Source organism: Cytobacillus sp. IB215665, assembly GCF_033963835.1.
GTDB lineage: Bacteria > Bacillota > Bacilli > Bacillales > SM2101 > Nanhaiella.
Window position 1 is genome coordinate 1 of record NZ_JAXBME010000008.1, and the last position, 57,671, is coordinate 57,671.

Annotated in this window: 54 protein-coding genes and 1 tRNA gene (1 of these 55 running past the window's edge); 23 read left to right on the forward strand and 32 right to left on the reverse strand. The window is 34.1% G+C overall.

What is annotated here, in order from left to right:
• Positions 1–395: 395 nt before the first annotated feature.
• Positions 396–1,211 carry a protein-glutamine gamma-glutamyltransferase gene (locus SLH52_RS11805; RefSeq protein ID WP_320209480.1) on the forward strand — a complete coding sequence of 272 codons (816 nt, stop codon included), beginning with the start codon at positions 396–398 and terminating at the stop codon, positions 1,209–1,211.
• A gap of 127 nt (positions 1,212–1,338) precedes the next feature.
• Here SLH52_RS11805 and SLH52_RS11810 read toward each other — a convergent pair whose 3' ends face one another.
• The 4 genes from SLH52_RS11810 to SLH52_RS11825 all read right to left on the reverse strand — a co-directional run bounded on the left by SLH52_RS11810 (position 1,339) and on the right by SLH52_RS11825 (position 7,033).
• Positions 1,339–2,235: a DMT family transporter gene (locus tag SLH52_RS11810; protein ID WP_320209481.1), complete on the reverse strand. Its 897-nt coding sequence runs from the start codon at positions 2,233–2,235 to the stop codon at positions 1,339–1,341.
• A 322-nt stretch (positions 2,236–2,557) separates the two neighbouring features.
• Entirely contained in the window at positions 2,558–4,711 is a 2,154-nt protein-coding gene (locus SLH52_RS11815; RefSeq protein WP_320209482.1) for a beta-propeller domain-containing protein, read from the reverse strand.
• Positions 4,712–4,789: 78 nt separating this feature from the next.
• Entirely contained in the window at positions 4,790–6,373 is a 1,584-nt protein-coding gene (locus SLH52_RS11820) for an aminotransferase class V-fold PLP-dependent enzyme (RefSeq protein ID WP_320209483.1), read from the reverse strand.
• A 96-nt stretch (positions 6,374–6,469) separates the two neighbouring features.
• Positions 6,470–7,033, reverse strand: a complete 564-nt coding sequence (locus tag SLH52_RS11825; protein ID WP_320209484.1) for a glycerol-3-phosphate acyltransferase — start codon at positions 7,031–7,033, stop codon at positions 6,470–6,472.
• Between the two features lie 340 nt (positions 7,034–7,373).
• Between SLH52_RS11825 and SLH52_RS11830 the strand changes: the two genes are divergently transcribed.
• The 4 genes from SLH52_RS11830 to SLH52_RS11845 all read left to right on the forward strand — a co-directional run bounded on the left by SLH52_RS11830 (position 7,374) and on the right by SLH52_RS11845 (position 11,046).
• The gene (locus tag SLH52_RS11830; protein WP_320209485.1) at positions 7,374–8,051 is read left to right on the forward strand and encodes an MgtC/SapB family protein; all 678 of its coding nucleotides are present in this window, start codon (positions 7,374–7,376) and stop codon (positions 8,049–8,051) included.
• Positions 8,052–8,120: 69 nt separating this feature from the next.
• Positions 8,121–8,193: transfer RNA gene (locus tag SLH52_RS11835), tRNA-Ala, on the forward strand.
• A 511-nt stretch (positions 8,194–8,704) separates the two neighbouring features.
• Entirely contained in the window at positions 8,705–9,739 is a 1,035-nt protein-coding gene (locus SLH52_RS11840; RefSeq protein WP_320209486.1) for a cytochrome D1 domain-containing protein, read from the forward strand.
• 233 nt (positions 9,740–9,972) lie between these two features.
• The gene (locus SLH52_RS11845) at positions 9,973–11,046 is read left to right on the forward strand and encodes a beta-propeller fold lactonase family protein (protein ID WP_320209487.1); all 1,074 of its coding nucleotides are present in this window, start codon (positions 9,973–9,975) and stop codon (positions 11,044–11,046) included.
• Positions 11,047–11,233: 187 nt separating this feature from the next.
• On the opposite strand, the gene SLH52_RS11850 is transcribed toward SLH52_RS11845, so the two are convergent.
• The 4 genes from SLH52_RS11850 to SLH52_RS11865 form a co-directional block, all read right to left on the reverse strand.
• Positions 11,234–13,186, reverse strand: coding sequence for an HBL/NHE enterotoxin family protein (locus SLH52_RS11850; protein ID WP_320209488.1), 1,953 nt, complete (start codon positions 13,184–13,186; stop codon positions 11,234–11,236).
• Between the two features lie 44 nt (positions 13,187–13,230).
• Positions 13,231–13,500, reverse strand: coding sequence for a hypothetical protein (locus SLH52_RS11855; protein ID WP_320209489.1), 270 nt, complete (start codon positions 13,498–13,500; stop codon positions 13,231–13,233).
• A gap of 107 nt (positions 13,501–13,607) precedes the next feature.
• Complete coding sequence (locus SLH52_RS11860) at positions 13,608–15,095, reverse strand: HBL/NHE enterotoxin family protein (RefSeq protein ID WP_320209490.1); 1,488 nt, start codon at positions 15,093–15,095, stop codon at positions 13,608–13,610.
• 158 nt (positions 15,096–15,253) lie between these two features.
• On the reverse strand, positions 15,254–16,450 hold the full coding sequence (locus SLH52_RS11865; protein WP_320209491.1) for an HBL/NHE enterotoxin family protein: 1,197 nt from the start codon (positions 16,448–16,450) through the stop codon (positions 15,254–15,256).
• Positions 16,451–16,979: 529 nt separating this feature from the next.
• On the opposite strand from SLH52_RS11865, the gene SLH52_RS11870 reads away from it, so the two are divergent.
• The 4 genes from SLH52_RS11870 to SLH52_RS11885 all read left to right on the forward strand — a co-directional run bounded on the left by SLH52_RS11870 (position 16,980) and on the right by SLH52_RS11885 (position 20,156).
• Entirely contained in the window at positions 16,980–17,120 is a 141-nt protein-coding gene (locus tag SLH52_RS11870) for a hypothetical protein (RefSeq protein WP_320209492.1), read from the forward strand.
• A gap of 663 nt (positions 17,121–17,783) precedes the next feature.
• Positions 17,784–18,335, forward strand: coding sequence for an RNA polymerase sigma factor (locus SLH52_RS11875; protein ID WP_320209493.1), 552 nt, complete (start codon positions 17,784–17,786; stop codon positions 18,333–18,335).
• The gene (locus SLH52_RS11880) at positions 18,298–19,173 is read left to right on the forward strand and encodes a DUF3298 and DUF4163 domain-containing protein (protein ID WP_320209494.1); all 876 of its coding nucleotides are present in this window, start codon (positions 18,298–18,300) and stop codon (positions 19,171–19,173) included. Before SLH52_RS11875 ends, SLH52_RS11880 begins: the two co-directional genes overlap by 38 nt.
• 230 nt (positions 19,174–19,403) lie before the next feature.
• Positions 19,404–20,156 carry a GTP pyrophosphokinase family protein gene (locus tag SLH52_RS11885; protein WP_320209495.1) on the forward strand — a complete coding sequence of 251 codons (753 nt, stop codon included), beginning with the start codon at positions 19,404–19,406 and terminating at the stop codon, positions 20,154–20,156.
• A 105-nt stretch (positions 20,157–20,261) separates the two neighbouring features.
• On the opposite strand, the gene SLH52_RS11890 is transcribed toward SLH52_RS11885, so the two are convergent.
• The 3 genes from SLH52_RS11890 to SLH52_RS11900 form a co-directional block, all read right to left on the reverse strand.
• Entirely contained in the window at positions 20,262–20,696 is a 435-nt protein-coding gene (locus tag SLH52_RS11890) for a DUF6526 family protein (RefSeq protein WP_320209496.1), read from the reverse strand.
• A gap of 130 nt (positions 20,697–20,826) precedes the next feature.
• Positions 20,827–21,189: a VOC family protein gene (locus SLH52_RS11895; RefSeq protein WP_320209497.1), complete on the reverse strand. Its 363-nt coding sequence runs from the start codon at positions 21,187–21,189 to the stop codon at positions 20,827–20,829.
• 264 nt (positions 21,190–21,453) lie between these two features.
• On the reverse strand, positions 21,454–21,633 hold the full coding sequence (locus tag SLH52_RS11900) for an H-type small acid-soluble spore protein (protein WP_320209498.1): 180 nt from the start codon (positions 21,631–21,633) through the stop codon (positions 21,454–21,456).
• 277 nt (positions 21,634–21,910) lie between these two features.
• On the opposite strand from SLH52_RS11900, the gene SLH52_RS11905 reads away from it, so the two are divergent.
• Both SLH52_RS11905 and SLH52_RS11910 read left to right on the forward strand, forming a co-directional pair.
• Positions 21,911–22,144, forward strand: coding sequence for an atypical membrane-integrating protein (Mistic protein) (locus SLH52_RS11905; RefSeq protein ID WP_320209499.1), 234 nt, complete (start codon positions 21,911–21,913; stop codon positions 22,142–22,144).
• A 72-nt stretch (positions 22,145–22,216) separates the two neighbouring features.
• Positions 22,217–23,212 carry a potassium channel family protein gene (locus SLH52_RS11910; RefSeq protein WP_320209500.1) on the forward strand — a complete coding sequence of 332 codons (996 nt, stop codon included), beginning with the start codon at positions 22,217–22,219 and terminating at the stop codon, positions 23,210–23,212.
• Here SLH52_RS11910 and SLH52_RS11915 read toward each other — a convergent pair.
• The 4 genes from SLH52_RS11915 to SLH52_RS11930 form a co-directional block, all read right to left on the reverse strand.
• Positions 23,209–23,613, reverse strand: a complete 405-nt coding sequence (locus SLH52_RS11915) for a YugN-like family protein (protein WP_320209501.1) — start codon at positions 23,611–23,613, stop codon at positions 23,209–23,211. The two genes, SLH52_RS11910 and SLH52_RS11915, sit on opposite strands and share 4 nt — an antisense overlap.
• A gap of 369 nt (positions 23,614–23,982) precedes the next feature.
• On the reverse strand, positions 23,983–25,335 hold the full coding sequence (locus SLH52_RS11920; protein ID WP_320209502.1) for a glucose-6-phosphate isomerase: 1,353 nt from the start codon (positions 25,333–25,335) through the stop codon (positions 23,983–23,985).
• A gap of 517 nt (positions 25,336–25,852) precedes the next feature.
• Entirely contained in the window at positions 25,853–26,122 is a 270-nt protein-coding gene (locus SLH52_RS11925) for a hypothetical protein (protein ID WP_320209503.1), read from the reverse strand.
• A 504-nt stretch (positions 26,123–26,626) separates the two neighbouring features.
• Positions 26,627–27,790 carry an iron-containing alcohol dehydrogenase gene (locus SLH52_RS11930; protein WP_320209504.1) on the reverse strand — a complete coding sequence of 388 codons (1,164 nt, stop codon included), beginning with the start codon at positions 27,788–27,790 and terminating at the stop codon, positions 26,627–26,629.
• Between the two features lie 448 nt (positions 27,791–28,238).
• On the opposite strand from SLH52_RS11930, the gene SLH52_RS11935 reads away from it, so the two are divergent.
• A complete protein-coding gene (locus tag SLH52_RS11935; RefSeq protein WP_320209505.1) occupies positions 28,239–28,472 on the forward strand; it encodes a DUF378 domain-containing protein in 234 nt (77 codons plus the stop codon).
• A gap of 184 nt (positions 28,473–28,656) precedes the next feature.
• Here the strand turns inward: SLH52_RS11935 and yugI are convergent, their stop codons facing one another.
• On the reverse strand, positions 28,657–29,055 hold the full coding sequence (yugI, locus tag SLH52_RS11940; protein ID WP_320209506.1) for a S1 domain-containing post-transcriptional regulator GSP13: 399 nt from the start codon (positions 29,053–29,055) through the stop codon (positions 28,657–28,659).
• Between the two features lie 331 nt (positions 29,056–29,386).
• Here yugI and SLH52_RS11945 point away from each other — a divergent pair, with 331 nt between their 5' ends.
• A complete protein-coding gene (locus tag SLH52_RS11945) occupies positions 29,387–29,746 on the forward strand; it encodes a helix-turn-helix domain-containing protein (RefSeq protein ID WP_214481017.1) in 360 nt (119 codons plus the stop codon).
• Positions 29,747–29,955: 209 nt separating this feature from the next.
• Here SLH52_RS11945 and SLH52_RS11950 read toward each other — a convergent pair whose 3' ends face one another.
• The 5 genes from SLH52_RS11950 to SLH52_RS11970 form a co-directional block, all read right to left on the reverse strand.
• Positions 29,956–31,122: an aminotransferase gene (locus SLH52_RS11950; protein ID WP_320209507.1), complete on the reverse strand. Its 1,167-nt coding sequence runs from the start codon at positions 31,120–31,122 to the stop codon at positions 29,956–29,958.
• Positions 31,119–31,619, reverse strand: a complete 501-nt coding sequence (locus SLH52_RS11955) for an Lrp/AsnC family transcriptional regulator (RefSeq protein ID WP_320209508.1) — start codon at positions 31,617–31,619, stop codon at positions 31,119–31,121. Before SLH52_RS11955 ends, SLH52_RS11950 begins: the two co-directional genes overlap by 4 nt.
• Positions 31,620–31,697: 78 nt before the next feature.
• On the reverse strand, positions 31,698–33,110 hold the full coding sequence (locus SLH52_RS11960) for a sensor histidine kinase (RefSeq protein ID WP_320209509.1): 1,413 nt from the start codon (positions 33,108–33,110) through the stop codon (positions 31,698–31,700).
• A 4-nt stretch (positions 33,111–33,114) separates the two neighbouring features.
• Positions 33,115–33,801, reverse strand: a complete 687-nt coding sequence (locus tag SLH52_RS11965; RefSeq protein WP_320209510.1) for a response regulator transcription factor — start codon at positions 33,799–33,801, stop codon at positions 33,115–33,117.
• The gene (locus SLH52_RS11970) at positions 33,798–34,784 is read right to left on the reverse strand and encodes a YncE family protein (RefSeq protein ID WP_320209511.1); all 987 of its coding nucleotides are present in this window, start codon (positions 34,782–34,784) and stop codon (positions 33,798–33,800) included. The genes SLH52_RS11965 and SLH52_RS11970 overlap by 4 nt, the downstream gene beginning before the upstream one ends.
• Before the next feature lie 481 nt (positions 34,785–35,265).
• On the opposite strand from SLH52_RS11970, the gene SLH52_RS11975 reads away from it, so the two are divergent.
• On the forward strand, positions 35,266–36,432 hold the full coding sequence (locus SLH52_RS11975) for a MalY/PatB family protein (RefSeq protein ID WP_320209512.1): 1,167 nt from the start codon (positions 35,266–35,268) through the stop codon (positions 36,430–36,432).
• Between the two features lie 282 nt (positions 36,433–36,714).
• Here SLH52_RS11975 and SLH52_RS11980 read toward each other — a convergent pair whose 3' ends face one another.
• The 3 genes from SLH52_RS11980 to SLH52_RS11990 form a co-directional block, all read right to left on the reverse strand.
• Complete coding sequence (locus tag SLH52_RS11980; RefSeq protein WP_320209513.1) at positions 36,715–37,305, reverse strand: superoxide dismutase family protein; 591 nt, start codon at positions 37,303–37,305, stop codon at positions 36,715–36,717.
• Positions 37,306–37,552: 247 nt separating this feature from the next.
• Positions 37,553–37,753 carry a hypothetical protein gene (locus tag SLH52_RS11985; RefSeq protein ID WP_320209514.1) on the reverse strand — a complete coding sequence of 67 codons (201 nt, stop codon included), beginning with the start codon at positions 37,751–37,753 and terminating at the stop codon, positions 37,553–37,555.
• 18 nt (positions 37,754–37,771) lie between these two features.
• A complete protein-coding gene (locus SLH52_RS11990) occupies positions 37,772–38,530 on the reverse strand; it encodes a peptidylprolyl isomerase (protein WP_320209515.1) in 759 nt (252 codons plus the stop codon).
• 280 nt (positions 38,531–38,810) lie between these two features.
• Between SLH52_RS11990 and SLH52_RS11995 the strand changes: the two genes are divergently transcribed.
• From SLH52_RS11995 to SLH52_RS12025, 7 genes are all read left to right on the forward strand, one after another.
• Positions 38,811–39,194, forward strand: coding sequence for a kinase-associated lipoprotein B (locus SLH52_RS11995; protein WP_320209516.1), 384 nt, complete (start codon positions 38,811–38,813; stop codon positions 39,192–39,194).
• Between the two features lie 343 nt (positions 39,195–39,537).
• Positions 39,538–40,722, forward strand: coding sequence for an MFS transporter (locus SLH52_RS12000; RefSeq protein ID WP_320209517.1), 1,185 nt, complete (start codon positions 39,538–39,540; stop codon positions 40,720–40,722).
• Between the two features lie 359 nt (positions 40,723–41,081).
• Positions 41,082–41,516: a hypothetical protein gene (locus SLH52_RS12005; protein ID WP_320209518.1), complete on the forward strand. Its 435-nt coding sequence runs from the start codon at positions 41,082–41,084 to the stop codon at positions 41,514–41,516.
• A gap of 34 nt (positions 41,517–41,550) precedes the next feature.
• A complete protein-coding gene (locus tag SLH52_RS12010) occupies positions 41,551–42,879 on the forward strand; it encodes an ArsB/NhaD family transporter (RefSeq protein WP_320209519.1) in 1,329 nt (442 codons plus the stop codon).
• Positions 42,880–43,754: 875 nt separating this feature from the next.
• Positions 43,755–44,426, forward strand: coding sequence for a response regulator transcription factor (locus SLH52_RS12015; protein ID WP_320209520.1), 672 nt, complete (start codon positions 43,755–43,757; stop codon positions 44,424–44,426).
• On the forward strand, positions 44,423–45,775 hold the full coding sequence (locus SLH52_RS12020; RefSeq protein ID WP_320209521.1) for a HAMP domain-containing sensor histidine kinase: 1,353 nt from the start codon (positions 44,423–44,425) through the stop codon (positions 45,773–45,775). The genes SLH52_RS12015 and SLH52_RS12020 overlap by 4 nt, the downstream gene beginning before the upstream one ends.
• 363 nt (positions 45,776–46,138) lie before the next feature.
• Positions 46,139–48,661 (forward strand): EAL domain-containing protein, encoded by a 2,523-nt coding sequence (locus SLH52_RS12025; protein ID WP_320209522.1) that lies wholly within the window; start codon positions 46,139–46,141, stop codon positions 48,659–48,661.
• A gap of 65 nt (positions 48,662–48,726) precedes the next feature.
• Here the strand turns inward: SLH52_RS12025 and SLH52_RS12030 are convergent, their stop codons facing one another.
• The 3 genes from SLH52_RS12030 to SLH52_RS12040 all read right to left on the reverse strand — a co-directional run bounded on the left by SLH52_RS12030 (position 48,727) and on the right by SLH52_RS12040 (position 52,111).
• Positions 48,727–49,845, reverse strand: coding sequence for a hypothetical protein (locus SLH52_RS12030; protein ID WP_320209523.1), 1,119 nt, complete (start codon positions 49,843–49,845; stop codon positions 48,727–48,729).
• Between the two features lie 312 nt (positions 49,846–50,157).
• Positions 50,158–51,663, reverse strand: a complete 1,506-nt coding sequence (locus SLH52_RS12035; protein WP_320209524.1) for a leucyl aminopeptidase — start codon at positions 51,661–51,663, stop codon at positions 50,158–50,160.
• Between the two features lie 58 nt (positions 51,664–51,721).
• Positions 51,722–52,111, reverse strand: coding sequence for a DUF309 domain-containing protein (locus tag SLH52_RS12040; protein ID WP_320209525.1), 390 nt, complete (start codon positions 52,109–52,111; stop codon positions 51,722–51,724).
• Positions 52,112–52,319: 208 nt separating this feature from the next.
• Between SLH52_RS12040 and SLH52_RS12045 the strand changes: the two genes are divergently transcribed.
• A complete protein-coding gene (locus tag SLH52_RS12045) occupies positions 52,320–52,799 on the forward strand; it encodes a divergent PAP2 family protein (RefSeq protein WP_320209526.1) in 480 nt (159 codons plus the stop codon).
• 107 nt (positions 52,800–52,906) lie between these two features.
• On the opposite strand, the gene SLH52_RS12050 is transcribed toward SLH52_RS12045, so the two are convergent.
• From SLH52_RS12050 to SLH52_RS12070, 5 genes are all read right to left on the reverse strand, one after another.
• Positions 52,907–53,620 carry a 3D domain-containing protein gene (locus tag SLH52_RS12050; RefSeq protein WP_320209527.1) on the reverse strand — a complete coding sequence of 238 codons (714 nt, stop codon included), beginning with the start codon at positions 53,618–53,620 and terminating at the stop codon, positions 52,907–52,909.
• 225 nt (positions 53,621–53,845) lie between these two features.
• A complete protein-coding gene (locus tag SLH52_RS12055; RefSeq protein ID WP_320209528.1) occupies positions 53,846–54,175 on the reverse strand; it encodes a YuiB family protein in 330 nt (109 codons plus the stop codon).
• Positions 54,176–54,348: 173 nt separating this feature from the next.
• Positions 54,349–54,468 carry a YuiA family protein gene (locus SLH52_RS12060; RefSeq protein ID WP_320209529.1) on the reverse strand — a complete coding sequence of 40 codons (120 nt, stop codon included), beginning with the start codon at positions 54,466–54,468 and terminating at the stop codon, positions 54,349–54,351.
• A 249-nt stretch (positions 54,469–54,717) separates the two neighbouring features.
• Complete coding sequence (locus tag SLH52_RS12065) at positions 54,718–55,200, reverse strand: NUDIX hydrolase (RefSeq protein WP_320209530.1); 483 nt, start codon at positions 55,198–55,200, stop codon at positions 54,718–54,720.
• Between the two features lie 294 nt (positions 55,201–55,494).
• Entirely contained in the window at positions 55,495–56,724 is a 1,230-nt protein-coding gene (locus SLH52_RS12070; protein WP_413785520.1) for an NAD(P)/FAD-dependent oxidoreductase, read from the reverse strand.
• A 489-nt stretch (positions 56,725–57,213) separates the two neighbouring features.
• On the opposite strand from SLH52_RS12070, the gene SLH52_RS12075 reads away from it, so the two are divergent.
• Positions 57,214–57,671: the 5' end (the start) of an NAD(P)/FAD-dependent oxidoreductase gene (locus SLH52_RS12075; protein ID WP_320209532.1), read on the forward strand. Its footprint extends 535 nt past the window's final position; the window shows 458 of its 993 coding nt (coding positions 1–458); the start codon lies at positions 57,214–57,216; the stop codon falls past the right edge of the window.

The window sequence follows — 57,671 nt, forward strand, 5'->3', positions numbered from 1 at the left end:
GCCGCCAGCGTTCGTCCTGAGCCAGGATCAAACTCTCCAATAAAGTTTGATTGCTCATTTGTTCAAAAAAATTAACGTTGACGCTTTTGTTTTGTTTAGTTTTCAAAGAACATTATTCTGTGTTATCGCTCAGAGGCGACTTAATTAATATAACATCTTCAACACTCAAGTGTCAATATGTTTTTTTGTTTTTTCTTAAGTAGCTGTTTATTAGCAGCGACAAGAAATAATATATCACGATAATTATCTTAATGCAACATCTTTTTCAAGATAATGAATAATGTTTTAAAAAGGTGCAACTCAATTTGTAACATTAAATCTTGTAGTAACTATCTTTTTATATCATATATATGAAATGTAAGTACTGAAGGCTATTTTGATAAGGGGGAGATAAAGTGATTATTATAGACGATACGCTATTTGACCCAATCGATTTAGATATAAATTATTTCTCTGGTCCACAACAAGAGATCATTAATAAAATGGCTTACTATCCAGAAAGATATGTATATGATGATATAAAACAATTTCAATTTGAAATACACGTAAGAAGTGAAACTGTTAAAGCAGCAAAAGATTTGTTTGAAAGTGGTGTAAAGTTTGCCACTTTTGCAAATTCAAAATGTAATGAAGAGTATTGGAATCTCACAGATATGGGTGCCTTTGAATTAAAAGAAGGAATTAAACCATCGACTGGGATTCAAGATATTTTTAACAACGGGGAAAAATATGCTTTTGAATGTGCAACAGCTATGGTCATAACCTTTTATAAAGCACTATTAGAATCTATCGATGAGCAAGATTTCAATAGATTGTTTGCGAACCTTACCCTTTACGATTGGCATTATGATAAAGATTTAGGGTTAATAACGAAAGCAGGGAATGACTTTCTACCTGGTGATTGTATATATTTTAACAACCCAGATTATAATCCTGCTACACCTGAGTGGCAGGGTGAAAACGCGATTGTCCTCGAAGACGATTTATATTTCGGGCATGGGATTGGAATAAAGACTGCTGAAGAAATGATAGAAGCACTAAATAAAAGAAGGAGAATAGGATCGCTCGAATCTGCTTACCTGTTATCTCAAACATCAAGACCTAATTACAAAGCTTTGTCAGTGTATAGGAAAGAAATAAGACTTTCTCATTCCATCAACTCATTTAAAATGATTATTGCTAACATAGGTAATAAAAACTATATATTGTAATGACTCTTTACAGTTACTTTGTTGCTATCGTTTTAATACATGTTTATTTCCTCGGAACAAAATCAACAAGCAATGCGAAAACGGCCTTCTCAATTGTTCTACAGCTTTTGCTTTATATCAAAAAGTGCTATTTGATTGACTTTTCAAACCTTTTTGCATTGCTTTCTACTATAAAAAACGCAATAGCAACAATGATAATGGCACCACCTAATATTTGTGTCCAAATCACTTGTTCACCTAGAATGAAGTATGCCAAAATTGAAGCTCCTACTGGTTCGAATAAAATTCCTATTGAAACGGTTGCCGTACTTAACCACTTTAACGTCCAATTAAAAAGGCTATGCCCTAGCAAGGTTGGAACAATTGCCAAAAATAAAAAGTAATACCAATCAGTCGTTGGGTATTGTAATAATGGATAACCTAGTAACAGTACATAAATAAATAATGTAATCGTACTCACTCCGTAAACAACAAAAGTATACGTAATGACTGCCAAGCGTTTTCTAGTATACTGACCTAATAACAAATAAGCTGTAACCATAACACACGCAAATATAGCTAATATATCCCCAAGCAATGCACTATCACTTAGCCTAAAATCCCCTATACTAATAATAAAGCTACCGATAATAGCTAACAAACCAGTCATAAATGCTTTGAATGTTATCCTTTCTTGAAAAAAAACCATTGTTCCTACAAATGCAAATAACGGCTGAAGAGATACAAACACAACAGAACTCGCTACAGAAGTATACTGCAGAGATTCAAACCAAAGGATAAAATGAAAAGCTAGAAAAATGCCTGCCCCAACTGAATATATCCATTCTCGCTTAGACATGAGAGCCATTTCTTTCACATTTTTCATCAAGAAAATTGGAGAAATAAATAGAACTGCAAATAGCATCCTATAAAATGCGATAACAGGTGCCGGTGCTGTAATGACTTTTACGATTACCGCAGAAGTAGAAACAGAAATAACCCCTATAATAAGTGCAGCATAAGGATTTAAGATTATTTTTTTCATTGTTTCATAATAACCCTTTCCCTTGTAACGATAACTTATTGAACAATAAACATAAATAAGACTCCTTCAATATCTAAAGAGCAAAGCTAAAGGGTCTATACCAAAATTGGTTCAGACCCTCAGCGGATCTATTTTTACTTACCGTTCTTTTCGTCTATTGTTACAAATAAGTACCATAAAAGTGGTTTTATATGTTACTCATTGTTGTACAGGGTAGAAAAGATGCCACGTAAGCTAGTTGACTAACTGTATATTTCTTAATACGAAAAGCAATAATCAATACGAAAACAGCCTTAATAATAAAATACTAACTGATCACACACTACTTCACTAGAACCTTATTAATCTCTTCATACGTACCTAAATTGTGTGCTGTAATCGTTGAAGGTGATAGAGCATATAGTACATCATCAATATAGATAAGTCGGTATATTTCGTTCTCCCAATCTGGGTACAAAATGTTTTCTTGTTGATGTGTTACCGTTGAACTTAACTGAAAACCATTCTCCAAATCTATATGATATATATATCCTCCTTGAAATGAAAAGATTTGTTCAAATTCACTATCTTCTTTGTTATCATAAATTGCAATTGGAAATGCGAATAAGTTCATATCCTTATTAAATAGTAATGCTTTATGGTCATAATTCAATGGCGAGTAAGTTCCCCTACCTCCAATAATTTCTGTGAATTTTTCCTGTGGATTTGTTACATCAGTAATATCAAAAAGTGAAATCTTCACTCCATCTGTTATAACTCTAGGCTCTATGTTCGGGTCTTTATTTGCAACGAGTGTAGTATTCTGCCCGAAGCCGATAATATGATTTTCGTCATAAGGATGTAAATAGTTACTGAATCCAGGGATTTTTAATTCCCCCAATACTGCTGGTTTATTAGGATTACTCAAATCGAGAACAAATAATGGGTCTACTTGTTTAAATGTGACAACATAAGCTCTGTCATTCATAAACCTAACTGAATAAATTCGCTCACCCATTGCTAAATCCTCTAAAGAACCTACTGTGGACATTTTGTCGTCTAAAACATATAAGTTATTTGAGGACGGGCGTTCATCATTCCACACCTCGCCTGAAGTTGTAGCGATGCGAAAGTACCCTTCAGCTTCATCCATAGAAAATTGATTTAATACTGTTCCATTAACTTCACCATAGCTATAAAATTTTACATCTGGACCATCAATTGAGAATTTATATATTTCAGTACTTTGCGTAGATGGTTCTTCCATGAGCTTTTCGAAAGTAGATATCATCGGAAACTTAGTAACTGCTACATAAAGGTTTTCCGTAGACATATAGATATTGTGTCCACTACCTAACCAAGTTGTTACCTTCATCTCTTCATCAGGGGTATTTATATCAAAAGTTCCTATCATCATATAATTGGCTTCTTTTGAATCTGGAATATAACTTATTTCATCATAATTCACTATTTGTAAATCATCACTCACAGCTGAATCATAATAACTTGGTCGTAAATCAATTTGCTCCTCATCTTTTAGTATCCAATAATGAGGATATTGATTAGCCACAAGATAGATAATTGAATCCATTTTCCTCGCTGTAACATAACTTCCTTCTAAAGAAACTGCTTTCACTTCTATTGGATTATCACGTTTAGTTATATCATATACATATGCGTTTGTGACCTGTTCTATAGGAGCAATTAAACTCCTTGTTGCTTCCTCATAATATTGTGTACCGTAAGTTGAGCCAATCACAATTAGTTTATCACCTTCAATAAATAGTTGTGAAGGAGAAAACTCCTTGTTAGAAATAGTCGCCACTACCTTCATAGCATCTGCTGGAACGGCCTTTGTAATGACCACATCCTGGTTAGATATATGGTAAATATATTCTCCATCAGTTTTTACTCTATCCGCCTCATCTACACCTTGCACTTGATTATTCGTTTCTGAAAATGAATTGTCTTCTGATAATGTAGATACTTCAGCATCTGCCTTTTCTTCCATAACTGTCATATCTCTGTTCGTTTCATAGAAATCAATAATACTTTGGAAATATTCATGCAGCTCTTCTTTCGATCCAATTGTAGGGATTTCAGGTATGACTGTGAAAGAAAAGTTCGTATTAGAAGGTAATCGTTTCCCCGAATCTAGAGCGACCTCCGAAGTAATAACAAGTGTGTAGTCTTCCTTCACTTCATAGCCGTCTGCTGGAGCAGTAATCGTTAATAGCTTTTTATCTTCACTTAACAGTAGACTAACGTCAGCCTTTTCATTCTGGCTATTTTTTATATAGACAGATTGTGATGATATGGTTGATTCATCTACTGGTGATGAAAATGAAATTTCCCACATTTTATTTGGTAAGACGACTGATTGTTCATTAAGATCTATTAAGTCACTCGCAATGGCTGGACGAAATTGATAAAAGAACAAGCCAAACAGAAAGCTTAACGCTACTATACAAAAGCTAATTACAGAGAACTTCTTCATTTCTGTTCCACCTTTCTGAAAATTGTCTAAGGGCACCCCTATACTCTCATAACAATAGACGACAGTTGGTGGGAAATGTTACACACAATGGTTAATATGACCTATCCCGTTTTTTAAATGTTTTATCATATTCTCTATGTCTTGGTCATCATATCTATTCATACAGGCAATTTGTAGCCAATTATTCGCTGTTAAATAGCTACTTTCATAATGAAGATAGTATCCCTGTATATATAATTCATCTCCTATATCGGTAGAAAGCAAGTGCGAGGGAACAACGATTGTCATAATACCTGGTGATGAAAACTCTTCATCTACCAAAATCTTCAAGCCTATGCGCTCCACTTCTGATCGTATGAACGAATATTGTTTACGTATATGAGTGAACTTTTCTAATGTTTCATAGCTATCTAATGCAGTATGAAGAGCACTTAATAAATTTGATGAGGAAGAGAAAGCCACTCCTTCATTTTCGATATAGATACCTAAATCTAAGTATTTTGGAATAAGTGGAGATGATTTTATTGAGTTGTTGTGATAAACAAATGATATGCCAGTGTAAGCTCCTAATCCCTTCCCACTTACCCCTGAGGCTAAAAAAACATCCTTCAAATCTACAGGTATAATCCCGGTCGTACTTATACAATCTAAACACAATTTAATATTATGTGCTGTGCTTAGTTCTTTAAGTGCGTCAATATCATTTATCATACCGGTAGATGTTTCACAATGAACTGCCCATATCCATGAATATTCTGATTGGTGTATTTTTCTTTTAATTTCTTCTGAGCAAAAAGGTTCTCCCCACTTTTTTTCTATCATATCAAATTGCAGCCCACATCTATTGGCATGGTCTACTAACCTGTTTCCGAACTCACCATTTACAAGAATTAGCCCTTTTCCTCTGTTTAGTTTTAATTGCATAGCTATCATGTCATTTGCTAGTGTCCCCGTTCCCATTAGCAACTGCACATCCATAGCATTCGTTAGATTACATAGTTTCCCTTTTACTTTACTCAATAATTTATGAAATTCAGTAGATCGATGAGAAATCGGCTTTTCATTTAACGCTTCTGTAACTTCATCTCTAATAGATACAGGCCCAGGTAGAAACGATTTCATTGTCGGCATCAAACGTCCAGCCACTGATTCTTCAAATGTATCTCTAGTTAAATACATCGGTTGGAAATAAGCATCTTCTTTCCCTACGAGCTGTGAAAATGGCTGAAAGCCCAATTGAGCATATAATTTAGCTCTGCGAGTTGTTCCCGATATTACAGCTAGATCATACCCTTTTTTCAAACAATACCTAGCTAATAATTGAGCAAGCCCTACAAACACCCTCCCATTACGATACTCTTTTTTTACAGCTAATAGCCTTATTTCACATGGAAATGAAGCATTAACAGGTAACTGTCCTTCTACTTTGCCTATTTTTTTATCTAATGAAAATGGCCTATTATGTCGCAAGGCAACCATCCCAATCACTTCATCTCGGTGCTTACATATTAGATATGTATTTTCATCATGAAATTGGTCTACTAATTCCTTTGATGTATTCGAACCATGTTGTGGAATTTCCTCTACAAAAGTTTCGTAGTTTAACGAATGAATTTGATTCAATTCATCAGCGTTTTTTGCAACTTTATAAATGTATCCCATATCCATCAGCTCCGTTTATAAATTATGAGGTTATTAATATCGGGAAAACATAATTAACTTTTCTTTATTTTAAATTAACATGTTAAGATAAAATAACTATGTTTTCCATCTCAAGAAAACATTATCTCTGTGAGCAAAAATTATAATTAAAACGATAAATATTGCAATAACAACACTCGGTATTGAATAATTTATAAATAACAATATTAGTGGCAACAAAGAAATTGCGGCTAAACCAGCAAGTGTAAAACTACGCATAACTAAATAACAAACGAAAAAGAATATTAACAACAATAAACAAATTAGCTCATCAAACACAATCAATCCACCTAATAATGTTGATATTCCTTTTCCACCCTTGAAACGAAGTGTTATAGGCCAAATATGACCTATTACTACAAGTAGTAGGCAAAGCAATTGAAATTCTAGTGAAAATGACAGCAGTTTTGCAATTCCAACAACAACTGCTCCTTTTAATGCATCACCACAGAACGTAAGAATAAAACCTTTTTTTCCAACAATCCGTCCGGTGTTCCGCGCACCAATATTTCCACTTCCATGATCTCGTATATCAACACCTGCGTAAAACTTGGTTACAAAAAGGCCTGTCATGATCGTACCAAGTAAATATGACACAAGACCAAAGATCAAATTATTCATCTATTGCCTCCTAAATAAAATCGTATATTTTATTAAAAGGCTCTTTTCGTAAACATTGTTGTTATTGTTACTAAGTTAGAAACTGTTAAATAGTTTTTTTACTTGTTTCAGCCCTTTGCCAAATGTAAAGATGCTACGAATGTTAGAGATGATTCCATGCTTAAGTAGTAGTACGTATAACAACAAGCAATGAGAAAAAAACCTATTAAAAAAACTGAATCCCTAAGTGATATCTAAATGGTTCGAAAATTCTTATCATTACAAATTCTACACTTGTAAAATATTTTAACATACGAATGTATATTTCTCTTCTAAAATACTTACCTAAAGGTGATGCTTTATGATTGAAACTTCTCATTTGTTACAACTAGGCTTATCTGCCATATTAGGATTAATTATAGGTTTAGAACGGGAACTAAAAAGGAAACCCGTTGGATTAAAGACAAGTCTCGTTATATCTATTGTAAGTTGTTTATTAACGATTGTATCGATTGAATCTGCTTATCAGTTTCCAGACAGCAATCGCATCACAATGGATCCATTGCGATTAGCTGCTCAAATCGTTTCAGGGATTGGCTTTTTAGGTGCTGGTGTTATATTACGGAGAGGGAATGACAGTATTTCTGGATTAACGACAGCTGCAATGATATGGGGAGCTGCTGGCATTGGTATCGCTGTAGGGGCGGGCTTTTATTGGGCAGCAATTGCAGGCGTTATCTTACTCATCATTAGTGTTGAAATCGTACCCATCTTAATAGGCTTACTAGGTCCAAAAAAACTACGTGAAAAAGAAATTTTACTTAAACTCATCGTTCAAGACAATACCCAAGTTTCAAACATACTAACTAGCCTTCAACAGGAAGAAATTACACTAAAGCATATTCGGATTAAAGATTCTGAAGAAACTAAGTTGATCCAAATGAAAATAACCGTCGATCAAAAACGTTATACAACAGATGTGTACTATACAGTTCAAAAAATCCCAGGTGTGAGCAGTATTGAAATAGAGAGCCTGTAAAGTCACTTACATTCTAAAAATATGAATATTGATCTATGTTCAATATTCATGATATTATTTTCCATATAAGGGGCATTAGCTCAGCTGGGAGAGCGCTACACTGGCAGTGTAGAGGTCAGCGGTTCGAGCCCGCTATGCTCCATTATACAATAAACTTCACTTACAAAAATCCCGTCATATCAACGTTCGGGGTTTTTTTATGTCCATTGACTTACCGCTGGCTTGGGGCAGAAAACAGCTCATATTGTCCACGCTGCATAGTGCTAGCAAAAATAAGTTCCTTTTGTTGCGTAAATAATACGTAGCAAATGAAGGGACAAATGTTATGACACATTCGGAGAATTAATCGTAGACTTTCATTATGAATCTGAATTTTAGCGAACAAATGATTAAGAATGCGGTTAAGGACGTAAATGAACATGGGAAAAAGGCCACAAGTGTGGTTTACGGAAGGAATTTTGGTATAAATTTTGCTACATTAGTTATTAATCCTAACATCGGCAAGCCTTGGAACATAAATAATATGTAGCGAAGGAAAGCTTCGCCTTGCTGAACTAGCAATTGACCCCGCTCATTTGAACGGGGCTTTTTCAATACTCACAACGAACATCACCGCATACACTGTTATAAACGAATAAAAGGAGGACGGTGCGATGGTACTGGCTTATGTAACAAATATAGACGGTTGTAGTATCTCGGTTATTGATACGAAAACTCATAGCGTGATTGCTACAATGTCAGTCGGTATGAATCCTCAAGATGTTGCATTCACACCGGACGGTAAAATCGCTTATGTCACCAATAGTGGTGGTGTGTCTGTTTCCGTTATTGATACGAAAACTCATAGCGTTATCTCTTCTGTTCAAGTAGGTGGGAGGCCAGCTTTCGTTGAATTTACACCTGATGGTAAACTTGCTTATGTGACGGGACGTGGAGATACTGTAGTTTCGGTAATTGATGTAAAAACACACAGTGTGGTTGCTACTGTGGATGTTGGTGATGGCCCATTTTTTATTTCGTTTACTCCTGATGGAAAACTCGCCTATGTGACAAATCCGAGTACTGTATGCGTTATTGACGTGAAAACTCATTCCGTTATAGCAACTATAAGTGTTGAAGGAACCCCGCAAGATACAAAACTTTCTCCAAACGGTAAACTCGCTTATGTAACTGGCTCTAATGGAAATGACCCTTCTACAGTTTCAGTTATCGATGTAAAGACGCATTCTGTTATTGCTTCTATTTCAGTTGGAATCATGTCGTTTAGAGTAGCATTTACACCAGATGGAAAGCTTGCTTATGTCACTAATATATTTGATAACTCTGTGTCAGTCATCGATGTTAAAACGCATAGCGTAATTGCAACGATTCAGACAGGAGGCTTTGTATTTGATGTCTCTGTAACACCCGATGGAAAATTTGCTTATTTTTCAGTAATAAGTAATAACGTTACTAATGCTATCTGTGTTATTGATACGAAAACACACATAATTATTTCTAACATAGATACAGACGTTTTATCCGGTACTGGTGTTTTTATCAATTTCACTCCGGATGGAAAATTAGCATATCTCCCGAATAATAATAACCCGGGCACTGTAACAGCCATTGACGTTAAAACGCACTCTATCATCACCTCCATTCCAGCTGGGACTAATCCATTTAATTTGGCCTTCACACCGAATTAGCCCCACTCAATAAGAACGGGGCTTTTTCCGGAGGAGTCCGAAAAGGCTTACCAACCAGTAAATCAGTATATCCTGTCTATCTAACTCTTATTCACAACCGGATACAAAGCGACCTAGCACACGCCACTACGTACCGTTTGCCTTTTGAAATTCCTGATCCCACACCCAGTCTAGGCTAGTTCTTGATCTATATTCATGAATGAGGATTGCACATTTGTAAGGAGGTAAGTATAATGGTTTTGGCTTATGTAGTAAACAACGATAACCTTGGTAACTCAGGTTCTGTGTCTGTTATTGATATTAAAAAGCACTCCACAATCGCCACAATCCCTTTTAGTAATATTCCAAATAATATTAATATCACTCCGAACGGAAAACTCGCTTATGTTTTAATTACAGATATAACTAATGAAGTTAGTTTAGTATCCGCCATCGATATTAAAACACATTCCATAGTCGCTACTATGCAAATTGGTAGTACTGCTGGTTTCTTCTCACAAAACGTTGATATATCTTTCACACCTGATGGAAAACTCGCCTACGCGACTATTAGTGGGACTAATATCGTTTCAGCTATAGACACCAAAACACACTCAGTTATTGCAACTGTGCCCGTAAATATACGTCCAGAAGCTTTTGCCTTTACACCTAATGGGAAATTAGCTTATGTAGTGAATAATACTAATTTAGGTAGTGTATCGGTCATCGACACGAAGACACATTCAGTGATTGCGAATGTAGCCGTTGGAGCTAGACCGATTGCTGTAGCAATAACACCTGACGGAAAGCTTGTTTATGTTATAAACTTTTCATCTAACAACGTATCGGTTATTGATGCGAAAACGCAAGCTCATATAACTATGGTACGCGTGGGAATAGAACCTGCCAGTTTAGCTATTACACCAGATGGAAATCTAACCTATGTTGTAAATTCAAATCCAAATGATATAGGTTCTGTTTCAGTAATTGACGTACAGACTCAATCCGTTATCCGTACTATTCCTGTAGGAAATAATGATGACTTTTCAAATATTATTGCTATAGCACCAAATGGAAATTTTGCATATGTTGGTAGTTTCAGTGGCACAACAATCACTGTCATAGATACAAAATCTCATTTAGTTATAGCGACAATCCTAGTAGACAGCGGTCAACGTTTTGTGAAATTTACTCCAGATGGGAAATTAGCATATGTAGGGTGTGATTCGCAAAATACTGTCGCAGTTATAGATACAAAATCTCATTCAATCATTGCAAATGTTCTTGTTGGAGGTACTCCAGAAGCTATTGCTTTCACATCAAACTAACCTCTTCGTAATAAAGTGAGTTTTTGGCTTAGGACACCAACTCTCTAGCGTATTATTCACACCACCTTTATCGAATACAAAATCGTCAACACATAGCAAGTCATACACAAGCATTCAAAAGAACTCCGCTCAATTAAGAACGGAGCGTTATATTTTACTTAGTATTTCATTTTCTTTTTCATCTAGATTATGCAGTAGGATAAGAGTTAAAAGGCACAGTGTAAATATACTGGTCCGTATGTTCATTGTACTGAAGTCCATTTTCGTTTAATCCGTAAGAAAATGAATATTTTATTCTATCCCCATCTTTTATAGGTGCATAATAGATCCATGTCCCATCAGACATTTGCTGCATACGTTCATTTATCACAGTATCATTATTTAACCGATAGCTAACGCTAACTCCAGATAGATCTTTATTTTCTTTAGGAGTAAATACAAATTTTACAGCATCGACATAATAATAACTTACCGCTTTCTGTGACTTTGATACATCAATTGTACTATCTGTATCAGTTTGATGTTTTTCATTATAAGCAATGTCTAGCGTATTGTCTGAATTCATATAGACAATGGTGTTAATATCTTTATTCATTCCTTTTTCATAATCAGATTTAATATCATTTTCAGTACGAGCAATATTCGAGATACGCAAATTAGTAAATGCCCCATTAAAGACATTCGTTTTTCCATCAGTGGACCCTATATACATAACATCGTCAATATAAGATAAAGAAGATGATACTGTTTCACCAATTTTTTCTCCATTAACAAAAGCTTTTGTTACATGTTGTCCGTCACCGTTCACACTATAAGTCAGAGCAACATAAATTTGATGACCAACTTCCGCAACGCCATCGCTAGAGTTGATTCTATCATAAGAATTTCCAACAGCTTCAAAAGAAATCCTACCATTGCTATTAAAAAATATCGTCGTTTTCTTTCCATTATTTTCATTATGAGCCTGGAAAACACGTTCAAAGTCTGTTAATTCATAAGGTGTTACCACAGCTTCAATCGTATACTCATTCGGATTAACGAGCACATTTCGAAAGTGATCTATCGATTGGGGCGTAACTTTATTATACGGTTCATTAAAAACCATACTTTCCTGAAGTGTGAGAGCAACTTCCTTTATATCTTTCCATCTAGAATTAGCAATATCCATTTGTGGATTCAAGAGTGCTGGATGGTTATCAACATCAGTTTTATTTAAGACATTAATTAATTGTTCAAAGCTATAATCAAGAACTACCCATGCATCCCTAATATTTGTAAGTGTCAAGTTATTTGCAACAGTATTTATTTTGTCAATCAAAGATTGTATTTCGTTTTGAAAGTTACTTAATGTGTTAATTTCATCATTTAATTTGTCAATATCATTTTGATCACTCATTTTGTCCTTCTGTAATTGAGGATTATCATATTTTTGTACATATGTTACGGTACACCCGTAATAGTTACAAGTTGTAACAGGTGTTTTCTCTTTCATTTTCTTATTTAGATCATCTATCTCGTTCTGAAGTGCTTTTATCTCATTTTGATCATGAGATATTTGCGAGCCTACCTCATTATAGTCATCTGTAAAGTTAGTAACATCATTTGTTAAATCAGCATCAAAACCCTTTAACTTAGGTTGAACTTCATCAATTGTTGCTAGTTTTTCAGCAACCTTTCCTTTCATTTCTAATAGTAATGATATTAACTGACCACTAGCATCAGCATTACCATTCAATGCACTAATAAGCACCTTTGCTTGAGTGTAGGCTTGCTCGAAATCGTTACTATAGTCAACCACATCACTAACAACTTTATACATTTGATTATTTATATCGTATAACCATGTATCAGCGTGCTCTTTAGATGTTAGTTGATGGTCAGCAAAATTAGAACTTGAACCCAGTTCATCTTCAATCGTTTTTTCTTTTATAGCTAATGCATATTCTTCTACCTGCTGAATCATATGAGACAAATTATTAACATTATCTTGTATTTGTACAGGGTCTATAGAAATATCATTTTCAGCATTTGTTACTACAGTAGAATCAGAGTCGTTCTCAGCAGCATATGAATGATTTATTATTCCTGTATTAAGAAGGACTAATGTAACTAACAATAAAGGAAAAAACTTTCTTATCAACATCCTCACCCCTTCGTAAAAATGGACTCTTTCAAATCAACGTATTAAAAAATTTCAGCTAGACTCCATACACTAAAAGAAACAAGGATAATAGTAATTAATAATTGAAGGATTATAATAGGAAGCTTTTTTGTAAAATCTCGTCTTGTATCCTTCACTAAATAAATCAATATTAATACATAAATGAAAGCCAATAATAAACCAAGTACACCTACAATTTCACTCATTCGGACAAAAGATATGGAAATCACCCATGCGATAAGTAACCCGTACTTCAGAGACACTAACATGCTGTAATACCGATTATTTTCCATATTATTTTATCTCCTTTTCACTATTAAACTGGGCTTATCCATGCAATGAATAATATATGGCTGCCCCTTACTTACAATTAAAGTTGTTTACGGGGCAGCCCATATTGTTAATTTGTAATTGTTATTGTTGCTACATCTGAATAAACTGTGCCATCAAATGCCCGAACTGTATAAGTGTGTTCACCTGAAGGAGCATTATCTCCTGATAATACAACACTTGTATTTGTTAGTTTACTTTGTTTTACTGTGCCATCAAGTGATACATCATACGTGATATTGTCTCCGTTAATTTTTGAAGCAAAAGTTGGCTTGTCCCAATTTAAAGTAACTGAAGAGTTACTCATATTTGCTGTTAAATTGGTTGGTGCATCAAATTGATAATCGTCAAGATCAGCAATAGATACAGCTTGGCCAAATGTGTTTAGTAAATTTGTATCTGCATAAACAGCTGCCCATTTACTTTGAGAAATCTTAAGCTCTGCTTTAGCTCTTGAGATTTTATCTTCTACATTAGTATCAGCAGTTGTGAGGTGATCAAGTAAATAACCTAAGTCATTTTGCAAAGTAACCCACGTATCTTTTACATCATTAAGTGCTACAATCGCCTTGTCTATTTTTTCAACCATCAAACTAACTTGTTCTTCGGCAATTTTAAATCCTGCTGATTGTTTTTGTAAATCCGTTAATTCATCCATTGCTGCGATATACTCCCGCTTAACATCATTAATTTTTGATTGATAAACACCAACTGATGTACCGACTCCTCCCCCAACTGCTAGTACCCCACCAGCAGCCATACCTCCAATAATCCACGGAGATGTTTCAGGAGCAACAGCCAGCACTACTCCTGCTCCTATCCATAGCGCTACCCCAGCTCCAGCAGAAGCGAGAGCAACATCTAATTCTTGTTGTCTAAGTGAATCCATCTGTTTTTCAAAGTTTGCAATATCTTTATTTAATTGATCAATTGCATAACCATCTTCCCCATTTTTTCCTAACCATGTATCAAGTTGGTCTTTGTCACTTTTTAAATCTGTTGAATCCTTCGTAAGGTCAGTACTAAATGCTTTCATGTCTTCAATCGTGTTATTAACATTTGTTACGTTGTCATTCGTTTCATCAATCATAGCTGCTATCATTTCTTTTGCACTATCTATATCTGATGAATTTAAATATTCAATAGCATAATCAGAATAGTACTGAAAGTCATCAGCAGAAGACCTTATATCGTTGTTCAGTTTAATCATTTTGGGTTCAAGGTCATTTCTCCAATAAGAGGCATTTTGTTTCGCTGTTGCTTGATGTATATCAATAGGAACTGTTACTAGTTTCCCATCATCGTCATTAAACTGAATCTGTTTAATAGTTCCTTGTGCTAATATTGTATTTGCATAAATATCAAGTGCAAGTTTATCAGAAATCAACTGTTGTGCCCGATTCTGAAACAAATCTATATTATCTCCCATCACAGAATCTTGCAGTTGAGTATCTTCTGCTGTAACTACTTCCTCTGCAAATACATTATATGGTATTGAATTCCCTGCAATTGTAAACGCTAGTAAAGATGCCGTAACTACTTTTGTTGTCTTTTTCATTATAAGCCTCTCCCTTTATCAGTATCATTTTTTTCATACTTTTCGTAAACGTTGTTTGGAACTAATTAGATCAATTGCAATAGCTTAAGAAAATCATAGATTTTAGTACAAAAAAAACAACATGTTATTTAAAAGCGAAGAAATTTACTCTAGTTAATTCAGCTTCCAGTAGTAGCAGTTTCAACAGAACTTTTTAAATGAAGTTGATTGTTAATATAGCTAGCTTGGGCACCATTATTTTGCCAGCTCTGTTTAGCGTTAAGTAATATATTACGTATTTCTTCAATACTAATATCACCCTGTTCAAATTTATCTTTTAAGTTTTGAATTCCAACATAGGCGGAATCCCATTCCTTATAAAGACTTCTAGTTGATTGAATAATACCATCATTAGCATTATAGAAATTACTAAGCTGTAGCTGTATACCAGCTAAAATTGCAGCTTGACTTTGTATTCCTTTTAAACCTAGGACAATATCATTATATTGTTCGGTCAGTTCTTTTACCTTTTCTTGTTTTTCCTGCAATTCCTTATTTCCATTCACCGCACCATATATGATCGTAAATGTAGCTAAAGCAATTCCTATCGGGGTTGGCGTCAGCTCGAATTCCACAGCCATTTCTAGTAAGTAGGTCGTGAGTTCAAGCCCTACAACTCCAGCTTCTATATACTCTCCAGTTAAGATTGTATTTTCATTAGAAATTTCAACGCCTAAGTCGTGAAGCTGCTCAAGAACGAGTTTACTTTTTTCATCTTCTAATTCAATTGTATTCAGTGCTGTGGTTGCTGCATTTTGAAAATTAAAGTGATCTTCCTGCAAATCGTCTTTATACACTTGATATGAAAACATCGTATCGTTTGCATCGTCCCGATAATATTGTATGTCTGACTGCAATAAATCTAATAAACCTTTGAAGTCATTACGCGCTTGTTCATCCCCAGCTTCAATGCTATCTAAAGCCTCAATAAGAAGATCATAATAAACAGTGAATTCGTCAGCAAAATCTACAACATCAAGGTCCCTATCAATTAATAATTCATTTAAATTATTCGTATAATCACTAGCATGTTCTCTAGCAATTTGTTGATAGGTAGGTAAATCTGGAAGTATGTCTGATTGAATCGTTCCTTGTGTTGATATTGCTGTCTTATATGAATCCATAATTACTTTACTAGCAGCAATTTCGTTTAATACTTTTTGCATATTAACAGGTGCAAGAACGATTTCCTCTGTAGCTACATCAGAAACTACGCCTTGATTTACTTGAGCAAACGCATAATTTGGCAAGATTGTGCTCGTAGCTAAAGTTGCTGCTAATGCTGTAGCAGCTATTGACTTCGTTGATAATCTCAAATTATTTTTCCTCCTATCTTGGGAATAGATTTGAAATTCATTTAATAGATAACTTGTTTAACACTGTAGATATATGATAAATAATAAAATTGTTGAAAGTTTGATAGGAGTGTGAAGGAAGAAAGAAATATTATGTGATAACGATGTGATTTTGAATATTACAAAATATAAAAAAACTAATATTTTCTCTATTTACAATAATTATCTTTAATGGATAAAATGCAAAACTTGAATGCTCATTAAGTTTTCTAGCTGTCTGTATTTGACATGAGTCGATTAACTTGAGCAAATAAATTAAATGAGCCCTGTTCATACCAAACAGGGCTTTACGGAGGATATCAATGAATTGTGTCTTATTATTCCGCACATGATCGCTAATTATACAAGACAATAAAGATCATCATTTTATCAACTATATACACCCTTCCAGATAATTAGTCATTACCTGCTTTTATGTTCATATGTTGTTACTAGGAATTTAATATCAAGTCTAATATAATGATTTTAAAAGCTCTGTAGGAGGATCGATATGTCCATTTATAAAGCAGGGAAAAATTTGTATAGATTAACTAAAGTTCTTAGAAGCAGCAAATCAATAAAAAAAGGGACAGTTGGAAAAAAAATGATATATACATTGGGAAAGAAAGCACTAAGAAAAATGTTGAAATAAAGAAAGAACAAAAGCGTTGATACATTTATATCAACGCCTTTTCTCTCTCAACCTACTTTGCTTTTCTTTTGGATGTTTTCGCATTGATTGTTGCTTTTCGTATAAAATACTATAAACCTCCTATTCGTGGTATCTTTTCTCATTTTAAAATGAGGTAAATTGCCATAAAATTATTAAGTGCTTTTCTTAATAGTCTCGATAGCGACAAAGTTAACGAAAAGAGCCTTTCCTTTAAAAATCCATCACTTTCTCTTCGATTTGTAAGAACTCCATTTCATAAACCCTCTCATTAGCTCTTTAGTTTTAAACTTGGTAACTTCTCCAATCATATTTAGTTTGAGAATTATAAACTTGCCGATTAGGAAGATTTTTCAAAAGACTCCTTATGAAACCTTTGTTGTGTTTGTCACTAAAATTAGTACGATAAGGAGTAGCTTGATTATATTGTTCATCATGTTACATAAGAAAAGGTGTCACGATCTCTAGATGTGTAAGTGTTTATACCCTAACTTGAAAAACAACAAACTTTGCTAAAACAGAATTTTGGTCTTAGCAAAAAAAGAGTTAGAGCGTTTAAATTTTTTTCATTTCATTCAACTTTTCATCCACCTTGATACGTCTATATCATATAGGGCAAAAAACACCAAAGGAGGGAAGAATGTTATGAGCAAGAGAAAAGGAATATCAGAACAACAACTGACGGAATTCATCTTGGAACACAAACAAAAATGCTATAGATTAGCCTATAGCTATGTAAAAAATTCTGAGGATGCATTAGATATTGTTCAAGAATCGATACAGAAAGCCCTAACATCCATTCATACTCTCCAAGATAAAAATTCTTTGAAAAGTTGGTACTATCGTATAGTCGTTAATACCTCTTTGGATTTTATAAGGAAGAAGAAAAAAGTTAGTGTAGTTGATACACATACAATGGAGTTAATAAGTCCAAGCAAATACGACAACTATGAACAGCTTAATTTGGAAATGATCATCGAGTACTTACCAGATAAATATAAAACTATTATCATTCTTAAATATTTTGAAGACTTAACATTAGAACAGGTTGCAAATGTGTTAAATGAGAATGTGAGCACGATCAAATCGCGCTTATACAAAGCACTACAATTATTACGTATAAAAATCGATGATGATTATTTAGAGGAGGCAGATATACATGAAAAAACACTTTACCAAAGCACAAGAAGAGTATAATCGCATTCCGATCCCTAAGGATTTAGATGATGTCGTTAATAAGGCATTAAAGCAAGGTAGGAAGAAAAAGAAGAAGTGGTATTTCGGTGGATTAGCTGTAGCAACGATACTTCTTGTATCTAGCCTTAATATTAATCCAACAATTGCTAGTACATTATCAGAAACTCCCGTCATTGGTAGTATAGTGAAGGTGCTTACTTTCAGAGAGTATGAAGTAACTGACGAAAAATTTAAAGTAGATATTAAAGTACCTGCCGTTCAAGATATGGAAAATTCCTCATTAGAAACAACCTTAAATGAAAAATACCTAGAAGAAAGCCAACAGCTATTTAATGATTTTATGGCAAAAATGGAAGATGAAAAGGATTCTGGAGGGAATTTCGCTCTTTCCAGTGATTATGAAGTTAAGACAGATAATGAACAAATTTTATCTATAGGTAGACTCGTTGTTGATGTCGCAGGATCAGCTCAACAAACAATTCAATATGATACGATTGATAAAGAAAATGAATTACTAATCACCCTCCCTAGCCTGTTTAAAGATGAAAGCTATGTGGACGTGATAAGTGAAAATATTTTAAATCAAATGACAAACATGATTGAAAACGAAGAACTTACGTTTTGGATTTCACATCCAGATGTCAACATGCAATATTTAAGACGAGGTCCGTGGGAAAAAATTCAACCTGACCAACAATTTTATATAAACAACGATGGTAAGTTAGTCATTTCGTTTGATGAATCAGCAGTTGCCCCTGCTTACTATGGAATAGTATGGTTTGAAATCCCAACTGAAGTACTTTCTGATATACTCGTCTCTAATACGTACTTAAAATAGCTATATTAAATTAAATTGCTTGAGGGCTTTGTTAGACTTAGACTCCATATATAAATATATATGGAGTCTAATTATTAGTTTTAATATTTCTATTTTACATTATCCATTTTTGACATATTACAAACTGTCATTTATTATTTCTACATGGATTAATAGATACTTAAGAACAAAGATCATCAAACGACAAACAGCTCTCCAGATAGGTACAAAACACGAAAAGGACGACGACTATGGATGCAAAATCACAAAATAATATAGAGCAAATGAGATCATTCAAAAAAGATTTAATTCGCTTTATGATGTCTTACAAGTTTGCTTTAGCTGAAGTGAATACGAAAATTGATATATTAAAACAAGAATTTCAATATATACACGACTATAATCCCATTGAGCATACTAACTCTCGCTTGAAGTCCCCAGAAAGCATATTAAGAAAGATCGATAGAAAAGGTATTGGCCTTTCACTACCTTATATAAGAGAAAACATCAAGGATATTGCAGGAATTCGTATTACTTGTTCTTTTATATCTGATATTTACAAAATAAAAGACATGCTAGAACAACAAAAAGATATAACAGTCATTGAGTGTAAGGATTATATCGAATATCCAAAACCAAATGGCTACCAAAGCCTTCATTTAATTATCCAAATTCCTATCTTCATGTCTGATAGAGAAGATCTAGTCCCTGTAGAAATTCAAATTCGTACGATTGCCATGGATTTCTGGGCAAGTTTAGAGCACAAAATATATTATAAATATAATAAGGAAATTCCAGAAAGAATCAAAAATGAGCTCAAAGAAGCAGCTGATACCGCTGCTAAATTAGATAAGAAAATGGAAGATTTACACAAAGAAATGAATCAAATTAAACAATTATCGCAGCATGAGGATATTCTTGGGGAACAACTGGCAAACAATGACACATTTAAACTAATACCAGCCATGTTTATGTCGGAATTTAATAAGAACAATAAGAAATAGCTATTTTAAGCCTTCCTTTAAATTAGGAGGAGTTTCTTCTCCTCCTAATTTCACCATAAATATAATAGTACGTTAACTTAATTATTGTTCATAAGAGTTGGAGTGTTAAGCTCGAAAATAATCCCCTCTCCAATTAACAATGTCCTTCTTAATTTGATTCCTTTTCAAATTTTCTTTTACGGCTTTCTCACAAAGTGTAGGAAATTCTTCGTCGCTAGCAAATCGTAACGCAATAATTTGATCGATTGTCAAATTAGAATCTAATAACCTACCTGTTAACACATACGCTCTTAAATTCTCTTCTGTGCGAATGACACGATCTTGTAATTTCAAAATATACTCTCGAACGAGAATAAACGTGATCACTAATCCAACTACCCCTACTAACAGTAATGTTGCAGGCCAAACTGACTCACCATCTGAAAAAGCAAACACTAAATTAACGATGGCTCCAATAAACGCAGCAAGAATAATTGGTAGACCTATAAAATGGTACGGTACATGGTAGCGAGTATGGTTTTTGAAATTTTGTTCTTTCAAATAAAGCGCCCCTTTACTGTCGAATTATTCTACAAATTCAGAATATCACAACAGTAACAACAATGGAACAATTTACTAAACTTAGACAAATATACCTATAATGTCTTAACTGCTAGATAATAATTTCATACTACCCTTTAAGTAAAAAATCATTACCATCAAGATCTTTAAACTGAACAAATGTCCCCCATTCCATTTTTTTCGGTTCATCTAAAAACTCTACGCCATTTGTTTTTAACATTTCGTATGTAGCTTGTACATTTTCACACTCAAACACAATGGATGCCTGCTTCTCATTCCAATCTTTCATCATGACCTTTGGATATATTACTAAATGAGATTGCGCACCTTTTGGTGCTACTTCTAGCCAATTAGCATTTGGTCCCATTGGGAACTCTGCCACTACTTCAAATCCTACTTGTTCTGTCCAAAAGTGTTTTGCTTTTTGCTGATCATCTACATACACTGCAACAGTTGCAATCTTATTAATCATTGATTCTAACCTCCATTCTTCTTACCTACCACCATTGTAACTTATATGATCAAGATGACAACGGTTTTAATTTGCTTCTCTTCGTAAGCTTTACTATTATTCATGGCTATAAGTAAAGTTTTATCGGAGTACTATCATTTTTAATACCACGAATGCTAGATGCTTACATATTTTATTTCTTAGTCCCACAAAAAAACATACCAATTCAAAAAAAGTGGCAATCTCATCATTGAGAGTTCACCACTTTACGTAAATCCTATTCTTTTAAACCTCTTCTAACTCAGCAATCGGTACAGACCGTTTTTCATCATGGTTACCTCTCATATGGACTGTAGCAACATTCCCTTGCTCATCACAACTATCAATCCAAACAGACACTCCATTATAATGAACCGTTATATCATTTGGTGATGAAATGATTTGTTTCGCACGTTTTATATCCATTACTATGCCTCCATCTTTTAAAAGACTTATTTTCGTACTAGAAATAAGAAATCATGTCATCTAATTAATATTAAAAAAGATACACTCATAAAACCATTTCTAGCTGTTTTATTGTAGTAAAAATAATTACAACGGTTACGAAAAGAGTCCTTTTTAATTTTTACTCCATCAATATCATTACAAAAAAAAGAAAAATTTATGCAAAATTGACCAAATATCGAACACACTAATAGATACATATTATTTTTCTGGACGATAAACGAAAGGGCGTACAGCAATGAAAATGACGAATGACGAGAAACAAGTACTAAGCGATACGATTGATGGTTTAAATGAAGGGCTTGATTCAATCATAGCTCTATATAACGAGTCAGAGACAGACAAGCCAATTATTGACTTTGAGGATGATGTGATTTCCGCTATTGAACAAGCAAAGGAAAAATATGGAGATAAAAATATAACTGATCATCTTAATAATATTATGAGAGAAATTCTCTCCATGATGACTTGACTCAACTTCTAAATAAAATGCTAATGTGCTTCAAAAAATTGAGAGATATACTTTTAGATTGGGGGTTAGGCCGTGAAAGTTGGTGGGCTATTAGCATCGTACTTACGTTGGCATGTTGTTTATAGGATACTTTCCATTATTATTATGATGATTATCCTATTCGGTACAATCATTCATTTACTTGAACCAAATCAATTTCCTACAATATTTGATGGAATTTGGTGGGCAATCATCACTACTTCAACTGTTGGTTATGGTGACTTCGTTCCAGCTTCAACGATTGGAAGACTTGTCGCTATTATTCTTATCTTAGCTGGGACAGGCTTTGTTACAACATATTTTGTCACACTTGCAGCTACAGCAGTTGCAAAGGAGAACGAATTTATGGAGGGAAAAATCTCATTTAAAGGCGAACATCAAATTATTATTATAGGCTGGAATGGTCGTGCGTACGAGACGATCACTCACCTTTCAAAACTTAAGCCAGCGATTGAAATTATCTTAATAGACGAGTCACTAGAGCACAACCCTTTACCAAACAAAAATGTTCATTTTATAAAAGGAAATCCTTCTCAGGACCATACTTTAAAAAAAGCAAATGTTAATTCAGCAATTATGGCGTTAATTACAGCTGATCAAAGCAAGGATGAATTAACTGCAGATATGAATTCCATCCTGACACTTTTAGCAATCAAGGGGTTAAATTGTAACATATATAGTATTGTTGAAATCTTAACATCACATCACGTGAACAACGCTGAACGTGCAGGTGCAGATGAAATTGTTCAAACGACCAAGTTATCAAGTTATGTAATGGTCAATAGCCTACTCTCACATGGAATGGCTCACACATTACTTAAAATGCTCGATCATCTAAAAGGTAGTAAAATCATGTATATACAAACGACAACAGACCTAATTAATCAAACATTTCGTGATGTTAGCCATAGTCTGCTTTGCAAGCGGATTTTATTAATAGGAGTTAAAAGAGGAGATGAATCTTATGTCAACCCCTCTCACTCATTTCTAATTAAGGCACAAGATGAACTATTAGTCATAATGGATTAGTGAAGTAACCTCTCTTCTAAATCTTTAATGAGGGACTTCCCCATATCTACATACTTTGCTGGGACTGTTGCATCAGGATCTTCTGGCTCAGAAAACTGATTAAATGAAGCATTCACATTTCCAACATGTACGTTATCATCTAAACCAACTTGATATTTATGTGTCAGTAAGAATGGGGTACCAAGTTCAACAGTTACACCTTCTGAATCTAATTGACCATCGACAGCTTCAAAAGGAATACGAAGAAAATGATAGCCGACCTCGTTGGCAATTTTATAATCAAATGAGCCATGATCATAATCCCAATTTCCACCAATAACATAACCTAAAGGTTTTAGCTCTTGTTCCAACTTAAATAATTTAAAAGTTGTACCCGTTATCTTTGATGATAACTCAATCATTTTGTAACACGTCCTTTAGTTTTTGCTGTTTTCTCTTAAATTGTTGATTTTTATGACTAGATGATAACCCCCTATATACAATATTTAGTAATAGCTGTTATCACATTCGTTGTCGCTATCTTTACTTTGAAGAATTTGTCTTTGCTTAGTAAAAGTAATGCACTGAGGTAATCTTGCTGTAATTGCAATAGCAACATAGTTCACTCAATGGCGTTAGTAATAATAGCAACAACATTGTCAAAAAGAGCCTTACTCTTGTATTAGGTTAACCATCTAAATATCATTCATCCATATGTATAATTGAACAGAAAATAAAAAAGCCTGAGGAATATCCCCTCAAGCTTTATTTTTAATTATTGCATTGATTTTTTAATCATTTAGTCGCTTTTCTAGCTCAGCCTTCTTCTCTTCGAAACCAGGCTTTCCTAATAGTGCAAACATGTTTACTTTGTATGCTTCAACACCTGGTTGATCAAATGGATTTACACCTAATAAATATCCACTCATGGCGCAAGCTTTTTCAAAAAAGTATACTAAATACCCGAATGAATACTCATTAAGCTCTGGGATTGAAACAGTTAAATTTGGTACTCCCCCATCTGTGTGAGCAAGCATCGTACCTTCAAATGCCTTTTTATTAACAAAATCTACTGTTTTACCAGCAAGATAGTTTAAGCCATCTAAATCACTACTTGCTTCTTCAATCGTTAATTCATGACGAGGTTTCTCCACATGAAGAATCGTTTCAAATAAATCACGACGACCTTCTTGGACATATTGTCCTAATGAATGTAAATCAGTAGAGAAGTTTGCTGATGAAGGGAATATTCCTTTTTGATCCTTCCCTTCACTTTCACCAAACAACTGCTTCCACCATTCAGCAAAGTATTGAAGTGATGGTTCATAATTTATTAACATTTCTATTGTTTTACCTTTATTGTAAAGAACATTCCGAACAACTGCATATTGATAAGCACCGTTCTCTTCTAACTCTGAGTTAGAAAATTCGTTGCTAGCAGCTTGAGCTCCTTGCATCATTTCTTCAATATTAGCACCACTAACTGCGATTGGTAATAATCCAACAGCAGTGAGTACTGAATAGCGACCACCTACGTCATCAGGAATGATAAATGATTCATATCCTTCTTCATTAGCCAGTGTTTTCAACGCACCTCTAGCTTGGTCGGTAGTAGCATAAATTCTTTTTCTTGCCTCGTCAATTCCATATTTTTCTTCAAGTATTTTTCGGAAAATACGGAAAGCAATAGCTGGCTCAGTTGTTGTACCAGATTTTGAAATGACATTAATAGAGAAATCTTTGCCCTCTAATACGTCCATCACATCTTTCATATACGACGAGCTAATATTATTACCTACAAAAATAATTTGTGGTGTAGTTCTTTGCTCTTTTGATAGCGATGAATAAAACGAATGGTTTAACATATCAATGGCAGCTCGTGCACCTAAATATGATCCACCGATTCCGATGACTAACAATATTTCAGAATCACCTTTAATTTTTTCTGCGCTTTTTTGAATGCGTGAGAATTCTTCTTTATTATAATCTGTAGGTAAATCAACCCACCCTAAAAATTCATTTCCTGCACCAGTTTTTTCATGCAATGAATGATGAGCTACTTTTACCGCATCACGTAAATATGTAATTTCATGTTCTGAAAAAAACGATAATGCTTTTGAATAATCAAACTTAATATAAGACATCTTGTTAACCTCCAAACTGAATAATAAATCTTTATAAATACCACTTTAGCGAAAGGCTGTGAGTAAATCAAGAACACCACCCTTATGTAAGCGTCTCCAAAACAAAATATTTTATGACAATATAGAAAAGCGGAGTCGACTGTTTAACCTCGACAAGCCTTGGAACATTTTCAACTGAAGACGCTTTTTGTCTTCTGATGAAAATGTGAAACGTCTCGAGAGGTTAGGAGGCGGAGCTAGACAATATAGAAAAGCGGAAGGTGCCTGACTATCGGCGACAAGCACTGGAGCTTTTCACTTGAAGGCGCTTTTTGCCTTCGGGTGAAATGACAAAGTGACTCGAGGGGAGTAGATGCTACAGCTAGATAAAAGCAAATAATATGTTAATCACTCGTTTTGTTATAAAGGTTTAAGTGCTTTTAAACTTTACAAATAGTAAGCGAAAGAAACTCCCACCTCATTCTCCATATATTAAGCTAAATGAGTTTCTCGATAATTAGTAAAACCCTTTCACCATCTATTCTTCTAATTGCTTCTCTTTTTTAATAAAACGGCTCATAATTATAAATATCAGCCAACATATGATTACAATAATACCCGATAACATTCCTGTACCTAATATCACCCATCCACCAACTATTGTTAGCAAGAATAAATGAATTGCAAGTACAATATTTGCAATAATTAGAGGGTAGGTTAATCTTCTTCTCGTTTCAAAATTTTCAGAAATGAAATACAAACCAAGAACAAAAAGAATAATTGGCAGTGCATAAATGACAAACTCCATATTTCTCCTCCTAACACTTATGAGTATTTTTTTAAAATTTACAGCTATTTTTATAACAGTTAATTGCGCTCCTACCATAGTTATTGTTTAAGAACATAACATTACAAATGCTCTAGTTGTATACATGTTTATGTCTTTTCCAACATTTAATGAGAGGAAAGCTAATTCTAATACCCTAACTTCTTTAAATTTACCATTATATTGCCAAATACTATTAAGATAAGAAAGCTCAAATTCCCATAGAAGCATAAGGATCGTACAAAAATAACGGCTCTTATCGTAAACTTTGTCGTTTTTTACCTATATTTTAATAACTGATATGAAAGTATGATTGTTATTGTCTCTAGAGAAGAAAAAGATGCCACGTGAGTTAGCAACATACGTGAGGTTATATCTAAGACAAGCTGCAACAATTTATGCGAAAACAACCAATATAAAAGACCAATTACAATTGTAATTGGTCTAAACTTATTTATTCTATTCATTGATTTTTTAGCAAATATATTATAGTGACATTTTTAAAATGCTTAATACATCCTCTTTGTTTAGCTTTCTAAAATTACCAAAATCACCATAAACAACAGTTTTTTCAGCCATTACTTCAAGGTTCGAGTCATCAATGTCATAATCCGCAAGTCGTGAAGGTGCGCCAATACTTGACCAGAATGCACTAAGTTTATCAATGCCTTCCAATGCGATTTCACGATCACTCTTACCTTCTGGATTTACATCAAATACTCTTATCGCTAATTGTTTAAATCTACCTACATTTTCATCAAGGACATGCCTCATCCAGTTTGGAAATAAAATCGCTAAACCACCTGCATGTGGAATATCGTATACAGCTGATACAGCGTGCTCAATATTATGAGTTGCCCAATCTCCACGATAACCCATGCTTAACATACCATTTAAAGCAATCGTACCATTGTATAATATCGTTTCTCTATGCTCGTAGCTCTCTAAATCTTCAAGCAGGTTCGGAGCTGTATCGATGACAGTTTTTAGTACTGCTTCACACATTTGATCTTGCAATGGTGTATTTGAAACGTTATGAAAATATTGCTCAAATACATGACTCATCATATCTACCATACCATAAATTGTTTGATCTCTAGGCACTGAAAATGTATTAGTCGGATCAAGAATGGAGAATTTAGGGAATACTAAAGGACTTCCCCAGCCATACTTTTCTTGAGTTTCCCAATTTGTTATTACAGAACCTGCGTTCATTTCTGACCCAGTTGCTGCAAGTGTTAACACAGTCCCTAATGGTAATGCAGCTTCTGGAACTGCTTTTCTACTCATAAAATCCCATACATCTCCATCATATTTCGCACCTGCTGCAATAGCCTTTGAACAATCAATTACACTGCCGCCACCTACAGCTAATATGAATTCAATACCTTCATTCTTACAAATCTCCACACCTTTTCTTACTGTTGATACACGTGGATTCGGTTCAACCCCTGCTAATTCAACAAACTCAGCACCAATCTCTGAGAAAATTGCTGTAACTTTTTCATAAATACCGTTGCGCTTAATACTTCCCCCACCATAAACGAGCAGTACTTTTTTTCCATATTGAGGTATTTCTGTTTTCAATTGTTCTAATTGATCTTTACCAAAAATTAGTTTTGTTGGATTAAAAAACGTGAAATTATTCATAACATCCTTCCTTTCACTAACATTATGATTTAAGGAATACAAAATCGCAAGCTCCCTGCTCAGTCCATGACAAGGCTAATCGTCCGAGCGTTTCGAGAAAGTAAAGTGAAAGATTTTCACTATAAAATATGCTAATCACTTCTGAAGTAATAGTGAAATGATCCCTACAGTTATACTTATCTTTTAAGAATACCTTATTCATAAACTTTGCAGGCATTGTTATTAATTTAAGTCTCTTTTCGTATACTTTGCTGCTAGTATTGTTAAATTAGAACGACAAGATAATATATTCGGTATCATCATATTGAGAAAAAAGGAAAGATGCTAACGACATCTATATATACAACGCATGTGCAAACAGTCAATAAAAAAAATTAAAGATCATGAATATTTTTCCTTATATACGCCAAAATATATATTAATTAAGATAAAAAGGAGGCAGTATATTATGGGTACTATGCAACGAATCGCACTTGTTTTTACTATTATTGGGGCTATAAATTGGGGGCTAATTGGATTTTTTCAATTCGACTTAGTTGGAGCAATCTTTAATGGGCAAGCTTCCGCTCTTTCAAGAATTATTTTTGGTATCGTTGGAATTGCAGGCCTCATTAATTTAGGGATATTATTCAAGCCTTCTGAGGAATTTGGAACAAGTACCGAACCTAGAACGACTAGATGATACACCTTATAACATGAAACATAGTTAAATCAAAAAAATCGCCTTAAAAGGTAGGCGATTTTTTGATATGACCTTAGCTATTTTTATGACTAAAGATCCCCATATAACTAATCGAGGGGATCTTTCATCGAATGGATAGAGCTCCCACAAGATTCACAAATGCTCAAGTTTACTTATGCGGAGTTTATTTTTTTATTAAATCTTCGCGCTTAGACTGTTCAATCCATTCTTCAAGTTTCTCTTTTAAAGTATTAAAGCCTTGTTGTTCATCCATTTCTGTTACTGGCATTTGTATTTGACGTTTTTTAGGCTTTTTAGGTTTCTCAGTTTCAACAGGTGCCTCTTGCGTCGCACGGATAGATAATCCTATTTTACCTGCTGCCTCATCAATGGATAGAACTTTAACATTAACTTCGTCTCCAACCTTCACATGGTCATTAATATCTTTTACATATCCGTGAGTAATTTCAGAGATATGAACTAACCCTTGTGTATTTTCATCTAGGGCAACAAACGCACCATAAGGTTGAACACCTGTAACTTTACCTACAACAACACTTCCAATTGCAAATTTTTCAGACATGAAAACACTCCTAAACCGATATTCTTATTTCGTTTATACGCAATTAAACATTATATCATAAACAATAAGTTACCTCAAAGCAAATTTTCTACCTATTTTTTATAATTTGCAATTTGGACTAAAAATATGAGCATAACAAAGAAAACCATTTTAGACGTATTCTTCATCAATAACTAATATATTTTGTATTTACCTACTATATTGAAGCCTTTACACTCGTAAAAAATCACACCTACATTTAATCACTAAATATTCATATTTATAGTGATTTTTTTACTTTCAATCATGGTAAAATATTTATAAGAAATGAATGTGCTAGGAGGGAGCTAAATTGGGTACACTCGGATCAAACATTAAAATGTACAGAATGCAAAAAAAGCTAAGCCAACGGGAATTGGCAATGAAGATTCGTGTCGGTACTGGTACGATTGAGAAATATGAATCTGGTGCACAACTCCCTGATACCCAAACAATACTAAAAATATCAACTGTACTAGATATCCCAGCACCAGAACTGTTAGAACAAATTTATCAAATAAATTCTGGGTTTGACGAAGAAATTGAGCACCTTATAAAAGAAGTTGGCACTGAAAAATCAAAGCTCATATTACGTAAGGCAAAAGAATTTAGCGAGGAAGATTTCTTAAAAGTGATGCAAATGCTTTATGATATAAAATATGAACAGAAATAACAATAACAAAATGACTATAGATAATAACAGTACTTGAACACATACTACGGGTTATTAGCTTGCACAAAATATATTCAGACAAAACCAATAATGGTTTTGTCTTTTTATTACGCTCTATTGGCAACCTTTGTTACAATTTGATATTAAATTAGGAAAACAACGATTGATAAGAAACAATTTTTCTAAAAATAACTATGCAGCCAGCCAACTTAGCTATTCATAAAGCGATTAACTCGTTTGATTGCTTCTTGCAATTGTTCCATTGATGAAGCATAAGAACACCGAATATGCCCTTCTCCGCTCTCACCAAACACATGTCCAGGTACAACAGCGACCTTTTCTTGTATCAATAATTTTTCAGCAAATTGTTCAGAGGTCAACCCAGTACTTTTTATGGAAGGAAATGCATAAAATGCTCCCCCTGGTAGATGGCAATCAAGACCGATATCGACTAATGATTGAACAAAATAGTTCCGACGACGTCTATAGCTTTTTTTCATTCCCTCAACATCCTGACGTCCATTTTTTAACGCTTCAATCGCACCATATTGAACTGGTGTCGGAGCACACATCATAGAATACTGATGAATTTTGAGCATAGCCTGTAAAAGCTCAGCAGGAGCAGCAACATACCCTAATCGCCAGCCTGTCATTGCAAAACCTTTAGAAAAACCGTTTATTACAATCGTACGCTCTCTCATGCTATTTACATTTGCTATACTATAGTGCTGCTCATCGTAGGAAAGTTCAGAGTATATTTCATCTGATATAACTACTAAATTGTATTGTTCAACAATTTCTGCTATAGCTTCTAGTTCTTCTTTTGTTAACACCGCTCCTGTAGGATTGTTTGGAGAGCAAATGATAATCGCTTTAGTTTTCTCAGATATCACTTTTTCAATATGCTCTGGCTTTAGCTTAAATTGATCAGTTTCCGTAGTTTGTATAGTGATAGGTGTACCACCAGCTAATGTAACTAATGGTGCATACGATACAAAACTCGGTTCAACAACAATCACTTCATCTCCTTGATTAACAATAGCTCTTAAAGCAAGATCAAGAGCTTGACTTGCCCCAACTGTAACAAGAATCTCTTGCTCAGCACTATACTGAAGCATATATTGGCTCTTTAAGTATGATGATATTTCCTGTCTCAGTTCAATTAACCCTGCATTAGCAGTATATGACGTATACCCTTGTTCTAATGATAGTATACACGCCTCACGTATACTCCAACCTGTCACAAAATCAGGTTCGCCAACCCCTAATGAAATAACCCCCTCCATACTAGCTGCTAGATCAAAAAAACGACGAATCCCAGATGGTTTTAAACTTAAAACTGTATCAGATAAAAATGATCTTTCTGTATGAATCATGGTGACACCACGATACGCTGATCTTTATCATCTTGATCGAACACTGTACCATCATGTTTATATTTTTTTAACATAAAATGAGTTGTCGTTGAGATTACAGAATCAAGTGTAGACAACTTCTCAGAAACAAAATTTGCGACCTCTGGCATTGATCGACCTTCAATGACGACAGATAGATCATACGCTCCACTCATTAGATAGACAGATTTTACTTCTGGATAACGATATATACGTTCAGCAACTTCGTCAAAACCAACTCCACGCTTAGGAGTTACTTTTACGTCGATCATTGCAGTTACATTTTCGAGACCGTTGACTTTATTCCAATCTATCATTGGAACATATTGGACAATAACTTTAGAATTTTCTAATTTTTCTATACTTGCTTCAACTTCCTCTGTTGACAAAGAAACCATTTTTGCGATTGTTTCGGCAGGTAAACGACAATCAGCTTCTAGAATCTCAAGAATCTCAATTTCTTTTTGTGATAATTTCACGCATATCTCCTCCGCTTTTTTTACGTATACACTGTTAGAATTTCTTCTGTTAATTTATTTATTATAGCATTTCAGCAATTAATTCGTTAATACCGGAAATGTAATATGAACTTGAGTTCCTTCTCCTAATTTACTGTAGAATGATATATTTCCGTTATGGGCTACAACAATTTGTTTAACAATAGCTAAGCCGAGGCCGGTACCTCCATCTTTGCGAGTACGTGCTTTATTAATACGATAAAACCTTTCACCTAATTGATTTAAATGCTTGTCATCCATTCCTATACCTGTATCTGAAATGATTAGCTCACATTGATTATTTTTTACTTTTTTTAACTGAACTGAAATATTTCCTCCTTTATTAGTATAATGCATAGCATTATCTATAAGGTTATGAATAATTTGTTCAATACGATCTTCATCAGCATAAATAATAATTTCTGGATCCAGCATCATGTTAAGTGAAATTTCGCTTTCCAACAAAATTTGTTCGTAAATTGCTAACGATTCTTCAATTGATTGTGAAAATACTAGTGGTACCTTTGTTAAGTTGTATACACTGCTCTCTAGCTTTGATAAGTCGAGTAAATCATGCACAAGTCGTTGCATTCGAGCAGCCTCACGATAAATCAATTTTAGATATCGTTGTACATCCTCCTGTTTTTTTACGACGCCATCAACAATTGCTTCACTATAACCTTTTACATAGCTAATAGGTGTACGTAGCTCATGGGAAACATTGGCTAGAAATTCTTTCTTCCGCTCATCCTCTTTTGCAATAGCACTTGCCATATCGTTAAAAGCTTGTCCAAGCTTACCGATTTCGTCATTTGTTGATATTTTTACTCGTTCTGTATAATTCCCCTTAGACATGTGTTGGGCAGCTTGCTCAAGTTGCTTGAGCGGCTTAATCAGTTTAGCAATAATTTTTCTCCCAAGGAGAATGGATAAAATGACAAATAAAACAGCAACTGGAATCCATAAATTAGTAATATCATTGATCATATCGGTAATATTCGCTAATGGAGTATATAAATAAATAATACCCTCCAGCCTATTTCCATCTAATAGAGGAATGATAACACCTAAAATCTGATGTCCTAATCTTTGTTCATATCCTATTTTGGATACGTGTTCACCTCTTAATAGTCGCTCTCTATCTTCTTCATCAATATATGATTCATAATCAATATCAAACGGTAGACATGCACTTAATTCTCGAGGATTTGTTATTAGCAACACTTCAGGCTCAGACATTTGGTTGTACCAATTAATTTGGTCAAGTAATTGATCTGTTATTTCTCCACCATTATAATTTGTAGCAAGTTGAGAGCCTTCTTCTTGAAGCGTTCTTCTTACATTTTCAACATAGTATTTTTCATAAAAATAATTTGATAATATATATGAAAAAAGAATTGTCCCAATAATGGCGAGACTAATAGTAATCCAAATTTTATGTGCTAATGTCAAATTTCTGATCACTTTAAACATCTTTTCACACCTCTAACTTATAACCAATACCCCATACAGTTGTAATCGAATCTCCAAACCCACCCAACTTTATCCTAAGCGTTTTAATATGAGTATCGACTGTTCTTACACCACCCTTATAATCAAAGCCCCAAACCCCTTCTAATAATTGCTCTCTACTCAATGCTTGACCTAGATGTTTACAAAAGAATAACAATAAATCAAACTCTTTAAGTGTTAACCCAATAGAGCTGCCATTTACTCGCACTTTACGACCTTTTTCATTAATTTCTAATGATCCATATTTAACAAATAAACCCTCGTCATTATGCCTGCCTTGATTTGTTCGACGTAAAACTGCATCTATACGGGCAATTAATTCACTAGGACTAAAGGGCTTTACAATATAATCATCTGCCCCCATTTTCAAACCGTATACACGATCCCACTCGTCACCTCTAGCAGTTAAAAAAATAATCGGTATGTTTGAGGTTTGACGTAGCTTCTCGCAAAATGTAAAGCCATCGATATCAGGCATCATCACATCAAGAATAATGATATCAATATTGGTTTTATCGAGTATGTTAAATGCATCATTACCATCAGATGCATGATATGTTTCAAAATTATCGCGCTCAACATACATCTGAATAAGGTTTCTCATATCCTCTTCATCATCAACGATCATTACTTTCTTCTTCTCAGTCATCATCGTTCACCTTCTCTTTTAATTAATTGAAATGGCCCTTTGCCCACTTGGATAACGCTTGTTATGTCCATTGTTTTTTGGTCAATAACATACACCTCATCACTATCATAGCTCGTGATAAAAAGCTCATCATTCATTGAAACCATTTCAACAGGATTCACACCTACATTAATTGCTGATATCTCTTCATATGTACTTGGATTGAATTTGCGAATCATGCTTGATCCATGACTGAGAACAAAAATCCCTTCTTTTGTTTCGGAGAAAAATATTGGCATTGTTGGAGCGGCAATTTCCTCCTTCAGTTTTCCTGATTCTAATGAAAACACGCTAATATTCGTCTCAATTTTATTCGCATTACCATGCCCCCCTAGCCACAGTTCTTTATCCGCTTCTCGTAATAGTCCTCCTGTAGGCAAAGTATTTATGTTAAACGTATCGATAACCACATTATTAATAGCATCTATTACGGATAAACTTGTATCATCTATATTAACGACATATATTCTTTCTCCATCATTTGATTCAAACATACTAAATGGACGCTTCCCAACTTCTATTTCAGTTAGCTCCTCACCAGTTAGAGAAAATTTTCGGATAGAATTTCTATTTTGATCAACAAGGTAAATACTGCTTTTATCAGAGGTAAGAACTCCATTTACAATTCCTGCTCCAGTTTTCCAGGGGGTTAATTCTTTCCCTGTGGATAATTCATACAAATAAACACTTTCTTCATTCTTCCCATATAACATTAGTGTATCTTGATCAGGGAACATCAACCCTCCAGTAACTGCTCTATTTATTTCCCAAGACACCGTCTGCTCCTTATTAGAAACATCTATAAAAGATAGACTTGCATCCTTTATATTTACTGATACCACAGAGGATTGATGAAGATTAATTGGCTCGAATTGTTGTGTATTACTGCATCCTACAAGTAAAATGAATAGCATAACAGTAAGCATCAATATTTTTTGTTGAAACATATTTTTCACTCCTATAAAGGGTTCAAACAATGAATCTTAGTTTGTATAATGAGTTATAGGTGGAATCTGTCAATCAGTCAGTAAGAATCCCACCTGCTATGTTCATATATACTTAAGCTAATAGTTGTTCTTGTAATCATTATACATTTAAATTGTGTTCAAACAGTGAAGTTCATCTGCTATTGTTTAAGCGAATGGTTAATGGTTCTTAGTTCAACAACTAATTGATTTAATTAAGATGAGTCGTAGGCCTTTGAACCGTTGCATTAATATATACATGCTCTAAAAGCAAAGTAGTTGTTCGTACTTAGAAATTAAACTCATATATAATGCAAGTTCGTGGCTCCTTTTCTTCTTTACTACGATGACTAACATATAAAACAACCACTTTTTATGGTGCTAATATAGAAACAATAGCAAAGAGTTTACAAAGGAGCCTTTGTAAAAAGAAGTATAATAAAAAGGGGTAGGTGTGAAGAACATGGATAATCATTTTTTTGATCAAGTCATTGATCGGAAACATTCAAATTCTGTTAAGTGGGATGGTACTAAACGTGTTTTTGGTGTAGAAGATGTGTTGCCAATGTGGGTTGCAGATATGGATTTCAAGGCGCCCCCACAAGTATTAAAAGCAATACAGACTAGAGTAGAGCACGGTATTTTCGGCTACTCAGAACCACCTCTATCAACGAAAAAAGCTATTCAAAAATGGATGAACAATAGACATCATTGGAATATCCGAGATAGCTGGATAACCTACTCGTCAGGTATTGTACCTGCATTAGCAACTGCCATCGAAGCGTACACAAAACCTGGGGATAAGGTTATGATGCAAACACCAGTCTATCCACCGTTCTTTGACTTAGTCATAAAAAACGACCGGATTCCAGTCTATCATTCTTTTGATTTAGACGATGGCAAGTTCGAAATAAACTTTGACAAACTCGAGCAACTAATTGATAAACAAACAAAATTGTTCTTCCTATGCAATCCTCATAATCCTGGTGGGAAAGTTTGGACTAAAGGTGAGCTAACAAAACTTGGTGAAATATGCTCATTACATAACATTACCATTATCTCAGATGAAATTCATTCAGATATTATTTTAGCAGGCACTCATATTCCAATTGCATCAATTGATGACAAGTTTGCTCAACAAACTATTACTTGTATCGCACCAAGTAAAACGTTCAACCTTGCGGGTCTTCAAACAGCTGCTATTATTACACCTAATACGAAGCTAAGATTAGCTTTCCAAAAAGTTCAACAAAGGCAAGGATTCTATACTGTAAATGCACTGGGCATGGTTGCTATGGAAGCAGCGTATCAGTATGGAGAAGTTTGGCTAAAGAGCTTAATTGCATACTTGCAAGAAAATATTATGATTGTTGATCGTTATCTCAAACAGCATCTACCAAGCCTTAAAATGATTAAGCCCGATGCTTCATATTTGATCTGGATAGATTGCCGTAGTCTACACATGACAGATGAACAACTTAAGAGAGAATTATTAGATGAAGGTAAACTAGCTTTAGAACCAGGTAGTAAGTTTGGTATAGCTGGTAATGGATTTGTTAGAATGAACATTGGTTGCCCAAAACAAACTTTATATGATGGTTTAGATAGACTGAAGAAAGCACTAGGATGAGTAACAAACAATTATAAATCCAATAACTTCACAAACAATTAATTCATGTATTTTTTAAAGTCATTGTAAATCAGGTGGGGTAAATTCTCCACCTGATTTCAATATCAACATTTATTTAATGGTTTTCTCGTATTTTTTCTCGTCTTAATTACTAAGTAACAAGTATGAATCAACCTAGTGATCATGGCATCTTTCTACCTACTGTGCTCATTTAATAACAATTGCATCTTTATAAAATTACACTAACCTGCAGTTTCCTTAGTCATCATAATTATAATCAATTTATTCCTCTTCCTTCTCTTCTTTACCTTTTTCATCTTTATCGTCTTTATCAGATGTTTCTTCACCTTTGCTTTCCTCTTTAGAAATAACCCCACAAGCAATTCTTTCACCCGCATCACCTGCTGGCTGACTCATTCCATCATCCTTATCTTGATGAATAACGAGCGCTGTACCTTCCATAGTGAGTAATGAATTTTTATCTTCTTTTAACGTAACTTCTGGGGCAGTAATATCTACTTTTACTTTTCCATCATCTTTAACGGTAATATTAGGTAAGTCTCCTGCATGTGGTCCTTCAGGCTGTAACAGGCCATGATCTTTATCTTCTGGATTAAAATGATTACCTGCTGACTTAAAATCAGGAGGTTCACATTTACCAGTTTCATGTATATGTATTGCATGCTCGCCTTCAGGTAAGCCCTCTAAATCAAGCTCAATTTTTACACCTTTGCTTTGTTCTGAAAATTTTGCTGTTCCAAGCGAATCTCCATCAGCATTATACATTTCTACATCTACCTTTGTTGGGTTTTCTTCTGTACAACCTATCGTCAAAATTAAAACAAATAACAAAGGATACAGTACTTTATACATTGTTACCTCCAAGAACACATTTTTCTTATAGATTTCCCCCTATCCATTCCAATTATACAAAGGCTCTTTGCGTTATTTTGTTGCTTTTGTAACTAAATTAGAACAGCTACTCATGTATTTATTCAGTCGACATCATTGTTAGACTAGAAAAGACTCCACAGTCGTATGATTTAAATATATTTTTCAATAGTACTTAAAGCAAAAAGCAAGGCGATACCATCCTATACAAAAAGAACCCTACTGAAATTTACTCAGTAGGGTCTTTAATTCGGTGTTTTTCCTCTAATATTTTTGCTCTTTGTTCCTCACGTGCTGAAACTTTTTTAAATATAACGAAAGTGACAAAAGCACCGATGGCAAAAATAACAAATGTTAACACTGCCGGTATATACTCCGTTTTATCTTCAGGGAAATACAAAAACAAATATAAAATAGCGAGTATTTTCATCTACACAACCCTTTCCAGCTACTCAATTACACTAATTGATTCGATAATTACCGGTTCAATTGGTTTATCATTCTCTCCAACTTCAACGGTAGCAATTGCATCGACAATATCCATTCCTTCTATTACTTGTCCAAAAACAGTATGCTTAAAATCTAAATGTGGGGTTCCACCATTTTCAACATAGTATGCGATTATGTCTTCAGGGAAGCCTGCTTTCTCCATTTCCGCTTCAAATCCAGAAGGAAGAATCTTATTTTGAACGATAAAGAATTGACTACCATTCGTATTTGGTCCACTGTTTGCCATTGATAGTGCTCCTCGAATATTAAAAAGCTGACGTGAAAATTCATCTTCAAAAGGTTGACCGTAAATGCTCTCTCCACCATACCCATTCCCTTCTGGGTCGCCACCTTGAATCATAAATTCATTAATAACTCGATGAAATGTTACGCCATCATAATAGCCATTTTCACTATGTGTAAGAAAATTTTCAACTGTCTTTGGTGCCAGCTCCGGAAATAGCTTGATTGTAATTATCCCCATTGTTGTTTTCATTTCAACAACTGGAAAATTTGTAGTTTCATCCGATAATTGTGGATACTCAACCTTATCCTCAGTTTCTTCTTCATTATTTTCTTCTTGTTGCTCATCGTTTTCATCATTGGATTGTTCTTGTTGTACTTGATCTGAAGAATTGTTTTCCTCCTTCACTTCCGCAGTGCCACATGCAGCAAGAATGAAAAACAGACTTGATATCATAACAATCACTTTTTTCATGGATTTAGTCTCCCTCTTTTTTTATATCAACTATTATCATATAAAAAAAGCAAGTCCACCACAATTAAAAACTAATCTTTTGTCAATATGCACTTTTTACTTCATAATTGTAATTAAATATGAACGCTTTTTCGTATACTCTGTTGCTATATTATTTGAATTACGTTAGTTATATAAATGCGTCATCATTTTTACGATGATAAAATGCTACAAATGCTAACCTTCATAAAGCAGAAATAATGCGATAACAGCAAAATATTAATGAATGGAGGAATACGTTTTGACACAAAATCACTTCCAAACCAGTGACATCGTTACAGCGATATATAAAACTGGGAAATATGTTGGAGAAATTACTAACATTCGGGAAAACCATTATTTAGTCAAGATTAAAGCTGTTATTACCCACCCGATGCAAGGAGATCTGCATAACCCTAAACAAATTAACGTCCCATTGTTTCATGAACGTCGGGCGTTAGCCTTTGGTGAACAAGCAAACATTCCTAAGAAAATGGTTAAGCTATATAACGGAAACATCCTAGACTATGAAAAATCTTTACGCACAGCTCTTGAAATTATGAAAGAACAACTACAAGAAGACAACAGTGCCTGGGCACTTCAAAGTATTGATAACTTAATAAATCTAGAAAAAGAATATTTTTAAAAAGGCTCTTGTCAGCACGGTTATTCTGCAGCTAAAGAGTTTCACAAATACTATTTGTTCTTTGTGCCAATGCCAATATTAGCAGAAGGAACAACCCGTTATGCTTAAATCATAGTTAACATGAGTACCCTAGATAACGTCTAGCCTAAGAGTCCGTTAACTTCTTTTAAGTATTTTTCAATAACAAGTGTGAAAATAGCTAAATATAAGCAATTTTTCGTCAACTAAGGTATCGTATTAAATGATTTCATTCTGTAGTTTTCTCATATATAATATGTTGATAACAATATCTTACATCTAAGAGGTGTTTATCATTTCAATTAAAAATAGAAATCTACTAATCATGTGGTTTGCAAACTTTTTTGTTGCTGCAAGTGCCACAATGATCATGCCATTCTTATCCCTTTTCATTGAAACGATGGGGGATTTTTCTGCTGACTATGTACAACGTTGGGCTGGTTTTGTATTTGGAATAACTTTTTTAACTGCTTTTTTTATGTCTCCCATATGGGGAAGGTTTGGAGACAAACATGGTCATAAAAAGGTTCTGTTAATATCGGGGTCAGGAATTGCGCTATGTACTCTATTAATAGCATTTGTTCAAAGTGTTGAGCAACTTTTTACTTTACGTCTTTTGATGGGAGTAGTGACAGGCTTTATTCCCACCTCCTTAGCTCTTATATCTGCACAAACTCCGAAAGAAGAAGCAGGTAAGACTTTAGGTACATTACAAATGGGTACTGTTTCAGGAGGGCTCTTCGGTCCTTTGTTAGGTGGTTTATTAGCTGATGCTGTGGGCTTCCAATACACTTTCATTCTTACATCAGCTGGTATATTACTAGCTACAATTGTCGTTTTACTTGGAATTAAAGAAGTTAGACAAAGTAAGAAGAAAGATAAACAACAAACATACTCAAGAAAAGAGGTACTTACCCATATCTTACACCAGCCAATACTCATTACCATTCTCTTAGTAACTACTTTGATCCAAATTGCGAATTTCAGCGTTCAGCCTTTGCTAGCATTATACGTCATTGACCTTACCAGTGGATCAAATATAGCATTTTTAGCAGGTATGGCTTTTTCTGCAACGGGCTTCGGTAACTTACTAGCAACAAGACAATGGGGAAATTTAGGTGATAAAATTGGTCATGAAAAAGTACTTGTCCTTCTTCTAGTATTTTCTTCTGTTACATTTATTCCACAAGGATTTGCAAATTCATTTTGGCAACTTGTTGTTGCTAGATTTATTTTCGGTATAGCAGTAGGTGGTCTAATCCCCTGCACAACTGCATATATCCGTCAAGTCTCACCGGTTGCTATGCAAGGTGAAGTACTAGGATACAATGTTAGTTTTCGGTTTTTAGGTAATGTCATCGGACCAATGATGGGTGGAGTGTTATCTGGTTATTTTGGCATATCTTCTGTATTTTTTGTTACTTCAGTATTATTTCTACTTGCTGCATGTATACTGTGGGGAGCTATTCATTATGTAAACAGACACCCCGAAAAGGCTCACTATTCATAGTGAATAGATCTAGTTTTTTTCAAAAGGCTGTTTTTGCATTGATTTGATTGCTGCTTTTCATCTATAGATATTAGCACGTATACAATCACATTCGTGGCATCTTTTTCTACATTTAATATTAAAGAGTTCTCATAATAATGTTCATTTTTAGGAAAAATATGAACAAAGGTTACGAAAAGAGCCTTCAGAAAAAAAAATATGTGCACAAATCAACCAGGATAATAGCCTACTTTCTTCCTATATAAAGAATGGTTATAATCCTAAAAAAAAACAAAGAATAAATTTATTCTTTGTTTGAGTCTAACAGTAAAAACACATATAATGTTCTTTAGAGAACTGAGGACATAAGGAGGAAAGTTATGAAAAACGTTGTCATTCATAAAATGGTGAAGTTTATTTTAACCGAAGGACACCTTAAGGGGTACTGGGATAAACATGGTCATGATTTAGATTTTGGTTCTTTAACGAATGAGCAACTCGTGAGCTTGGCGAAAAAAGTTTTGAATAATGCCTCTCATAGTCAACTTGAGCAACATGTTGTTGGCCGTGGCTGGCGGACGGAAGATGAAACAGTTGGAAAGCTTTTACTGGAAGATAATGCAGAAAAAGATGAACATATTGAAGTGATTGATACATCCGTCTCTGGCTCTAAATCAAAAAAACTACTAATCGACAGATTGTTAAAAGTCGATTGTGAGAAAGGCGACTTTTCTTTTTTTGTCGAAGACTTAAATATTGATATAACAGCACTTGTATGTCCAAAATGTGGTGGAAAAGTTATCGCTGACAACTAGAAGCTACAGATAAATATTAGAGGAGTGAATATCATTGTATGAAGCAGTAACAACGGGAGTAAGTGACTTCCAATATTTTGCAGCTATTGCGATATTTTTAATATCGTATGCATTTATCATTACAGAAAAAATTAACCGTGCTGTCATCGCCCTATTAGGTGCTGGATTAATGATCTTTTTAGGCATCGTTGATTTAGAAGCAGCGTATGAGCACCATATTGAATGGGAAACTATTACCTTATTAATTGGTATGATGATTCTTGTTTCTATTACGAGTCAATCAGGAGTTTTCCAATATGTTGCCATTAAAACGGCAAAACTAGCTAAAGGGAAGCCGATGAATATCCTACTTGCGCTTTCACTGTTGACTGCAGTAGGTTCAGCATTTTTAGATAATGTAACGACAGTATTACTAATCGTACCTGTTACATTTTCTATTACACGAATTTTGAAAGTAAATCCAGTTCCTTTTTTAATTTCAGAAATCATCTTTTCGAATATCGGTGGTACTGCAACACTTGTTGGTGACCCTCCGAACATTATGATTGGTTCAGCAAACTCACATTTAACGTTTAATATGTTTTTAGTTAATCTAGCTCCAATCGTGCTTGTGATTATGGCTGTTACTTTTGTAATTATCTACTTTATCTATCGAAAACAAATGAAGGCAGACCCAGCTCTTATTGATAAATTAATGAACTTGAATGAAAAAGATTACATAAAAGACACTGTTTTAATGAAAAAATCATTATCAGTGCTTCTTTTGACAATCTTAGGTTTCTTTGTACTTCATAGTATCTTCCATATTCCTGCGGCAGTTATTGCAATGGCTGGAGCAACATTGTTAATGCTAATTGGTGTGAAAGAGCATGATTTAGAAGAAGTATTTGCATCTGTTGAATGGGTAACAATCTTCTTCTTCGTAGGTTTGTTTACATTAGTAGGTGGACTTATTGATATTGGTTTAATTGGAAGCTTAGCTGAAAAAGCACTAGAGGTAACAGGTGGAGATATTGGTACAGCGTCTCTTTTAATACTTTGGGTATCAGGTGTTGCTTCTGCAACAATTGATAACATTCCTTTCGTTGCTACGATGATTCCATTAATTCAAGATATGGCAATTGGAATGGGCTTAACTCCAGCTTCACCAGAAATAGATGTATTATGGTGGTCACTCGCTCTTGGTGCTTGTTTAGGTGGAAATGGTACACTTATTGGAGCATCTGCAAACGTTATTGTAGCTGGTATGGCATCTAGAGAAGGTAAAGGATTTAGCTATATTGAATTCTTAAAAATTGGTGCACCGATTACAATCGTTTCACTTATCATCGCACATGCATATGTTTGGTTGAGATTTTTATAATATCTAAAAGCTTTTTTAAGAGGAGATTGATCACTTATTATTGATCAATCTCCTCTTTTTATTGCGTTGGGGCTATTCATAAAGCTTTGTCGCTATTGTTCCTAAACTAGTTAATAAATATGTCACGCGATCGTCTTAGCTTTATAGAAGAAAAAATGCCACGAACTCGCATATATACGTATGTACGAACAACAGCAATTAGTTCGAGAAGAGGGTTAACAAAGGCTCTTTTCTTTTTCTTTTTGCTATTGTTATTTAATTAAAGCAACTCCATTAGATGTACTATGTCTTCATCCGAGCTAAAGAAAAGATGCCACGAACTCGCATTATATACGTATTTAATTGCTTAGCACGCACAACAACAATTAGTTCGAGAAGAGGGTTAACAAAGGCTCTTTTCTTTTTTGCTATTGTTATTAATTAAAGCAACTCCATTAGATGTACTATGTCTTCATCCGAGCTAAAGAAAAGATGCCACAAACTCACATATATACGTATGTACGAACAACAGCAATTAGTTCGAGAAAAGGGTCAAAAATTTTCTGTTGCTATTAAAGTTAAATTGAAGCAGCTAGATGGTGGATTTATTCAATGTTGTTTCAAACAAGGAAACACCCAGCCAACACTAATAAAATACATTTTAAAGCAATGAAATAATACATCACATAATTTCCCACAATTCCTTGATAATTCTTTGACAATATTGCCTATAATATAAAATATAAGTAATGTCTAAGCCCACAATGTCACGATCGAATGGGAGGTTAGCCCTTTTCTTAACACCTTAAAAAAAGTTATAATGATATTACCATAAGGGGCGTAAATGCATACGCCTCTTATGGTTGTGAAGACATATATGAGGAGGCTTTTTTCCATTGAGTTATTCGATATATCTAGTTGAGGATGAAATGAATTTAAACCAAATATTATCTACGTATTTGCAAAATGAGGGGTGGCATGTAAAATCGTTTCATACAGGACTTGACGCTAAAAACTCAATAAAAGATCAGCCAAACCTATGGATTTTAGATATAATGCTCCCAGATATAGATGGCTATGAATTAATTAAAGCGATTAAAGAGCACGATGAACAAACACCGGTTATTTTTATTTCAGCTCGTGATGAAGATCTAGACCGTATCATTGGATTGGAATTAGGAAGTGATGATTACTTAGCTAAACCGTTTTTACCAAAAGAGTTAGTTATCCGCGCAAAAAAACTATTAACTAGAGTTTATGGTAAGCAAACGGTCCATAATGCCATTCATTATGGAAATTATGTGATTAACGAAGAAAAACGAACTGTACACAAAGAAAATGAAGAAGTTGTACTATCATCAAAGGAATTTGATTTATTATTATTATTTGTTAAAAACATAGGGCAAGCATTTTCCCGTGAACAAGTTCTTGATTATATTTGGGGAAGTGATTACTTCGGTTCGGACAGAGTTGTTGATGATTTAGTACGGAGAGTTCGCAAAAAGGTTACAGAATTGCGTGTTGAAACATTATATGGTTTCGGATATCGAACGGTTGAAGCAACATGAAAAATTGGCCCCTGTCAATTCAAATTTCTATTGTATTTGCTGGATTAATCATCTTTATCGGAGTGACATTAGTTACATTTATTCCTAACACACTGAACTCTTTTTTTACAAACGAAATTTTCACGACAATTGAAAACTCACAGCTACAAATGACAAATAATTATACGCCTTCGGAAAACTCACTTGAACAACAACAAAGTGAGCAAAATGCTCGCTCCGTAAACCACGTTGTGTTAGATGCCAGGGGAAACACTATTGAAAACGCTATCCTTCCAATACAAACATTAACTAACATGTACATTAATGCTCGGAATCAAAAGGAAGGAACTGCTCGTTATGAAACACTTGTTCAAGGACAGACGATCTATTACACCATTAGTAAAATACAGATATTGCGACCAAAGGGTGTTGAACAAGGTTTTATAATTTCTTTTATGTGGGATTCATACCGTAAAGAGCTAGTACACACACTATTTTCTCGGCTAGTACAATTGATGTTATTCGTCTTAATTGGTGGACTCTTATTAGCATTTTTGTTTGCTAAATGGCTATCAAAACCTATTGTTCAAATGAAAGAGCATGTGCATCATATTGCAAACAGACAGTGGGATGAACCTATGATTGTTGAACGGCAAGATGAAATAGGAGTTTTATCTCAATCGATAGAAAAAATGAGAGTACAACTAAAAGAGCAGGATAAAGCGCAACAAACCATGCTTCAACACGTATCTCACGATTTAAAAACACCAGTGATGGTCATACGAAGCTTTGCTCAAGCAATTCGTGACGGTATTTATCCAAATGGTACGATAGAACAAACTGCTGAAACGATTGAAAACGAATCGAAGAGATTAGAAACTAAAATTAAGGACTTACTGTATCTTACTAAGCTCAATTATCTCGCCCAGCAGCCAACTATGGATGAAACATTTAATGTAAAAGAGGTCATTGAAGAAGTTTATTCGCAATTCCAGCTTCAACGAGCAGATATTCAATTTGAACTATCTCTTTTAAGCATTACGATAACTGGTGATCGAGAGCAATGGAGAATAGCCTTTGAAAATATTATTGATAATGCCTTAAGATATGTGAACAATATAATCAAAATTACGATGAATAAAGAATATGGGCAAATAATTATTTCTATTTGGAACGATGGACCCACTATTCCAGATGATGAGGTCGAAGACTTATTTAAGCCCTATACGAAAGGTAAGCAAGGAAATTTTGGCCTTGGGTTGACTATTGTAAAACGAATCGTAGATATACACAATGCAGAAATTACTGTCTTTAATAGGAATCATGGTGTGGAGTTTTTATTTCGAATTCCTCTATCGAATAATGAATAAGTTATTATTTTCGCAATAGAATCACTGCAAATAACAGGTAAAATAAAAGAAATATAAGGACTGGAATAACTAACTTAAGTTCCACCATTATAACTCTCCTTATCACTTGAAAATTGTTAACAATATGAAGGGACCGCAACCTTAGTTTAACAAACAGTATTAAGGAGAGTATAAACTACTTGTAAGAATATTATTAAGATTGTTAATTTTAGACTCGTCCTCCTCCCTAAAATATATTCGTATGTTTCCTTCCACGAAAACAATGACAAGCATAGAAAAAACAAAATTCGCAATATTTGACATTTTTCTTCATTTAAAATATAATAAATTCTGGGAATATATTTTTTCCGAGGAGATCGATATATGACAATGAATAAATTAAACATTCATTTAAGCAAAGAAGAACAACAATTCTCTGTTTTTACTTTTATCGCTTCCGTTATTTTTATGATTGCAGTGTTTTTTTTTAACAATACTCATGTCATCTCTGAACAATTCTACTTTCCTATTTATATTATTGTTGGATTTATTTGTATAGCAATAACCACTACTATTTCAACACAAAACGGATTTATTCCACCCTCAAAAATGTCACGACGTCAATTATACATAAGTGCTACTTTTTGGACTCTCTCATTATTAAATCTATTTCGGCTCTTGTCTTATGATGGAATGCCTCAGTTTATAGTCACTCATTCCATAGAAACATCTGCTTGGTTCTGGATAATCATCCAAGTGTTGTTAGCTTCATCATTATTTGTTATTTATTATTCTAATGATTTAGTACTGATCACGCATAAAAAGTGGATTATATATAGTATTTCTACACTGGTATCAGTTATCTTATTTATGTCACTTTCTAACTGGGCTGTTCATTTTCCTAAGTTATACGAATCGAATGGTGGCATAACACCGATACATAGGCTTCTAACATACATTGTATGCTTGTTCTATTTTGGAACTATCGTTATACTCCACAAACGTTACCGATCTGTTAAGATGTATTCATATTTAATAATCATTAACGCACTAATCATGTTTATACTCGGTCAATTGTTGGTTACATTTTCGCACTACCACCATGATTTAATAAACCTCCTTGGACACATATATTTTCTTATCGGAACTCTTTTCATGTTGAAAGGAATATACCTTACAACAATAGCAGGACCAATGAATCAACAGCGAAGAGTAGAAAAGGCACTCTATACAAATGAAAAGAAACTATCCGTCATTGTTGAAACAATTCCAAGTTCAATTATTATTGTAAATCGAGAGGGTGACCTGACATTTATTAACCCTGCCTTTGAAAGCTTAATCGGTTTAAAAAAAGAAGATATTTTACAAAAAAACGTCGCTGACCCCTTTTGGAAAATATCTAAACTAGATGGTACACCTATCCTTAGTAGTCAATTTATTTACGAACCTATATTAACAACTAAAACTGCTATTATGAATAAACACTGCTTTCTTGAACGTGGTGATGGTCATAAGCTAGTTCTTTCTGTTAATGCGGCTCCTATATTTGATGACAACCATGAAATTACAAATATTATATATTCATTAAATGACATTACTGCATATTGGCAAGCACAAAACAAGATTAATGAACTTGCCTATTACGATGAATTGACACACCTACCAAACCGACAATTATTTATTAATAAAGTGAGGCAAGCAATAAAAAATCAGATACTTGGCAAGAATATCGTCATTTTGTATATAAATTTAGACCGTTTCGAAAACGTAAATCATTCTCTTGGACATGATATAGGTGATTTGTTTTTACAAACGATTGCTAAAAGGCTTAATTCACTAACAAATGACCAAATTTCGGTTGCAAAGGTAAGTGCTGCTTTTGCAGTCTTGATTGAAGGAATTCAAGAAAAACATGCAGATAAATATGCACAAGATATTTTATCAACAATTCAAGAACCCATCGTAGCCAAAGGGTTCACTTTCCATATTACAGCTAGTATTGGAATCGCAATATATCCAAATCATGGAACAGATGTAGACACTCTTATAAAAAATGCTAGTACTGCACTATATAAGGCAAAAGAGGTCGGGAATACATTTAAGACTTTTGATCAAGAGATGACGAAAGAGGCATATGAACAAATCATGATCGAAAGCGAATTAAGAAATGCGATTGAAAGAAATGAATTAACATTGCATTATCAACCTCAAATTAATGTTTTATCTGGAGAAATAGTAGGCGTCGAAGCATTGATAAGATGGGTTCATCCGCAAAGAGGATACATATCTCCAGCAACATTTATTCCTATTGCTGAAAAGACAGGATTAATAGTACCTTTAGGACAATGGGTGTTAGAAACAACTTGCCAACAACTGAAAAAATGGCATAACAAAGGGTTTGATACATTAAAAGCATCTGTTAATTTATCGATGCGCCAATTCTTTCAACATAACCTAAGGGACACAGTTCAACAAGCTTTAAATAAATCACAGCTTGACCCATATTTCCTTGAACTAGAAGTAACAGAAAGTGTAACAATCGATATAGATAGAGCACTAAATGTACTTGATGATTTAAAAAAAATCGGCGTTCAAATCGCAATTGATGATTTCGGTACAGGCTATAGTTCTCTAAGTCATATAAAAAATTTCCCAGTAGATAAATTAAAAATTGATAAATCTTTTATATGTGATATAACAAATAATCCGAAAGATGCTGCTATTGTCTCTAGTATTACAACAATGGCCCAACAGTTAAACCTTAAGGTCATAGCAGAAGGCGTCGAAACTGAGGAACAAGTGAGATACTTAGATAAATTACGATGTCATACAATTCAAGGTTATTACTATAGTAAACCGATAACAGCAGCATCTTTTGAAGACTTGCTAAAACCTCAAGTATCATAAGTTAACTCAAGAAAACTTGAATATCGGTAAATCAGGTGGGGAACATACTTCACCTGATTGAAAAATCAATCAAAAAAAATTTGCTTCCTAACCTCTTCAATGTCAAGTTTCCAAGGGTCAACGAATGATTTTCTTGTAACATAGAAATGAATGATTTTTTGAACTGCCCCTAAATCTTTTCCATAATATTCAACTTTCAGAGGGATATCTACAACAAGAGATCCAGTGCTTTTTACAGAAGGTATGGGCGATGTACGGGTAATCCCTTCTAAGGAATTAAATTTGTTGAAATAGTCCTCTGCAATCTTTCTTTTATCTCCTATTACACTTGCTGAAAATATATGTAAGTCGCGTTGGTTGACACTGAACAAAAAAGAATCAATTAGCTCCATTGGAGAAATAGATAAAAAATATTCACCTGTGACGCCTGCTGCTTTTCGAACCATTAATTGATGAGAGAAATCTTCACTTCTTGATGAATGGGTTGTACTAGATTTGAAATGTATACAAAAGTGTCCAGGGAATCCATTGATTAAGGCACCACTTCCGTGAGGCATACCGTGCATTGAAGCAGCAATTTTCTGATGATCAGCCATAATAATGATTGCACGTCTATTCCAGCTCCACCTCCCATTAAATATTTGCTTCATGATTTTTGTATCCTCATTAGTAATTGGCTGAACGTCAGCATGCTTACTGCCTGCTCTTCGTTGACCATTAAAAGATAAACCCGTTTCAATATCAATAATTTTAAACGAACTATACTTTGGAATTATCTCATTAACTTGTTGCCATGGGATAATCGCACCATAGTGCTGAGCTTTAAGCTTTTGTTGAATATCTTTAAGTTGTGAAACTAACTTACTTGGAATATTCCACTTTTTTTGCTGTTCAGTATTGTAAAGTTGCCAATTGCTATTTACAAAAAATGTCTGGCTCACTCCATTACTTTTTATTACGACAAAAGTATCTGATAACGGCATATGCTCTGTTGTATGCACACCCTTACTGTCTTTTAACTTTGAAATAACTTCCTTTGATTTTATCGTCATTTTACTCTCATAAAGAGATGTTGGTGAGGATTTCACAATAATTGTTACCGTATGATTTTGCTTGGCCGCAGCAATTGAACTTGACATTCCAAAATTAATAAATATTATTACAACGAAAATCGTTAATCTCATGCTCTTCCCTCTTCAAATATTAATATATACCCAATTATTATTTACAAAATCAATATCGATACTCATAGTAAAACTTGGTCACACGAAAAAAGCTCGTAGAATTTTCGCTCTACAAGCTTTTATTTATTTCCTTATTCATTTCTGCACTGTAAATGCCGTTTTAATTCTTTACTACTGGCTGTTTTCGTATTGATTGCTGTTTCTACGTGTTAATTTAAGGGTACGAAAAGAGCCTTGCCAAAACAATACAAAAAACCTCAATTAGCAGTAGTGATTTAGTAAAAGTAGCGAAGGAGCTTGGGCATTGAACCTTTAGTTATTACTGTCACTAAAGCGTTCAACAAATGTTGCTAGTGTTCTTACCATTACTCCTGTAGCACCTGCTGGACCTAAATCATGTTGAGACCTAGTTGTTGCAGTTCCAGCAATATCAAGATGAACCCAAGGGGTATCCTCTGCAAATTCACCAATGAAAGTTCCTGCCATAATGGCATGACCTTCCCGCCCAGGTGAGTTGTTTAAATCTGCCATCTTACTATTACGTACTCTATCTTTGTCTTTTTCTGTTATTGGTAAACGCCAAATCGGTTCGCTAGCTTCATATGACGCTTCAACTAGCTTCTCAAACAACGGTTCATTGTTTGTCATAGCACCTGTCATATCTTCTCCTAAAGCTACGATAACACCACCAGTTAATGTAGCAACATCAATAAGGTAATTAGCTCCGTGCTGCTTTGCATATGTTATCCCATCTGCCAAGGCTAATCTACCTTCTGCGTCTGTATTTAGTACTTCAATAGTCTTCCCACTCATTGCAGTAATGACATCATCAGGTTTCAGCGCATTACCACTAATCATGTTGTCAGTTGCTGGTATAACAGCAACTACATTTTGATCTGGACGTAACTCTCCAATCACTTCCATAGCTCCAAGTACGGATGCTGCCCCACCCATATCTGTTTTCATACCAACAATCCCATTTTTAGGTTTAATTGAATAACCACCTGTATCAAAAGTTATACCTTTCCCAACTAGGCCAATCACGTTTTCCCATTTTTCTTGTGCTTGATATTTAAGTACAATCATTTTAGGTGGTTCAACAGAGCCTTGATTTACAGCAAGGAATGCTCCCATACCCAATTTTTCCATATCTTCCTTTTCTAAAATCTCATACTCAAATTCATACCTTTTTGCTAGTTCAATAGCATAATTTGCCATATCAGTTGCAGTTAGCATATTTCCAGGTAAATTTACAAGCGTGCGTGCAGAGTTTGTACCTTTTCCATATGCATATCCAACTGCCAGACTAGCCTCAATTTCCTTAACATCATGTTCGCTATATACTGTAATATGTGTTATTTCTTTGTTAGGTTCATTTGACTTTTGTTTATAGTTAGCAAATTGATATGTAGCTAATGGTAACGCTTCACCTATGACATGCGATATATCAAATACATCGATATCTTTTGTTGCAAACGAATCTATTGCAATTGCAACCTCTTCAAATTTCTCATTTTTCAGTTGTTTGAATAATTTACCAAAAGCTTGTTGGGCAATCTCAAATGTAAGTTGATCTTCTTTTCCTAAGCCAACGAAATAAAAACGCTTTATAGATGATTTTCCTAATGTATGTACTTTTGAAATAACCTTCTTCTTTGCTGAAATATCCCCTTCCTTTAACATGTTAGTAATTTGACCTTCCAGAACCGTGTCAACCTCAGCAGCTAAGCCACTCAACTGTTTATTTTTCTCAAATAAACCAATGACAATGACCTCACATGCTTGAGTAAAATCTAAATCATTTTTCACAATAAACATGTTATACACCTCCACATCTATGATAACGAATAAATTTACAAAAAGAAAACATTTCAAATTATTCTTCTCGTTCTTCATTTAAGTATAATAATAATGTAGGTAGTTTAGGCAAACGGTCAATGTTTTCGAAAGGTACCCGCTCCACATCTTGTGGTATAATAATAAGGCATTTTTCAATAAATTCGTTGACTTCTTCCAAATTAATACCCCAATAAGATGGACGGTATTTTTGAATATATTGATGCCCTGCTCTCATCATTAAACGTGCGCCTTCTACATTTCCATAGCCATAATGATAAAGCGCTACTGTCATTTGAAGAAGTCCTTTTAAGAAGTAATTATGCTTTTCAGTCATCCATATTTCTTCAAGAAGGTCATGACATGTGTAATAATCTCCCTCATTAAATTTTATAAAAAATTGATAGTATTCTAATGGATAATTGGCCAAGGTATCTTACCTCCAAAAAGCGTAAGCGCTCACATATCAAAAGAGATGAGCACATTAGCTAGATCTTTTAGGCATCCCCTAACAAGTACAGATGCAAAGGAGCTTTTCATCTTCTAATACTCGTTGGAGATGGATACTGAAACTGGACATTTAGAAAAGCGTATCATATTCTTTTAATTATATCAGCAAGAAAGGGCGTTTTAGTCAAATGGAATTAATGTCAAATTTTCCTTTATGGTCTGCATTACTTGCAATCTTCTTTGCACAATTTGTCAAAGTTCCAATTCAGTTTTTTGCTACCAAAAAAATTGATTGGTCATTACTAACTAGTACAGGAGGAATGCCCAGCTCTCATTCGGCAGCTGTAACAGCATTAACGACAGGCATTGCTATAGAAGAGGGGTTTGGTTCACCTATATTTGCCCTATCGGCTGTATTTGCAATTATCGTTATGTTTGATGCAACTGGTGTCAGACGTCACGCCGGTGAACAAGCAACTGTGTTAAATCAACTCGTGTCTGACTTCAATAAATTCGTTGGAGAAGCAAAATTATGGCCTAAGAAGCCTCAGGAAGAAAAGCGTAAGGAGTTGAAAGAATTATTAGGTCATCAACCTATTGAAGTGTTCTTCGGTGGCTTAACTGGAATTTTTTTAACGCTCCTTTTACAATATTTGATTAGTATGTAAAAAATGGTGACTCTATAATATTATGAGTCACCATTACCTTTATGTTAGGCTATTTATATTGATTATTATTATTTTTTGTTAAACAATAAATTTGCACAAAACTTTTCTTAATTTTTCGAATTTATATATTGTTGTCGGAACACTTGCATAGCTTCATTCTCATTTAAGACAGTTAAATCTTGCTCAGTAAGCTTACCTGTTCCTCGTTCAATAATATAAACTTCAACGGTTTTTTTACCCCATTCCTCATATACTTCTTCAACAGTTTCATAGTACAAATCAATTTTATTGCCTTTAATGGCACCGCCTTTATCCGCAACAACACCATACCCATAATCCGGGATAAATAAAATCGTTCCGATTGGGAAAACTCTTAGGTCTGCAGCTACAGTTGAATATAAATCTCTTTTCACCTTCACCCCAGAGTATGTAATACCATATTGTGGATGATTAGGTGTTTTTCCAGTTGATTCATAGCCTGCAGTATATCCTGTTGCTGTCACCTTCATTGACGGATATTTACTCCAGTCAAGATCCTCAAGACTTAGTTCCGCATTTACCTCTTCACTTGATGAAATTTCCGTTGGATTTACAGCGACTCGGTTTAACAATTTAGAAGGTAAGCTTATGTTTCTCTGTAAATAATTATATTCCGGTAAAACTTCATCCTGTACTAAAGTAGATTTATGATAGTTATTTTGCACCCAACCGATAATTGACTTAGCCTCAACACCGGAAAATGACTGAAAAGTAACAAATAACGCAGCAACTAATAGCATAGTCATTACTGCTCTTCTAGTAATTGTTCTTAGTAAACTCATTTTTTATTTTTCACTCCTCTCACGAATCTATTACTTTCCAAAAAGAGAAAGAAATATTCATGAGGGAGGAAAAATTGTTGTAATTATAGAAAATCCATTCCAATTTGATTTACGATGTCACTTATTTGAAACAGTGAAATTATAACGTTATTGATGAGAAATTCGATATGTAAAAACAACAAAAATTAACAAAAAAATAAGACCTCAAAATTTTGAGATCTCCTTTTAGAACATTTGATAACCTTTTGCCCGTAATATTTTTATTGTAATTCCTGAGCAAATAGCACCAATTAAACCGCTAACTAATATGATAATATCAGCTGGAGCTAACGATATTAAATTTTCATATAAATCTGTAAATGATGCACTTGGTTCAGTAAAATAATCTATAAATCTGACCTTATCAATAATTAGTATAAAAATAAGTGGGCTAATAATTGCCATAATCCAAGTCATTCGTAAAACCATATTTAGAAGGAATCCTATTCCAAAGAATAAAATAAAAAATAACAGTATTGATATGATTAAAACCGGTACACTCATTGGTACACTCATTTCAATTACTCACCTCCAGCTACCACCATTAAGTGTACTGAATGATGATATAGAGGTCAAGTACAAAACACTTTGCTATATTTATAACGTAAAAAGAGAGCTTTCATTCAAACTGAAGATTAAGGCAACAATACAAATGCACTTATTCAGCATATTCTATCGTGTAATATTCATTATTTTTTTCCACTACCTCCACAGTTAGTACATGTTTCTGATCCACCTAATAATAGTTGTATATAGCCTTTACCAGAGCAATATGGACATTCTTTTTTCTCGGTTGAAATAGCTTCCATCAATAACACCCTCCATTTAGTTTTTATTTTAATTTAAATTTTCTGATAATATTACCAACAAATTTATTATAAGGAAAGGTACGTTATTGACGAAAAAGTACTTATGTAAGCGATTACAAGGGTGTTTTACAACTGTATCCTTCTCTAATCACACTTTTTCAAATAATTAATTAAGGCTTAATTCTGTCTATGTGCATTGTATGAACAAATCTCTCAGGAAAAATAGGGACAAGTTATACGAGCTTAACCTTATAGAAACAATTTATATTTAGTATAACCAAATTGACTACCTGGGTTTATGTCGTCATACATCTTTCTGTTTTGCAATTCCATTTGTGAAAACCGAATGAGTAATATTGATGAATCTGGATCTTTCACTAAGTCATCAGGTGAGATAAATGCTGCGTCATACAGCTCTTTTTCTTGAATAACGATTTCTTCACTCTGAGCTTTTAATGAGAACAACACCATATTATCACTTATGTCATTACTAATAACACCTGTTCTCAAGCCAATCATTCCTTCTATTTCACAAGTAATTCCCGTTTCTTCATAAACCTCGCGCAAAATAGCTTCATCTAATGTTTCATTATGTTCTACAAATCCAGCAGGAAAGGACCATTTATTTTTGAGTCCACCATATTTCTTCTTAACAACGAGCCATTCGCCATTATTTGATGTGACTACACCTGCAACTGCTAGCCATACTTTCCCTCTATCTTCTCTCCCCATATTTATACAACCCCTATATTATTTATAGACTTACTACAAACCTCATGAATGTATCTTATAGGACGCAAACATTAATTTTACATACCTTTATTGCATTAAACACTTTAATATTTGGTAATAAATTTACGAGAAGAACCTAAAAAAAGCAATAGCACAAGTTTTATGCAATTGCTCTTTTTATGTTTGGGCTAATTTTCGCATAGATTGTTGCATAGCTTATTGAGCTATAAACACGCATACAACGTGTCTATTTCAATAAATTTAGCAATAAATTATACGAAAAGAGCCTTATGTTTAAAATATATTAAATTTTCCTTTTTTCATTACTAATGACGGTCCACCTACTAAAAATAGTGCGCGATTATCTACCATTTTTTTCATAAATGAAGCTTTTGAGCCTGTGATTTTCTTACCGAATACAACACCAATGGCGTCATCATCACCTAATGAACATACTGTTCCTTTTATATCTGGTTTAAATTGTTCTAATTCTCCTTGTTCTCTTACGAGCACAGCTAAATTTTTCGCACACGTTTCACCTTGTTGCATTGCGATTTGGGCTGTCGGTGGATATGGGCGATTAATTTCTTCATTAATCATTAATGAACAATCACCTACGATAAATACATCATCATGTCCAGGAGCACGTAAATCAGCTTCTACTTTTACTCGACCACGCATTGATTCAAAGCCTGAATTTTCAACAATACTATTCCCACGAACACCCGCTGCCCATACAACAGTTTCTGACTTTATTTCTTCTACTTCGTCACCTTTTGCAACAATGATACCTTCTGTTGTACATTCTTTTATAGCGGTACCTATTTTGAATTCTACACCTTTACGTTCTAAATGACCTACTGCATATTCCACTAACTCTGGATCAAATCCTGGTAATACAGTTGGTGCTGCTTCTACACATATAATACGTGGTTTATGTTCATCAATATCATATTCACGACATAACTCAGGTATACGATTTGCTAGTTCTCCAACAAACTCAATACCGGTGAAGCCAGCTCCCCCTACAACGATCGTTAAGCGTTCATCACGATTTTCACTGTCATTATTATAGTTAGCAAATTGATATTCAATATGTTCTCTTATACGACGAGCAGCATTAATATTTGCAATTGAAAAAGCATGCTCTTTTAATCCTTTAATACCAAAAGTTTCAGACTCAAATCCTAATCCGACAACTAAATAATCGTATGTTATTTCATTATTCTCAAGTACAACCAACTTTTCTTCACGCTTAATTTCTACAACTGTATCTTGGATAAAGTTAACTTTTCTGTTATCTATTACATTATTAATTGGGTAACGTACACGATCATGATGTAATGTCCCTGCCGATGCCTCATGTAACCACGTACTTTCATAGTGATAGCTATTTTTATTTATTAACGTAATTTCAGCTTCGTTAACGCCTAAATATTTTTGCAGACGAACTGTTGTCATTAACCCACCATAACCTGCACCTAATATAACTATTTTGGTTTTTCTCAACCGTATCACATCCACCTTTAATAAATTATATTGCGGTTATACTTATCATTCACCGCTATGAGTTTTTTTATCGTTTTTTCTTTATGAAAAGCTTGGTATCTACCAATATAGTAATTTTTTCCATGTTCATGAACAAAGAACAATGTGAATTTCTTCACTTACTTAATCAAAGCACAATCAAAAAATATAGGTATGATAAGGGTTAAATTTGTCACAAAAATTTAACATATTTCCTATATTACATAATATTCGTTTTATACATGTTTTTCAAGCACAAATTCTACATTTATAAACTTAAGAATATTTAAAAAATAATCTTTTTCTTCATCATTTCGACAAATTTTACACTTCAGTCCAATAATGGAGTTTTTTTAACTGTCACAATTTAATAAATCAAAAATTTCTGCATTTATGCTTAAGATATTTTTGAATGCATGTGGTATGATAAATAGTGCAGAAACAAATATACTATTAAATGTAGCTTCACATATGGGGGGATTTGGTTTGAAAGAAGATCAAAAAGTGTATGACATTACCATTATTGGTGGAGGTCCTTCAGGGTTGTTTACGGCTTTCTACGGGGGAATGCGGCAGGCTAGTGTAAAAATTATTGAAAGCCTTCCACAATTAGGTGGACAATTATCAGCACTATATCCAGAAAAGTACATTTATGATGTGGCTGGATTCCCGAAAATCCGGGCTCAAGAGCTAATTGATAATCTAAAAGAGCAAATGGCCAAGTTTTCACCAACCATTTGTTTAGACCAATCTGTAGACAAGCTAGAAAAGCAAGAAGATGGAGTTTTTAAGCTAATAACAAATAGTGAGATACATTATTCTAAAACAATCATCATTACTGCTGGTAATGGTGCGTTTCAGCCTCGTAGAATTGACCTTGAAAGAGCTACTGAATATGAAGGGAAAAATCTTCACTACTTTATAGATGATTTACAAAAATTCAA

What these genes read in the sequence shown, in the direction of transcription:
- SLH52_RS11810 (WP_320209481.1), bottom strand. Translation starts at nt 2,235, where the DNA reads ATGAAAAAAATAATCTTAAATCCTTATGCTGCACTTATTATAGGGGTT.
- SLH52_RS11815 (WP_320209482.1), bottom strand. Translation starts at nt 4,711, where the DNA reads ATGAAGAAGTTCTCTGTAATTAGCTTTTGTATAGTAGCGTTAAGCTTT.
- SLH52_RS11820 (WP_320209483.1), bottom strand. Translation starts at nt 6,373, where the DNA reads ATGGGATACATTTATAAAGTTGCAAAAAACGCTGATGAATTGAATCAA.
- SLH52_RS11825 (WP_320209484.1), bottom strand. Translation starts at nt 7,033, where the DNA reads ATGAATAATTTGATCTTTGGTCTTGTGTCATATTTACTTGGTACGATC.
- SLH52_RS11830 (WP_320209485.1), top strand. Translation starts at nt 7,374, where the DNA reads ATGATTGAAACTTCTCATTTGTTACAACTAGGCTTATCTGCCATATTA.
- SLH52_RS11840 (WP_320209486.1), top strand. Translation starts at nt 8,705, where the DNA reads ATGGTACTGGCTTATGTAACAAATATAGACGGTTGTAGTATCTCGGTT.
- SLH52_RS11845 (WP_320209487.1), top strand. Translation starts at nt 9,973, where the DNA reads ATGGTTTTGGCTTATGTAGTAAACAACGATAACCTTGGTAACTCAGGT.
- SLH52_RS11855 (WP_320209489.1), bottom strand. Translation starts at nt 13,500, where the DNA reads ATGGAAAATAATCGGTATTACAGCATGTTAGTGTCTCTGAAGTACGGG.
- SLH52_RS11860 (WP_320209490.1), bottom strand. Translation starts at nt 15,095, where the DNA reads ATGAAAAAGACAACAAAAGTAGTTACGGCATCTTTACTAGCGTTTACA.
- SLH52_RS11870 (WP_320209492.1), top strand. Translation starts at nt 16,980, where the DNA reads ATGTCCATTTATAAAGCAGGGAAAAATTTGTATAGATTAACTAAAGTT.
- SLH52_RS11875 (WP_320209493.1), top strand. Translation starts at nt 17,784, where the DNA reads ATGAGCAAGAGAAAAGGAATATCAGAACAACAACTGACGGAATTCATC.
- SLH52_RS11880 (WP_320209494.1), top strand. Translation starts at nt 18,298, where the DNA reads ATGAAAAAACACTTTACCAAAGCACAAGAAGAGTATAATCGCATTCCG.
- SLH52_RS11885 (WP_320209495.1), top strand. Translation starts at nt 19,404, where the DNA reads ATGGATGCAAAATCACAAAATAATATAGAGCAAATGAGATCATTCAAA.
- SLH52_RS11895 (WP_320209497.1), bottom strand. Translation starts at nt 21,189, where the DNA reads ATGATTAATAAGATTGCAACTGTTGCAGTGTATGTAGATGATCAGCAA.
- SLH52_RS11900 (WP_320209498.1), bottom strand. Translation starts at nt 21,633, where the DNA reads ATGGATATAAAACGTGCGAAACAAATCATTTCATCACCAAATGATATA.
- SLH52_RS11905 (WP_320209499.1), top strand. Translation starts at nt 21,911, where the DNA reads ATGAAAATGACGAATGACGAGAAACAAGTACTAAGCGATACGATTGAT.
- SLH52_RS11915 (WP_320209501.1), bottom strand. Translation starts at nt 23,613, where the DNA reads ATGATTGAGTTATCATCAAAGATAACGGGTACAACTTTTAAATTATTT.
- SLH52_RS11920 (WP_320209502.1), bottom strand. Translation starts at nt 25,335, where the DNA reads ATGTCTTATATTAAGTTTGATTATTCAAAAGCATTATCGTTTTTTTCA.
- SLH52_RS11925 (WP_320209503.1), bottom strand. Translation starts at nt 26,122, where the DNA reads ATGGAGTTTGTCATTTATGCACTGCCAATTATTCTTTTTGTTCTTGGT.
- SLH52_RS11930 (WP_320209504.1), bottom strand. Translation starts at nt 27,790, where the DNA reads ATGAATAATTTCACGTTTTTTAATCCAACAAAACTAATTTTTGGTAAA.
- SLH52_RS11935 (WP_320209505.1), top strand. Translation starts at nt 28,239, where the DNA reads ATGGGTACTATGCAACGAATCGCACTTGTTTTTACTATTATTGGGGCT.
- yugI (WP_320209506.1), bottom strand. Translation starts at nt 29,055, where the DNA reads ATGTCTGAAAAATTTGCAATTGGAAGTGTTGTTGTAGGTAAAGTTACA.
- SLH52_RS11950 (WP_320209507.1), bottom strand. Translation starts at nt 31,122, where the DNA reads ATGATTCATACAGAAAGATCATTTTTATCTGATACAGTTTTAAGTTTA.
- SLH52_RS11960 (WP_320209509.1), bottom strand. Translation starts at nt 33,110, where the DNA reads ATGTTTAAAGTGATCAGAAATTTGACATTAGCACATAAAATTTGGATT.
- SLH52_RS11965 (WP_320209510.1), bottom strand. Translation starts at nt 33,801, where the DNA reads ATGATGACTGAGAAGAAGAAAGTAATGATCGTTGATGATGAAGAGGAT.
- SLH52_RS11970 (WP_320209511.1), bottom strand. Translation starts at nt 34,784, where the DNA reads ATGTTTCAACAAAAAATATTGATGCTTACTGTTATGCTATTCATTTTA.
- SLH52_RS11975 (WP_320209512.1), top strand. Translation starts at nt 35,266, where the DNA reads ATGGATAATCATTTTTTTGATCAAGTCATTGATCGGAAACATTCAAAT.
- SLH52_RS11980 (WP_320209513.1), bottom strand. Translation starts at nt 37,305, where the DNA reads ATGTATAAAGTACTGTATCCTTTGTTATTTGTTTTAATTTTGACGATA.
- SLH52_RS11985 (WP_320209514.1), bottom strand. Translation starts at nt 37,753, where the DNA reads ATGAAAATACTCGCTATTTTATATTTGTTTTTGTATTTCCCTGAAGAT.
- SLH52_RS11990 (WP_320209515.1), bottom strand. Translation starts at nt 38,530, where the DNA reads ATGAAAAAAGTGATTGTTATGATATCAAGTCTGTTTTTCATTCTTGCT.
- SLH52_RS12000 (WP_320209517.1), top strand. Translation starts at nt 39,538, where the DNA reads ATGTGGTTTGCAAACTTTTTTGTTGCTGCAAGTGCCACAATGATCATG.
- SLH52_RS12005 (WP_320209518.1), top strand. Translation starts at nt 41,082, where the DNA reads ATGAAAAACGTTGTCATTCATAAAATGGTGAAGTTTATTTTAACCGAA.
- SLH52_RS12020 (WP_320209521.1), top strand. Translation starts at nt 44,423, where the DNA reads ATGAAAAATTGGCCCCTGTCAATTCAAATTTCTATTGTATTTGCTGGA.
- SLH52_RS12025 (WP_320209522.1), top strand. Translation starts at nt 46,139, where the DNA reads ATGACAATGAATAAATTAAACATTCATTTAAGCAAAGAAGAACAACAA.
- SLH52_RS12030 (WP_320209523.1), bottom strand. Translation starts at nt 49,845, where the DNA reads ATGAGATTAACGATTTTCGTTGTAATAATATTTATTAATTTTGGAATG.
- SLH52_RS12035 (WP_320209524.1), bottom strand. Translation starts at nt 51,663, where the DNA reads ATGTTTATTGTGAAAAATGATTTAGATTTTACTCAAGCATGTGAGGTC.
- SLH52_RS12045 (WP_320209526.1), top strand. Translation starts at nt 52,320, where the DNA reads ATGGAATTAATGTCAAATTTTCCTTTATGGTCTGCATTACTTGCAATC.
- SLH52_RS12050 (WP_320209527.1), bottom strand. Translation starts at nt 53,620, where the DNA reads ATGAGTTTACTAAGAACAATTACTAGAAGAGCAGTAATGACTATGCTA.
- SLH52_RS12055 (WP_320209528.1), bottom strand. Translation starts at nt 54,175, where the DNA reads ATGAGTGTACCAATGAGTGTACCGGTTTTAATCATATCAATACTGTTA.
- SLH52_RS12060 (WP_320209529.1), bottom strand. Translation starts at nt 54,468, where the DNA reads ATGGAAGCTATTTCAACCGAGAAAAAAGAATGTCCATATTGCTCTGGT.
- SLH52_RS12065 (WP_320209530.1), bottom strand. Translation starts at nt 55,200, where the DNA reads ATGGGGAGAGAAGATAGAGGGAAAGTATGGCTAGCAGTTGCAGGTGTA.